General features: G+C 37.0%; 57 protein-coding genes, 9 tRNA genes, 2 pseudogenes and 1 other annotated feature (1 of these 69 running past the window's edge). Of the genes and pseudogenes, 53 read left to right on the plus strand and 15 right to left on the minus strand.

Features of this window, described 5'->3' with window-relative positions; translation table 11 throughout:
• Window positions 1-63 precede the first annotated feature (63 nt).
• The 13 genes from OWO01_RS11365 (at window position 64) to glmS (ending at window position 7278) form a co-directional block, all read left to right on the plus strand.
• A tRNA-Asn gene (locus tag OWO01_RS11365) sits at window positions 64-138 on the plus strand.
• 4 nt (window positions 139-142) lie between these two features.
• Window positions 143-214: transfer RNA gene (locus OWO01_RS11370), tRNA-Thr, on the plus strand.
• Between the two features lie 24 nt (window positions 215-238).
• A tRNA-Glu gene (locus tag OWO01_RS11375) sits at window positions 239-313 on the plus strand.
• A gap of 3 nt (window positions 314-316) precedes the next feature.
• A tRNA-Val gene (locus OWO01_RS11380) sits at window positions 317-392 on the plus strand.
• 3 nt (window positions 393-395) lie between these two features.
• Window positions 396-471, plus strand: a tRNA-Thr gene (locus OWO01_RS11385).
• Window positions 472-479: 8 nt separating this feature from the next.
• Window positions 480-565 (plus strand) — tRNA-Tyr (locus OWO01_RS11390).
• Window positions 566-619: 54 nt separating this feature from the next.
• A tRNA-Gln gene (locus OWO01_RS11395) sits at window positions 620-694 on the plus strand.
• A 5-nt stretch (window positions 695-699) separates the two neighbouring features.
• Window positions 700-772 (plus strand) — tRNA-Lys (locus OWO01_RS11400).
• Between the two features lie 49 nt (window positions 773-821).
• Window positions 822-897: transfer RNA gene (locus tag OWO01_RS11405), tRNA-Ala, on the plus strand.
• A gap of 645 nt (window positions 898-1542) precedes the next feature.
• Window positions 1543-2367 (plus strand): diadenylate cyclase CdaA, encoded by an 825-nt coding sequence (gene cdaA, locus OWO01_RS11410; RefSeq protein WP_268780585.1) that lies wholly within the window; start codon window positions 1543-1545, stop codon window positions 2365-2367.
• Window positions 2360-3601 (plus strand): CdaR family protein, encoded by a 1242-nt coding sequence (locus tag OWO01_RS11415; protein ID WP_268780586.1) that lies wholly within the window; start codon window positions 2360-2362, stop codon window positions 3599-3601. The genes cdaA and OWO01_RS11415 overlap by 8 nt, the downstream gene beginning before the upstream one ends.
• Before the next feature lie 49 nt (window positions 3602-3650).
• On the plus strand, window positions 3651-4997 hold the full coding sequence (glmM, locus tag OWO01_RS11420) for a phosphoglucosamine mutase (protein WP_268780587.1): 1347 nt from the start codon (window positions 3651-3653) through the stop codon (window positions 4995-4997).
• Between the two features lie 478 nt (window positions 4998-5475).
• The gene (gene glmS / locus OWO01_RS11425; RefSeq protein ID WP_268780588.1) at window positions 5476-7278 is read left to right on the plus strand and encodes a glutamine--fructose-6-phosphate transaminase (isomerizing); all 1803 of its coding nucleotides are present in this window, start codon (window positions 5476-5478) and stop codon (window positions 7276-7278) included.
• 492 nt (window positions 7279-7770) lie between these two features.
• Here the strand turns inward: glmS and OWO01_RS11430 are convergent, their stop codons facing one another.
• Window positions 7771-8235 carry a GyrI-like domain-containing protein gene (locus OWO01_RS11430; protein ID WP_268780589.1) on the minus strand — a complete coding sequence of 155 codons (465 nt, stop codon included), beginning with the start codon at window positions 8233-8235 and terminating at the stop codon, window positions 7771-7773.
• 178 nt (window positions 8236-8413) lie between these two features.
• On the minus strand, window positions 8414-8800 hold the full coding sequence (locus OWO01_RS11435; RefSeq protein WP_268780590.1) for a VOC family protein: 387 nt from the start codon (window positions 8798-8800) through the stop codon (window positions 8414-8416).
• Window positions 8801-9336: 536 nt separating this feature from the next.
• Between OWO01_RS11435 and OWO01_RS11440 the strand changes: the two are divergent.
• Together OWO01_RS11440 and OWO01_RS11445 are read left to right on the plus strand one after the other, a co-directional pair.
• Window positions 9337-10058: pseudogene (locus OWO01_RS11440) on the plus strand (RNA-guided endonuclease InsQ/TnpB family protein); the annotation flags it as partial.
• A 109-nt stretch (window positions 10059-10167) separates the two neighbouring features.
• Entirely contained in the window at window positions 10168-10653 is a 486-nt protein-coding gene (locus OWO01_RS11445; RefSeq protein WP_268780591.1) for a tetratricopeptide repeat protein, read from the plus strand.
• A 129-nt stretch (window positions 10654-10782) separates the two neighbouring features.
• On the opposite strand, the gene OWO01_RS11450 is transcribed toward OWO01_RS11445, so the two are convergent.
• The 3 genes and pseudogenes from OWO01_RS11450 to OWO01_RS11460 form a co-directional block, all read right to left on the minus strand.
• Window positions 10783-10923: a nucleoside triphosphate pyrophosphohydrolase family protein gene (locus tag OWO01_RS11450; protein WP_268780592.1), complete on the minus strand. Its 141-nt coding sequence runs from the start codon at window positions 10921-10923 to the stop codon at window positions 10783-10785.
• Between the two features lie 32 nt (window positions 10924-10955).
• Entirely contained in the window at window positions 10956-11519 is a 564-nt protein-coding gene (locus OWO01_RS11455; RefSeq protein WP_268780593.1) for an LOG family protein, read from the minus strand.
• A gap of 247 nt (window positions 11520-11766) precedes the next feature.
• Window positions 11767-11988, minus strand: a pseudogene (locus tag OWO01_RS11460) (GNAT family N-acetyltransferase); the annotation flags it as partial.
• A gap of 191 nt (window positions 11989-12179) precedes the next feature.
• Between OWO01_RS11460 and OWO01_RS11465 the strand changes: the two are divergent.
• From OWO01_RS11465 to OWO01_RS11485, 7 genes are all read left to right on the plus strand, one after another.
• Window positions 12180-12596 (plus strand): hypothetical protein, encoded by a 417-nt coding sequence (locus tag OWO01_RS11465; RefSeq protein WP_268780594.1) that lies wholly within the window; start codon window positions 12180-12182, stop codon window positions 12594-12596.
• A gap of 94 nt (window positions 12597-12690) precedes the next feature.
• Window positions 12691-12990 (plus strand): peptidoglycan-binding domain-containing protein, encoded by a 300-nt coding sequence (locus tag OWO01_RS16160; protein ID WP_418936218.1) that lies wholly within the window; start codon window positions 12691-12693, stop codon window positions 12988-12990.
• The gene (locus OWO01_RS11470) at window positions 12966-13295 is read left to right on the plus strand and encodes a hypothetical protein (RefSeq protein ID WP_268780595.1); all 330 of its coding nucleotides are present in this window, start codon (window positions 12966-12968) and stop codon (window positions 13293-13295) included. The genes OWO01_RS16160 and OWO01_RS11470 overlap by 25 nt, the downstream gene beginning before the upstream one ends.
• 68 nt (window positions 13296-13363) lie before the next feature.
• Window positions 13364-13681 carry an RNA polymerase sigma factor gene (locus tag OWO01_RS11475; RefSeq protein WP_268780596.1) on the plus strand — a complete coding sequence of 106 codons (318 nt, stop codon included), beginning with the start codon at window positions 13364-13366 and terminating at the stop codon, window positions 13679-13681.
• Window positions 13678-13893 carry an RNA polymerase sigma factor gene (locus OWO01_RS16165; RefSeq protein WP_418936217.1) on the plus strand — a complete coding sequence of 72 codons (216 nt, stop codon included), beginning with the start codon at window positions 13678-13680 and terminating at the stop codon, window positions 13891-13893. The genes OWO01_RS11475 and OWO01_RS16165 overlap by 4 nt, the downstream gene beginning before the upstream one ends.
• Window positions 13894-13986: 93 nt before the next feature.
• The gene (locus tag OWO01_RS11480; protein ID WP_268780597.1) at window positions 13987-14178 is read left to right on the plus strand and encodes a hypothetical protein; all 192 of its coding nucleotides are present in this window, start codon (window positions 13987-13989) and stop codon (window positions 14176-14178) included.
• Window positions 14179-14259: 81 nt separating this feature from the next.
• Entirely contained in the window at window positions 14260-14565 is a 306-nt protein-coding gene (locus OWO01_RS11485) for a hypothetical protein (RefSeq protein ID WP_268780598.1), read from the plus strand.
• Between the two features lie 341 nt (window positions 14566-14906).
• Here OWO01_RS11485 and OWO01_RS11490 read toward each other — a convergent pair whose 3' ends face one another.
• On the minus strand, window positions 14907-16100 hold the full coding sequence (locus OWO01_RS11490; protein ID WP_268780599.1) for a hypothetical protein: 1194 nt from the start codon (window positions 16098-16100) through the stop codon (window positions 14907-14909).
• A gap of 648 nt (window positions 16101-16748) precedes the next feature.
• Between OWO01_RS11490 and OWO01_RS11495 the strand changes: the two genes are divergently transcribed.
• The 13 genes from OWO01_RS11495 to OWO01_RS11555 all read left to right on the plus strand — a co-directional run bounded on the left by OWO01_RS11495 (window position 16749) and on the right by OWO01_RS11555 (window position 26465).
• Window positions 16749-16904: a hypothetical protein gene (locus OWO01_RS11495; RefSeq protein WP_268780600.1), complete on the plus strand. Its 156-nt coding sequence runs from the start codon at window positions 16749-16751 to the stop codon at window positions 16902-16904.
• Between the two features lie 425 nt (window positions 16905-17329).
• Window positions 17330-18901: a Vga family ABC-F type ribosomal protection protein gene (locus OWO01_RS11500; protein ID WP_268780601.1), complete on the plus strand. Its 1572-nt coding sequence runs from the start codon at window positions 17330-17332 to the stop codon at window positions 18899-18901.
• A 231-nt stretch (window positions 18902-19132) separates the two neighbouring features.
• Window positions 19133-19903, plus strand: a complete 771-nt coding sequence (locus tag OWO01_RS11505; protein WP_268780602.1) for a nucleotidyltransferase domain-containing protein — start codon at window positions 19133-19135, stop codon at window positions 19901-19903.
• 392 nt (window positions 19904-20295) lie between these two features.
• Entirely contained in the window at window positions 20296-20460 is a 165-nt protein-coding gene (locus tag OWO01_RS11510; RefSeq protein ID WP_268780603.1) for a hypothetical protein, read from the plus strand.
• An 84-nt stretch (window positions 20461-20544) separates the two neighbouring features.
• The gene (locus OWO01_RS11515) at window positions 20545-21453 is read left to right on the plus strand and encodes a cation diffusion facilitator family transporter (RefSeq protein ID WP_268780604.1); all 909 of its coding nucleotides are present in this window, start codon (window positions 20545-20547) and stop codon (window positions 21451-21453) included.
• Between the two features lie 158 nt (window positions 21454-21611).
• The gene (locus OWO01_RS11520; RefSeq protein ID WP_268780646.1) at window positions 21612-21869 is read left to right on the plus strand and encodes a CPBP family intramembrane glutamic endopeptidase; all 258 of its coding nucleotides are present in this window, start codon (window positions 21612-21614) and stop codon (window positions 21867-21869) included.
• 364 nt (window positions 21870-22233) lie between these two features.
• Window positions 22234-22701, plus strand: a complete 468-nt coding sequence (locus OWO01_RS11525) for a 2-thiouracil desulfurase family protein (RefSeq protein ID WP_268780605.1) — start codon at window positions 22234-22236, stop codon at window positions 22699-22701.
• 89 nt (window positions 22702-22790) lie between these two features.
• Window positions 22791-23156, plus strand: a complete 366-nt coding sequence (locus OWO01_RS11530) for a YybH family protein (protein ID WP_268780606.1) — start codon at window positions 22791-22793, stop codon at window positions 23154-23156.
• 53 nt (window positions 23157-23209) lie between these two features.
• Window positions 23210-23626 carry a FosX/FosE/FosI family fosfomycin resistance hydrolase gene (fosX, locus tag OWO01_RS11535; RefSeq protein WP_268780607.1) on the plus strand — a complete coding sequence of 139 codons (417 nt, stop codon included), beginning with the start codon at window positions 23210-23212 and terminating at the stop codon, window positions 23624-23626.
• Between the two features lie 676 nt (window positions 23627-24302).
• Window positions 24303-24614: a YfzA family protein gene (locus tag OWO01_RS11540; RefSeq protein WP_268780608.1), complete on the plus strand. Its 312-nt coding sequence runs from the start codon at window positions 24303-24305 to the stop codon at window positions 24612-24614.
• 9 nt (window positions 24615-24623) lie between these two features.
• Window positions 24624-24995: a GntR family transcriptional regulator gene (locus OWO01_RS11545; RefSeq protein WP_268780609.1), complete on the plus strand. Its 372-nt coding sequence runs from the start codon at window positions 24624-24626 to the stop codon at window positions 24993-24995.
• A gap of 5 nt (window positions 24996-25000) precedes the next feature.
• Window positions 25001-25867 (plus strand): ABC transporter ATP-binding protein, encoded by an 867-nt coding sequence (locus tag OWO01_RS11550; RefSeq protein ID WP_268780610.1) that lies wholly within the window; start codon window positions 25001-25003, stop codon window positions 25865-25867.
• Entirely contained in the window at window positions 25860-26465 is a 606-nt protein-coding gene (locus OWO01_RS11555; protein WP_268780611.1) for an ABC-2 transporter permease, read from the plus strand. Before OWO01_RS11550 ends, OWO01_RS11555 begins: the two co-directional genes overlap by 8 nt.
• A gap of 212 nt (window positions 26466-26677) precedes the next feature.
• On the opposite strand, the gene OWO01_RS11560 is transcribed toward OWO01_RS11555, so the two are convergent.
• Entirely contained in the window at window positions 26678-27319 is a 642-nt protein-coding gene (locus OWO01_RS11560; protein ID WP_268780612.1) for a hypothetical protein, read from the minus strand.
• A 190-nt stretch (window positions 27320-27509) separates the two neighbouring features.
• Window positions 27510-32327 (minus strand): LamG-like jellyroll fold domain-containing protein, encoded by a 4818-nt coding sequence (locus OWO01_RS11565; protein WP_268780613.1) that lies wholly within the window; start codon window positions 32325-32327, stop codon window positions 27510-27512.
• A 579-nt stretch (window positions 32328-32906) separates the two neighbouring features.
• Between OWO01_RS11565 and OWO01_RS11570 the strand changes: the two genes are divergently transcribed.
• The 6 genes from OWO01_RS11570 (at window position 32907) to OWO01_RS11595 (ending at window position 38318) form a co-directional block, all read left to right on the plus strand.
• Window positions 32907-33437, plus strand: a complete 531-nt coding sequence (locus tag OWO01_RS11570) for a DUF4269 domain-containing protein (protein ID WP_268780614.1) — start codon at window positions 32907-32909, stop codon at window positions 33435-33437.
• A 56-nt stretch (window positions 33438-33493) separates the two neighbouring features.
• Window positions 33494-33958, plus strand: a complete 465-nt coding sequence (gene tsaA, locus OWO01_RS11575) for a tRNA (N6-threonylcarbamoyladenosine(37)-N6)-methyltransferase TrmO (protein ID WP_268780615.1) — start codon at window positions 33494-33496, stop codon at window positions 33956-33958.
• A 16-nt stretch (window positions 33959-33974) separates the two neighbouring features.
• A complete protein-coding gene (locus tag OWO01_RS11580; RefSeq protein ID WP_268780616.1) occupies window positions 33975-34289 on the plus strand; it encodes a hypothetical protein in 315 nt (104 codons plus the stop codon).
• Between the two features lie 39 nt (window positions 34290-34328).
• Window positions 34329-34727 carry a hypothetical protein gene (locus tag OWO01_RS11585; RefSeq protein WP_268780617.1) on the plus strand — a complete coding sequence of 133 codons (399 nt, stop codon included), beginning with the start codon at window positions 34329-34331 and terminating at the stop codon, window positions 34725-34727.
• Window positions 34728-34803: 76 nt separating this feature from the next.
• A complete protein-coding gene (locus OWO01_RS11590; protein WP_268780618.1) occupies window positions 34804-35715 on the plus strand; it encodes an NERD domain-containing protein in 912 nt (303 codons plus the stop codon).
• A gap of 677 nt (window positions 35716-36392) precedes the next feature.
• Window positions 36393-38318 carry a beta-glucoside-specific PTS transporter subunit IIABC gene (locus OWO01_RS11595; RefSeq protein WP_268780619.1) on the plus strand — a complete coding sequence of 642 codons (1926 nt, stop codon included), beginning with the start codon at window positions 36393-36395 and terminating at the stop codon, window positions 38316-38318.
• Between the two features lie 68 nt (window positions 38319-38386).
• On the opposite strand, the gene OWO01_RS11600 is transcribed toward OWO01_RS11595, so the two are convergent.
• The 6 genes from OWO01_RS11600 to OWO01_RS11625 form a co-directional block, all read right to left on the minus strand.
• A complete protein-coding gene (locus OWO01_RS11600) occupies window positions 38387-39208 on the minus strand; it encodes a carbohydrate ABC transporter permease (RefSeq protein WP_268780620.1) in 822 nt (273 codons plus the stop codon).
• Window positions 39208-40068 carry a carbohydrate ABC transporter permease gene (locus tag OWO01_RS11605; protein ID WP_268780621.1) on the minus strand — a complete coding sequence of 287 codons (861 nt, stop codon included), beginning with the start codon at window positions 40066-40068 and terminating at the stop codon, window positions 39208-39210. Before OWO01_RS11605 ends, OWO01_RS11600 begins: the two co-directional genes overlap by 1 nt.
• Before the next feature lie 76 nt (window positions 40069-40144).
• Window positions 40145-41482, minus strand: coding sequence for an ABC transporter substrate-binding protein (locus tag OWO01_RS11610; protein WP_268780622.1), 1338 nt, complete (start codon window positions 41480-41482; stop codon window positions 40145-40147).
• A gap of 676 nt (window positions 41483-42158) precedes the next feature.
• Window positions 42159-43823, minus strand: a complete 1665-nt coding sequence (locus tag OWO01_RS11615; RefSeq protein ID WP_268780623.1) for a diguanylate cyclase domain-containing protein — start codon at window positions 43821-43823, stop codon at window positions 42159-42161.
• 436 nt (window positions 43824-44259) lie between these two features.
• Window positions 44260-45351: an AI-2E family transporter gene (locus OWO01_RS11620; protein WP_336284126.1), complete on the minus strand. Its 1092-nt coding sequence runs from the start codon at window positions 45349-45351 to the stop codon at window positions 44260-44262.
• Window positions 45352-45514: 163 nt separating this feature from the next.
• Window positions 45515-45997 carry a hypothetical protein gene (locus tag OWO01_RS11625; protein WP_268780625.1) on the minus strand — a complete coding sequence of 161 codons (483 nt, stop codon included), beginning with the start codon at window positions 45995-45997 and terminating at the stop codon, window positions 45515-45517.
• 279 nt (window positions 45998-46276) lie between these two features.
• Here OWO01_RS11625 and OWO01_RS11630 point away from each other — a divergent pair, with 279 nt between their 5' ends.
• The 7 genes from OWO01_RS11630 to OWO01_RS11660 all read left to right on the plus strand — a co-directional run bounded on the left by OWO01_RS11630 (window position 46277) and on the right by OWO01_RS11660 (window position 51705).
• Entirely contained in the window at window positions 46277-46906 is a 630-nt protein-coding gene (locus tag OWO01_RS11630; protein WP_268780647.1) for a CbiM family transporter, read from the plus strand.
• 1 nt (window position 46907) lies between these two features.
• Window positions 46908-47339 (plus strand): hypothetical protein, encoded by a 432-nt coding sequence (locus OWO01_RS11635; protein WP_268780626.1) that lies wholly within the window; start codon window positions 46908-46910, stop codon window positions 47337-47339.
• Window positions 47340-47347: 8 nt separating this feature from the next.
• Window positions 47348-48178, plus strand: coding sequence for a DUF4198 domain-containing protein (locus OWO01_RS11640; protein WP_268780627.1), 831 nt, complete (start codon window positions 47348-47350; stop codon window positions 48176-48178).
• A 37-nt stretch (window positions 48179-48215) separates the two neighbouring features.
• Complete coding sequence (gene cbiQ / locus OWO01_RS11645) at window positions 48216-48962, plus strand: cobalt ECF transporter T component CbiQ (protein ID WP_268780628.1); 747 nt, start codon at window positions 48216-48218, stop codon at window positions 48960-48962.
• A 513-nt stretch (window positions 48963-49475) separates the two neighbouring features.
• Window positions 49476-50120, plus strand: a complete 645-nt coding sequence (locus OWO01_RS11650) for an endonuclease III domain-containing protein (RefSeq protein ID WP_268780629.1) — start codon at window positions 49476-49478, stop codon at window positions 50118-50120.
• Window positions 50121-50173: 53 nt separating this feature from the next.
• Window positions 50174-50662: a GNAT family N-acetyltransferase gene (locus OWO01_RS11655; protein ID WP_268780630.1), complete on the plus strand. Its 489-nt coding sequence runs from the start codon at window positions 50174-50176 to the stop codon at window positions 50660-50662.
• 59 nt (window positions 50663-50721) lie between these two features.
• Entirely contained in the window at window positions 50722-51705 is a 984-nt protein-coding gene (locus tag OWO01_RS11660) for a Gfo/Idh/MocA family protein (protein WP_268780631.1), read from the plus strand.
• A 22-nt stretch (window positions 51706-51727) separates the two neighbouring features.
• Here OWO01_RS11660 and OWO01_RS11665 read toward each other — a convergent pair whose 3' ends face one another.
• Window positions 51728-52513, minus strand: a complete 786-nt coding sequence (locus OWO01_RS11665) for an HAD family hydrolase (protein ID WP_268780632.1) — start codon at window positions 52511-52513, stop codon at window positions 51728-51730.
• A gap of 374 nt (window positions 52514-52887) precedes the next feature.
• On the opposite strand from OWO01_RS11665, the gene OWO01_RS11670 reads away from it, so the two are divergent.
• From OWO01_RS11670 to OWO01_RS11690, 5 genes are all read left to right on the plus strand, one after another.
• The gene (locus OWO01_RS11670) at window positions 52888-53853 is read left to right on the plus strand and encodes a S66 family peptidase (RefSeq protein ID WP_268780633.1); all 966 of its coding nucleotides are present in this window, start codon (window positions 52888-52890) and stop codon (window positions 53851-53853) included.
• A 423-nt stretch (window positions 53854-54276) separates the two neighbouring features.
• On the plus strand, window positions 54277-55002 hold the full coding sequence (locus OWO01_RS11675; protein ID WP_268780634.1) for a DUF2087 domain-containing protein: 726 nt from the start codon (window positions 54277-54279) through the stop codon (window positions 55000-55002).
• Window positions 55003-55115: 113 nt separating this feature from the next.
• On the plus strand, window positions 55116-56222 hold the full coding sequence (locus OWO01_RS11680; RefSeq protein WP_268780648.1) for a metallophosphoesterase: 1107 nt from the start codon (window positions 55116-55118) through the stop codon (window positions 56220-56222).
• 89 nt (window positions 56223-56311) lie between these two features.
• Window positions 56312-56487: a sequence feature (16S ribosomal RNA rRNA prediction is too short), on the plus strand.
• Window positions 56488-56566: 79 nt separating this feature from the next.
• The gene (locus tag OWO01_RS11685) at window positions 56567-56881 is read left to right on the plus strand and encodes an RNHCP domain-containing protein (protein WP_268780635.1); all 315 of its coding nucleotides are present in this window, start codon (window positions 56567-56569) and stop codon (window positions 56879-56881) included.
• 189 nt (window positions 56882-57070) lie between these two features.
• Window positions 57071-57671, plus strand: the 5' portion of a protein-coding gene (locus OWO01_RS11690) for a pentapeptide repeat-containing protein (protein ID WP_268780636.1). The gene runs 68 nt beyond the window's last position; 601 of the gene's 669 nt are visible here — the first part of the coding sequence; its start codon is at window positions 57071-57073; its stop codon lies off the right edge, out of view.

The following is a 57671-nucleotide window of genomic DNA, read 5'->3' on the forward strand; positions in this document are numbered from 1 at the left end:
TTCATTTTTTTCATGAGAGCTACAGCTTTGTGAAGCAACAAAATATTGATTAACTAATATTGTTCCACAGTAGCTCAGTGGTAGAGCTATCGGCTGTTAACCGATCGGTCGTAGGTTCGAATCCTACCTGTGGAGCCATTTTGCTTCCATAGCTCAGCGGTAGAGCACTTCCATGGTAAGGAAGGGGTCGCCGGTTCAAGTCCGGCTGGAAGCTCTTAGAAATGATATTATTAAACATGGCCCGTTGGTCAAGCGGTTAAGACACCGCCCTTTCACGGCGGTAACACGGGTTCGAATCCCGTACGGGTCACCATTTGGAGGATTAGCTCAGCTGGGAGAGCACCTGCCTTACAAGCAGGGGGTCGCAGGTTCGAGCCCTGCATCCTCCACCATACGCCGGCCTAGCTCAACTGGTAGAGCAACTGACTTGTAATCAGTAGGTTGGGGGTTCAAGTCCTCTGGCCGGCACCATTTTTAATGGAGGGATAGCGAAGTTGGCCAAACGCGGCGGACTGTAAATCCGCTCCCATCGGGTTCGTAGGTTCGAGTCCTACTCCCTCCACCATTTTATTTTTTATAGAAATACATTAAACAGTGTATACATTCACTGTTATTTTATTGGGCTATAGCCAAGCGGTAAGGCAACGGTTTTTGGTACCGTCATGCGCTGGTTCGAATCCAGCTAGCCCAGCCATTTTCGAGCCATTAGCTCAGTTGGTAGAGCATCTGACTTTTAATCAGAGGGTCGAAGGTTCGAATCCTTCATGGCTCATAAGCATATATTATTTTAGATGAACTTTTAACTTTTGTTTATCTAATCTGGGGCCTTAGCTCAGCTGGGAGAGCGCCTGCTTTGCACGCAGGAGGTCAGCGGTTCGATCCCGCTAGGCTCCACCATACATATTTTAGTCAAAAGGGTTGGACGTTATGATAATGTTCAGTCCTTTTTTTTGTAAAAAAGCAGAAAAAGTAGCCTTCTTTACCGAACGAGTAACTTGATACCACACCAACCGTCCGTGACAAAAACAACAAGATGATCAAAGTTTTTTAAATGGAAGTAGGCACTTCAAAGTCTTCAAGATCCTTTGGGAACCCTATCAGTGGGATGAGGTGAAGTTTGGGATTAGGCAATAAGCGGAGAACGAAATGATCCCTTGTGTTAAGAAAATGATTTATTGTGAAAAAATTATGGTTACACTGGAATTAAAATGGGGAAATAATAGTTAAGTTTCTATTAATAATCAGGTTGAATGTAAACAAAGAAGATACTCTTAGTTACCAGTAATGATAATACAACCTTGCTCCTACTAATTATAAGTATGCTACTGTTGCAGCAAGCATAAGCTTCACTATAGCTGCCTCTCGTAGTGTACATATTTTTTTCATCACGAAAATACTTGTCATAATAATTGTAAACATACGAAAAATAGGTGCAACACGATGTCCTTATGATAGGATGCGTTTCTAAATTATGTTATACTTATCAAAGTGATTACTCTAAATGATGGGAAGAATAATTCATGTGCAGAAGGAAGTGTAACCATGCTTGGTGAGGGACTAAATTTTTATAATCTATTACGAATAGCCGTTGACATTACCCTTGTCTGGTATGTTTTTTATAAATTAATTATGCTCATTCGTGGTACAAAGGCTATTCAATTGTTAAAAGGTATTTTTGTCGTATTAATTATTTATTTAATCAGTCATTTGTTAAACTTACAAACGGTTCAAGTGATGATTGAACAAGTAATTGTCTGGGGACCTTTAGCAATCATTATTTTATTTCAACCAGAATTGCGTCGTGCACTGGAACAAATTGGTCGAGGGAGCTTCTTTACTCGAAATAAAAAATCGAAAGAAGAAGTTTTGAATCAAGTCATTGACTCGATCGTGAAATCCTGTAATTACATGGGAAAACGACGAATTGGTGCATTAATCACCATTGAAAGAGACACAAATATGGGTGATTTTGTTGAGACTGGCATCCCAATTCATGGTCAATTAACAACGCAATTATTAACAAATATTTTTGTTCCGAACACCCCACTTCATGATGGGGCAGTCATTATTAAAGAAAATGAAATTGTGGCAGCAGCTTGTTATTTGCCTTTATCTGAAAGTGCATTTATATCCAAGGAGCTAGGAACTAGACACCGTGCAGCAATGGGTATTAGTGAAGTAAGTGATGCAATAACGATAATTGTCTCAGAAGAAACAGGTCAAATCTCATGTACACGTAGTGGAGAACTACATAGAGATTTGGATCAAGATAAATTAACTGACATGTTAAGAAACAATTTGGAAGCTAATTTTGTAAAGGCCCCGACGTTAAAGAATTGGAATTGGAGGGGGAAAAAAGATGAATGATTGGTTAAACAAGCCGTGGGTTATTCGGGGGATCTCCTTAGTATTAGCGATTTTAACTTTTGCTCTTATTACATTTGACAATCAAGAAAGTCGTACTGCTGATGTTGGCTTTGATTCATTTTTTAGTAGTTCTCAAGAAACAGAAACGTTAGAAGATATACCGGTAAACATTCAAATTGATGAAGACAGTTACGTGGTAAGTGGTGTACCGGAAACCGTCTCGGTGACTCTACAAGGAACAGTTAGTGTGGTTCAATCAACAGCAACACAACGTAATTTTGACGTATTTGTGGATTTAGAAGGGTTGGAGCCTGGTTCTCATCGCGTACCATTAGAATATGAGGGAATCTCCAACCGTCTATCTGTCTATATAGAACCTTCAGAAATTGATGTGGTCATTGAAGAAAGAGCAACCGCAGAATATGAGGTTCTTGTTGATTATACCAATGAAACACGTTTGGAATTAGGTTATGAATTAATCGATGCGACTGTATCACCAACAACTGTTGAAATTACTAGTTCAAGAAGTATGATCGACCGAATTGCAATCGTGAAGGCATTTGTAGATGTGGATGGGATTGGAGAATCCATGGAAATAAGGGATGTACCAGTTCGTGTTTATGATAGTGAAGGAAATCAGTTAAACGTACGCGTCACCCCACAAACAGTCGATGTTGGTGTTAATGTAGCCAATCCAAGTAAAACCGTTCCGGTAACGATAGAGACTACTGGGGAGTTACCTGATGATTTGCGCCTATTGTCTATGGATTTAGAAACAGAAGAAGTGGAAATATTTGCTTCAGAAGCAGACTTGGATGAAATTACTGAGATAAGAACAGAGCCTATTAATTTATCAGAAATTAATGAGGATTCAACTATAGAAATTGGATTGGATTTACCAGATGCGGTTAGACTAGTATCAGAAGAGGTAATAACTGTTAATGTTAGTGTTGAAGAGCTTACGGATCAGTCGTTTGAAGAGCTCCCTATTTCTATTGAAAATTTAGGGGGAGATTTAACCTATACGTTTATAAACCCTGAAGACGGGGAGCTTACCGTAACCATAACCGGATACCCATCTGATCTTGCTGAAATTGGTGCTTCTGATTTCCAGCTGTCTGTAGATCTTGCGGAGCTGGAAGACGGAGAACACCAAGTACCGGTTGAAGTGAGTGGACCAAATAACATCGAATACACATTAGAAATGGATAATGTAATCGTTCAGATTGAATAATTGATATCAAGTGAAAATGTATAAATTAGGAATAAAGGAGAGGTACATTATGGGTAAATATTTCGGAACAGATGGGGTAAGGGGAATTGCCAATGAGCAATTGACACCAGAATTAGCATTTAAACTGGGCCGATGTGGAGGATATGTACTCACCAAAGATACTGACAAACCAAAAGTATTAATAGGTAAGGATACAAGAATTTCCGGTACGATGTTAGAAGGAGCTCTTACTGCTGGTTTACTTTCTATTGGTGCGGAAGTGATGCGACTCGGAGTAATTTCAACACCTGGGGTAGCTTATTTAACCAAAGCAATGGGGGCAGAGGCAGGCATTATGATCTCAGCTTCTCATAATCCAGTTGAAGACAATGGCATTAAGTTTTTTGGTGCGGATGGGTTTAAACTAACGGACGAGCAGGAAATAGAAATCGAAGCTTTGATCGATGCTGAAAAGGATGAATTGCCAAGACCCATTGCTGAAAACATTGGTCAGGTGAATGATTATTTTGAAGGTGGACAAAAATATATTCAGTATTTAAAACAATCAGTAGATAACGATTTCGAGGGACTACATATAGCATTAGACTGCGCTAATGGTTCAACTTCATCATTAGCAAATCATTTGTTTGCTGATTTAGAAGCAGATATCTCAACGATTGGTGCTTCACCAGATGGATTGAATATTAATGATGGGGTTGGTTCTACACACCCGGAAACACTTCAAGCGTTTGTTATCGAAAAAGAAGCAGATCTTGGTTTAGCATTTGACGGAGATGGTGATCGACTCATCGCTGTCGATGAAAAAGGTCAAATCGTTGATGGAGATCAAATCATGTACATCTGTGCAAAGTATCTAAATGAACGAGGCTTATTACGTCATGCAACGGTTGTATCAACTGTAATGAGTAACCTTGGTTTCTATAAAGCGATTGGAGAGCAAGAAATCAAGAGCAACAAGACGGATGTTGGTGATCGTTATGTCATGGAGGAAATGCGCAAAGGTGGCTATAACTTAGGTGGAGAGCAATCTGGGCATATCATTTTCTTAGATTATATTACAACCGGTGACGGGATGTTAAGTGCATTGCAGTTAGTGAATGTAATGAAAGAAACAGGTAAAAAGCTTTCAGAACTAGCTGGAGAAATGGTGAAATTTCCACAAGTCTTGAAGAATGTAAAAGTGGTCGATAAGAACCAAGCGTTAGTCGATCCAAGAATTCAAGAAATTATTCATAAAGTAGAAGCAGAAATGGGTGACGAGGGTAGAGTGTTGGTGCGCCCATCAGGTACGGAATCGTTAGTGCGTGTTATGGTAGAAGCACCTACCATTGAACGTTGTAATGAAGCTGCCGATCAAGTAGTAGATGTCATTCAAGAATTGTTAGGTTTACAATAAAAAAAACAATGCCTCTTATTTTTTGGTGAAGAGGCGTTGTTTTTTTGCACTGGATAAGTACTATTTACATAGAGTGTAGTAGTAATACTTTTTCGTTTTTTCACAAAGAAAAAATGGTATTGCTAGCATGCAGGAATTCGGTTAAAATAAAAAGAGTCCTTGTCTTTTTGACACGGATGTATTTTGAGATAGAAAGGTGGGTTGAATGGTTGTTGAACAAAAGCGCCTGAACTATTTTTTTGTTCGGAAATATAAAAAATAGTTGACGAGGAGGAGGAGTATCGAGGATTTCGGCGGATACCTCCCGGTTGCATACCTCCAACCGACACGTTGTTATTCGAAAATAAAGAGGCGACTCTTTACACAAGAATAAGAACATGGGGATAAAAAAACACGAGATAGGGGCAACGTAACGCCCCTTGCAATAGAAGAAGGTTCGTTATCGTTTGCCTCTTTCTTTTAGGAGGAAACAACGAAAATGTGTGGAATTGTTGGATATATTGGAAATAATGATACGAAAGATGTTTTATTGAATGGTCTGGAAAAATTAGAATATCGTGGTTATGACTCTGCAGGTATCGCTACGTTGAACCCAGAGGGTCTACACTTGTTTAAAGTAAAAGGTCGTATTGCGGCGTTGCGAGATAAAGTGGATGTTACGGTTCAATCGACGATGGGTATCGGACATACGCGTTGGGCAACACATGGTGAGCCTAGTGAAGATAATGCACACCCACACCAAAGTTCAACTGGTCGCTTTACGCTCGTGCATAATGGCGTGATTGAAAATTATTATGAGGTAAGAGAACAATATCTGACTGATGTTGAACTGAAAAGTGAAACAGATACAGAGATTGTTGTTCAGCTTATTGAAGTTTTATATGGTCAAACGAATGATGTGTTGGTTGCTTTTCGCCAAGCAATGTCAATCTTAAAAGGTTCTTATGCCATTGCATTAATTGACCAAGACAATCCAGATGCGATTTATGTTGCAAAAAATAAAAGTCCTCTTCTCGTTGGTCTAGGTGAAGGATTCAATTTGGTTGCAAGTGATGCAATGGCAACATTAAAAGAGACCGAAAAATATCTTGAGATTGAAGATAAAGAAGTAGTGATCGTAAAACGAGAAGCTGTCGAAATTCAGAAGTTGGATGGCACGATAGTAGATCGGAAACCATATGTTGCGGAAATTGATGCGGCCGATACGGAAAAAGGCACATACGCACACTTTATGTTAAAAGAAATTGATGAGCAACCAATTGTTATGCGTAAGATCATTCAAAAGTATCAAGATGAGCATGGGGAAATTCAATTAGAAGATGACGTTCGCCAAGCAATGACTCAAGCGGATCGTATCTATATTATTGCAGCGGGAACAAGTTATCACGCTGGATTAGTAGGAAAACAATTCATTGAAAAACTAGCACAGGTTCCTGTGGAAGTTCATATTTCAAGCGAGTTTTCTTACAATATGCCGTTGTTGTCAGAAAAACCACTGTTCGTCTTTATTTCGCAAAGTGGTGAAACTGCAGACAGTCGTTCTGTGTTAGTAAAAACAAAAGCGCTTGGACATAAAGCGCTAACGATTACCAATGTACCGGGTTCTACCCTTTCTCGTGAAGCGGATTATACCTTGCATCTTCATGCAGGTCCCGAAATTGCCGTAGCTTCAACCAAAGCATACACGGCACAAATTGCTGTCTTAGCGCTCCTAGCGGTAGGTACAGCAAAAGCAAAATGTCTTCATTTGCATTTTGATCCATTAAAAGAATTAGCGATCGTTGCAAGTGCGATGGAATCTTTGACAGATCAAAAAGAAGCATTTGAACAATTGGCAAAAGATTTGTTTTCGACGACGCGAAATGCGTTCTTCATAGGACGTGGCAATGATTATTTTGTCGTGCAAGAAGCGGCATTAAAATTAAAAGAGATATCTTATATTCAGGCAGAAGGTTTTGCTGGTGGAGAATTGAAGCATGGTACGATCGCATTAATTGAAGATGATACACCAGTTGTAGCTATCTCGACACAAGAAAACGTTAATTTATCCATCCGTGGGAACGTGCAAGAAGTTGTTGCGCGTGGTGCTAAAGCGGCGATCGTAAGTATGAAAGGTCTAGAAAAAGATAGTGATGCCTTCGTTTTACCAAAAGTGCATGAATTATTAACACCATTAGTGAGTGTGATTCCGATGCAATTACTCTCCTACTACGCAGCATTACACCGCGATTGTGACGTAGATAAACCACGTAACCTTGCGAAAAGTGTTACCGTGGAGTAGGAACAAAGATACAATCACGTTAAATCAATCGAAACACAGGCTGGATCCAATACGGGTCCAGTCTTTTCTTTTTCTTTTATTCAATCTACCTTCAATCCCAATAACAGAAGGAAGAACTTTTTAGCATAATGGAATGAAGAAAAAAGGCGAGATAAGAGGGGGCTAAGATCCACAAGGGTTTGACGGGCGTGAGGAAGGGCGAGAAGATGAAAATCAACTTTTTGGCAGGGGGATGCCAATCTCAATTTCAATCATAACTCAATACAGATCCAATCTTTTCTGTTTACACGAGTATCCTCCAAACCTTACTCTGTAAATGTTTGGGTTCATCTTGTTCTTTTTCAGTTGGTTTACAAATCACATTGAATCAGTGTTTTCCTCGCTTAGACCAGGAGGAAAACCTTCCGTTTTTTGTTCAATTTCCTTCCAGTGTGGATCGTAAATATTGTGGAGACATCTTTAACTACATAAAAAATGCGAAAATAGATTATATCAAATTCTTCGTATTGGAAAAAAGATATACCCTTGTCCATTTTCAGGACAGATATAGTCATGAACTGCACCAGCAAGTTTGATATTGTTTTCTTTCAGGTACTCACTAACTTCACTGAACGTATTCTGAGATTCATTCTCGACATAAATGTACTCATACGATGGAATTGTCCACTTCACCCAACCTGGAGGTGGTTGAGAATTATCTACAGCCTCAATACCTGCAAGATAAAGTCCGTCTTTAAAATGATTATCCCATGGATTGAATGAACGGGAGAAGTCGGACATGGCTCCCCATATTCCAATAAGGTTTCCATTCTCATCTTTCTTCGCTAATGGTACCACTTCTGCAAAATTAGCATTAGCATCATCCCACAATTTCTGTATAAAAGATTCACCATCATTGGTAGAGCCTTCTTTACCGATAACCGAAAAGGACTCTTTGATACACTTTTTTATTTCCATATCATTACCTCCCGTCATTAATAAAGGCTTTATATCTACAGTTAATTTTACTTCTATAATAGGATAATGTTATTGTGACCGTCAGTGCATTATTTCACATACTATAATTTAAGGCTTATTTTACTAATAAAAAGGCTTTACTTCTATTAAAGTAAAGCCCTAATTTGATTATTAATTTTTAACAAAATATTTCATGGATATTTCCATCAGGATCTGCAAAAAAAGCGGTAGTCTGACCCCAAGGCATTTGGGCTGGTTCTTTAATGGGAGTAGCCCCTTTTTCTATCATTTCTTTATAAGATTTCTCTACCTCTTCTGGCGTGTCACAAGGAAATGCTAACTCAAACGATTGTCCCTTTTTATCTTCTTTAAAAGAAGAATGACCTCCGGTTATATCAAACATTATTTGACGGGAACAAATTGAAAACCTAACTCCTTCACTTTCAAACTCTACATTATGTTCAGAATCATCTTCTGTATTAAATCCTATAACATCTTGATAGAATTTTTTCATTTTTAAAACATCATCTGTGAGTATTGTTACAAGGCTTATTTTAGATCTCATTTAAATACAGCTCCTATTCATTTTATTTTTTTTGCCAATCATACAGTAACGTTTGTGCAATATGAATCCTAAGTAATATTGTATAATTATAACTTTAATTACAAAACATTCTATTATTGATTATACAATATTTTCAGTTTTAATTTCCAGCAAACATGATCTCAGTTTAAAGAGTATGGAAAACTACGACGGTCTTTAAATACACATCCCATAGTGATTCAGTCTTTTTTGTGTAGTAACTCATAAATCTTGTTTCCATTATTGCACCAGTTATTACTCGTCGTATCATTCTAAATGTTCCTCAATCTCTTTTCAGTGTGATACCTAACTGTAACCGCGAGTCTAAAATTAATAGATGTTGGTGTGTCAATAGTAGTCTGAACTTTTTTAAAAAACTAGCAAAACAATAATAATTAATTGGTTATTTATGTTATTGTATAGTTGTGTCAAAAATTTTCTTATGATGCGGAAGGAGGCGTTGTTTTATGAAAAAGACAATGATACTTAGTGATGGGGTAACAATAAACTAAGGGTGAGTGTATCAATGCCCATGTAAACTACGTGATCCCAATATAGATGGTGTTTCACGGTTAAATGAACTTGGTCATGTTTTTTGTGTGTTCGATCAGCAGGATTCAGGAAATATTAGCTTTGGTTTGGAAAAGGATAATAAAAGGTTTTTTGTTAAGTATGCAGGAGCAAAGCCTAGGGGTTTTTATGGTAATCAAAGTGATGCTGTTGCCCGATTGAAAGAAGCTATTCCAGTTTATAAAAAAAGGGAATACCAAGTTCCAAAGTTCAAAAGTAAACGACATAAGCAAAGCTATACGACGAATGTCGTGAACGGAAACATTCAACTGTTGGAGGGGCATATTAATCACCTAAATTAAGATTGGTCAAAATCAAACAACACCGAACCATCCCTTTAGACCATAAAATCAAATCTTGTACACTGTCTATGACTTCATCAGGAAAATATTATATTTCTATTCTGACAGAATACGAGAAAGAAATTGAAAAAGTCGTTGGGTAAGATTTTGCGATGGATGGATTGTTTGTCACGAGTGAGGGTGAGAAAGCCAATTACCCTAAGTTTTATCGACAAATGCTTGAAAAATTAGCAAAGGAACAACGCAAACTATCTCGTAAGAAGAAAAGTTCTTCTGACTGGGATAAACAACGTATTCGAGTGGCTAAAATTCAAGTAAAAGTCGTTAATCAACGCAAGAATTTCTTTCACCATAAATCAAAAGAAATGGTTATTAAATGACCGGTAAGGATGGTAAGTGGTGGGAGTAGTTCACTTTCTAATGCACTAACGTGGCAGATTAGGAGAAGAACTAGATATAGTATTGGAGATGAAAGTAATGAACAAAGAATTAGACAAAGCAATTGATTTAAGGAAAAGGGGAGATCATAAAGAATCGAACGAATTACTAATGAGATTAGCAGAGGAGTTTCCTGATGATGCTTCAATTAACTACCAATGTGCTTGGAGTTTTGACATATTAGGAGAAGAAGCTAAAGCTGTACCGTTTTATGAAAATGCTATTAAGTTTGGGTTGCCACCAAGGGATTTGGAAGGAGCCTTATTGGGATTAGGTAGTACATATAGAACTTTAGGAGAATATAAAAAGTCAAAAAGTACGTTTCTAAAAGGGATTGAACTATTTCCCAATAATAGAGCAATGCAAACGTTCTATTCAATGACCTTATATAATCTGAATGAACATAGTAAAGCTATGGAGCTATTATTAAAATGCTTAACAGATACAACGAAAGACCCTAAAATTTCCAGTTATAAAAAAGCTATTGATTTCTATTCGGATAAATTAGATGAAATATGGAAGTAGTTTGTGAATAGATATACTCACACTAACGGAGGCGTTAGTTCAAATGATAACTTATAATCCATGGCTAAGGCGACCAAAACAACATCGATACATTCTTCTTGCACATCATTGATTCCTAACTGCTTATACTCACTTCCAACTTGTTTTAAGATAAGATAATACAGCTTGAGAAGTTTCACCAACTTCCTCGGTTAACTTTAATGCCATTTGTTCTAATGTTTTTGGCTCTCTTTTACTAAGCAACTTTATTTCTTTTAGCAATTGCTCCATGTTTTCTGCCCTCTTTTAAATTAATTATTTTATTACCATTTATGTATATAAGCACCCTCATATTTTTTGAGCTTATTCACTAACTCTTTTGAATCCCGATCAATAACTATTAAATCTTTATACTCTGCTTTAACAAACCCTTGTTCAATCATATGGTCAAAAAGCGATATTATAGGTGAGTAGTAATCATTAATATTGAGTAATGCACACGGTTTATTATGGTACCCTAGTTGAGCCCAAGTAAATACTTCAAACCATTCTTCTAAAGTTCCAGAACCACCAGGTAATGCAATAAATCCGTCAGCATATTCTGCCATAAGCGCTTTTCTTTCATGCATAGTACGAACCACATGTAATTCAGATAGTTGTTGGTGAGCTATCTCAATGTTTTTTAACTTCTCTGGGATAACACCTATTACTCTACCACCTGCATTCATTACAGCATCTGCAACAGCCCCCATACAACCGACTGTCGCTCCTCCATAAACAAGGTCCAACCCGTTATCTACTAATACTCTCCCCAGTTTTTCAGCTTCTTCCATATAGATTGGGTCAATCCCTTTACTAGAACCACAGTATACTGCTATTGTTTTCACAAATACTTCATCCTCTCAAAAGTAACTTCAAACTATCATATACAATTCATTTATATATTAGCATAATTTTAGTTCATGAATAATTGGAATGTTCTTTTTAAGTGAACCTTTCGTTAGTGTCATAGGGACAACATATGGTTGTTCAGCTAAAGTTCCCGTTTGTGTAAAGAGATCTATTCACAAACTACTTCAATATTTTATAGACAAAAACAAGAGTTGGAAAATCAACTCTTGTTTTTATGTTTCTTTAGATTTTCATAATAGGTTTTAATGCTTCCCATTCTTCCCTTAATAACCCCATTCTAATAGAGTCGTAATACTCTCCATTATAGTAACGACATTTTCTAAGTCTAGCTTCTAATGTCATTCCTAGCTTTTCTCCTACATTGACCATTCTATGATTACCAGACCAAGTGGTGAATCCTACTCTTACCAGAGGCAAAGTATTAAATAAATGGTTAATCCATAAAGGAAATTTAATACTAATTATGGAAGCATATGATACACTTAGATTATCAGAGTTTAGCAAATAATGGCGTTTGCTTATAGTGCTAACGGGGAGGTGAGCGTATTAACAAAGGTAAGATAATCAAAGTTATTGTTGTTTTAGTTATCATTGGATTCTTCTCATACCACGGAATACGTTCTGGTTTAATTCATATGTATTTTTCACCTGATGTAGAAGAGAGGGTGGTAGAGGGAGAGGATTATATAAAGTATAGTAGTGGAGATATAAGATTTAACGTAGATGAACAACGTGCTGGTCATGTAATGCCAATAACGATTGAAAACGAATCAAGTAGAATATACGCGTATGCTGATAGAAAGTCATTCGGCTTTCCCAACAATACATTAATCGTTGAATTGTGGGAATCAAATATTCTTTTAGGTAAATGCTTAATCACCAGTGGAGAGTTATGTGATTTCGAAAAGAACCAAGTAGTTTTTGGGGAGGGTGGTGAATCAAACAATTCGAGTGAAAGTTACAAAAACTTAACGCTTCCACCTGGAGATTATTGGGTGTATTTTATCTCACAAGAAAAGCACACTTGGGAACCATGGGTTAAAGTAGAGTAATGAAACGATATGTATTGCTGGTTTTATTAGGAATACAATTATAGGACAAAGCTTGTTAAATTAAACGGAAGCGTTAGTTCAAACCAAAAAATATATTAAAACGGACTTCCATAATTTTGGGGGTCCGTTTTGTGCGAGACAAGGATCGTCAGACGGTTTTGTATCAGCCGTTCAGGCAATGCTTTGGTCTTCAGGATACCAGACTGCAACTGGACCTGTTGCTGGCATATTTGGTCAACAAACAAGAACAGATTTAATGCACTTTCAAAATTTAGAAGGCATAGTCGCAGATGGTATAGCCGGTCCCATAACATGGTCTACATTCGAGAATTACACGAGTAGCGGATTTACTTCTAGAACATATAATCATTGGCAGAGTTCTTATTACAATTGACTCATTATGGTGAAGAGGAAGATAAGGAAAGTTACCAATGGAAGCTACAGTTGCTTCAAGAACGCTTACCAGCGGATATTACATCAGATGAAGCGATCCGCATTGTTGCAGAGAGAAATGCAGCAAAAGATATTGAAGAAGTAAAAATCGGACAGCATCAAGCACTTCTGAAGTACACCTCAAATCAAGGAGAGCAATTAAATGAAATTTGGGTAGCAACAGATGACTATTTTTATTCGGTGAGTGCTCCATATTTAAGTAAGTCTGAGTTGATTGATGTAGCAACTTCTATGGAATTTGAATAACTAACGAAAAGGATCAGAGCCTTAAGCTCTCTGGTCCTTTTCGTTTTTGTAGGTAAGGAGGGTATAGTGTGGATAACCATTTATTAAATCAGAAATTAATTAATGATTGGTATGATACATACGGACGAACAATCTTTAAATATGTGTTAAATATGATTAATGATTATCAAGAGGCGGAGGATTTAATGCATGATGTTTTTATAAAAGCCTTTACCTATCTTGAGAAAGGAAAGGTCATAGATTATCCAAAAACTTTCTTATATAAAACCGCCCACAATCTTACAATAGATTTTATAAGAAAGCAAGCTCCGATAAAGGTTATCAAGGATTTTCTATTTAGAAAGAAAGCACACAGCAGCCTGCGATCGAGGATCTCCTACTGGTGAATGAACAGCTTAAAGTCATACACAGATCACTCATGAACATGAAATATCAATATCGACAGGTTATTATTTTGCGGAAATTGAATCAGTTATCGATAAAGGAAAGTGCAAAAGTTTTAGGATGGCCAGAAAGTAAAGTTAAAACAACATTACATCGAGCCCTGAAAGAATTGGAAGGAAGGCTAGAGAGGGAGGTTTCTAAGAATGGAAAATAATCGCGTATCTGATAATGAATTTAAAACGTTGGATGAAAGCATGCAGCTTGATGAAAAAAAATTAGAAGGCATTTCAAAGAGAATAATGTTACGATGAATAAAACAAAGCAAGAGAAGAAGAGACGCTTGTTAGTAGTCTGGTCGTCCATAAGCTGTATCATAATTGGAATTGTGCTAGTCATGAGTATATTCCCTCAACTATTGAATGACAATGAAATGCATTCTTTAGACCGATATACTGGAGAACAAGCATCGCGAATAAATGTGGATGCTGAAATTAGCTAGCAATTAACAGACTTAAGAAAAGACGGCTTTTTATTTGCTATGCCCACACATACACCTAAGAAAGATGTAGCATTAACATATATGAGGGAATGGGAAAATGAAAAAAGCATCACTGTTTTTGCACAATTTTATCACCAAGATCAAGAGTTGTTTTCAATTCATCAAGAAAAAGTGAACGTAGAAATAGATGGCAATTACCTTTTTAATCAAGCGGAGGACGAGGTGCGTGAAGTGGAAGGTTTTGACGTCCATTTATCACAAAATGGAGAACTGAATAAAGCGATAATTGTGATAGAGAACTACAGTATTGACATAAGTTCTATTGAATTGGATAGTAAAGACTTAATTAAGCTAATCCGGTCTATGCCATTAAACGAGTTGAAGTAATATTTTTTAATTATTCTTTCTAACTTATCTAGAGTTTCTCGTTTAGATACGAAAGCACTCGCGCCAAGACTAATGATACGATTTTGAAAAGAACAGTGATCATAGCTCGAGTACATTATGAAAGGAATATAGCGATTGTATTTTGTGTTGATTTGTTCCACGATTCTTAGGAAGTCCACATAATTTAATTTTGCTTCCTTGATATTAGGACCTATGATAATAATATCGGGGATGCTTTTTTAAAGAATCGCGAAACTTAACAAGAAGGAATTTCCACAGCTTCTATATCAAATGTTGCCCGTTTGTTTACTTACGATAGTTAAAAATCATAAGAATAAAAATTAAATAATGACATGATGAAGACCTTCATCTATATAGTATTCCCCTTTTAGTTTTCCTAAGCCCTTAACGCTAACTACTCCGTTCGTATAGACGGGTTTTTCATTTACAACAATATGTAATGTAGTAATAGAACGGAAGTTTTCATAATAATGTGTAATAACAGGTTGGTTAATATAGAATTCTTTTTCATTGATTAAAACAGAGAGGAAGTTCTTGTGCAAAAGTTGACCTTCATATGCAACTACATTCATTGGATCAAAACTGTTGCAAATAATGTCTCCTCTAATCAGCAAATGATAGCCTTCCTTATTTTCAAATTGCCTAAATACCTCTTGCTTATTTTCTCTAATCGTACGAATAATAGAATTTGTCTCTGAACTAATTTCCACAGTTGTCGTATCGTCAACTTCCCAATCAACAGCCTCTTTCAGTATGTCGTATAGTTGCTTATCGGTGTTAAATAACCCCTCTTTCCAATCAGGATAAAGCTCATCAAGCAATAGACAAATATACAATCCTGAACTATAACAACTCCTTCTAAGATTAAAGGCGGATTCTTTGTTGTTCAGCAAATCCTTACCATACTCCTTTATTTCATCATCGATAGGATGGAAACTTATATGTGAGTAAGCTTGTAATTCAATATAAAAAGCTGGACCTTCCACTGTTTCGATACAAGCTTCGTACGCCATAAATTCATTAATATAATTTCGTCTTTTTTCACGTGAGTAAATAAAGTGCTTAAGGAATTTTGTTTTTTCAGTATGAGAAGGTGATAATACAGCATGATAGAGACACTTTCTTTCCCCACTTCTTAGTTCCACGTTTTCCTTTGACAACGGATAGATCATTGCGAGAAATTCGTTAGGAAATCTTTTTTCCTCATTAAGATATTGTAATCCATGGAATAATTCATGTAGAACAATAGCGTATAGCCTTTCTGTATCTTGATAATAATCTAAATTAACGATAGCGGTTGGATAATCTTCATACATAATAAGAGTATTTGCTCCATTGAATTCGTTGTTCCATGGGATGGTGTAGTAGGGCGTGCTTTTATTTGTGAATTTGGGATGATTATATAAATACACCATTTCTTTATCGTACAAAGCATAGGCAACCATTTTGAATTCCGGCCAATAAAACTTCGAGTTATGATTAATGTGTTCATTTATGTTATTTAAATCTAACATTTTGCTCTGCTCCTTTTTAATATGCAAATGCGATTTTACATAATTAATCCCAATAATTGCTGATACAAGATGTATAGTGTGATGTGAACTACTAATGCACATTAAATGAATGTATTCACCTGACTAAAACAATGTAAAACTCCTTTTAGATCTCCACACAGAGAATAGAGTAAAAATCATAGAAAAAATACGAAGAGATTCTATATCTCCTCTACTGTAACTTGATTTGCTACATCAAGTTTGTTTTTCCTGTATTTAGGATGATTATAACTTATGTTTACAAGTTGATAAAGTATATAGTGTAAAACAAATAATAGATTTCTATTTTCAATAGGAGAATTTCAAAAGGAAGATTGCTTTTTAATGTTTTAATGAAAGCAATCTTTTGTATTCGGTATATAGCATTAAGCTATATCCTTTTTTGTTCTAACTTAGTAAAGCAGTTTAGTGTATACTGAATAAATAGAAAATATTTCTATTTATATAAAAACCATAACAGCTCAATGTGTAATTATAGATTGGTATTATAAGGGTTTATTGTTATTGAAAGGAATTCAAATGTATCTCCAGAATGGGAGGAATATTTGCATTAACTTCTCAGTATCTTAGGTTACTTACGAGATTTCTATTAAGAAAGGAGGGAAGCGTATGACGATTTTCGATATATTCGTGCTGCTAATACTAGGCGTTATCATGTTAGTTGTTGGAATTATAGTAAAGAAAAAATGGTTAAGGATACTTTCAATTATCCCGTTAGCAATATCCGTATTCCAACTAGTTCTTTTAATAGGGATGGGTAAGTAATGCGTCTTATAAAATGCTAACTGCTAGTAATTAACGATTAATCGTGTATAGAGGGGATATAATTGTCCAACTTCTCCTCCCCATCCATTAGGTTATATGCCGTTGTACGTAGTGGTTTTAAAGATACTAGCCCCCTGTTTATTTTGGATTGTTGTATGATATAATAAAGATGACTATGATTTGAAAGGGTGAACCAAGGGAACATGCGTAACTAATCCTATTTTACAAGCGAAACTTAATTGAAGAAACAGTGTATGAGAAGCAGAATTGCCTGCTTGTTTGTCATGCCTGATTTTCTTGTTTCGGAATAGGATTAGATAATGGGAATAATTTCACTGAGGGCCGCCCTTAGCTTTATTTGTTGTCTCCTATTCTGAAGAAATCAATAGGGGCTTTTTTTATGCCCGGAAATGGGGATGTAATCTATGATAATTAAAGAAATTAAACAATTAAAATATGGAATTCGGGATCGAACTCTCTTTGAAATCCCTCTAGTACAAGTGCAAGCAAAACAACGCATTGGTCTTGTTGGGAAGAACGGAACTGGTAAAACGAGTCTTCTAGAAATAATCGCAGGAAAAAAACGAATAGAACAGGGTATGGTTAACGGTGAGGCTACCACCACGCTTCTCCCACAGCTAAAGCAGACAAATACAGTTCAAAGTGGTGGAGAAATCACACAAGGCTATATTGATACGGCAATTGCCGAGAAGGCAGATTTATTACTTGCTGATGAGCCTACAACAAATCTGGATACAGAGAAAATAGAAAAACTTGAAAAAACACTCCAAAGGTTTCAAGGAGCAATTATTGCCGTTTCTCATGACCGTGCTTTCTTGGATGCAATTTGTGAGACCATTTGGGAAATTGACGATGGGAAATTACATGTCTATAAGAGGAATTATTCCGAGTATGTTGACCAGAAAGAATTGAAAATTAGACAGCAAGAAGCAGCTTATGAAACCTATATGCAGAAAAAACACCAATTAGAGCAAGCTCTTATGCAAAAGGAGAAAAAAGCAAATCGCGCTGCTAAAAAACCGAAAAATATAAGCCGTTCTGAAGCAAAAATTACTGGTGCGAAACCTTATTTTGCAAAAAAGCAAAAAAAGCTACAACAGGTAGCCAAATCGATTGAAACAAGGCTTGATAAATTAGAAAAAGTAGAAAAAGTCCGTGAACAACCTAAAATTACAATGGATTTACCAAGTTCTGAGGACCACCATGGAAGGTTTATTATACGCGGTGAGCATGTTGGTGGGAAAGTCGGTAACCGTACACTCTGGAATCCTACAGATTTTTATATAAAAGGTGGTGATAAAGTTGCTTTGATTGGTAATAATGGTACCGGAAAAACAACACTAATCAAACAAATTGTGAACAATGAGCCAAGTATTACGGTTGCTCCTTCTGTTAAACTTGCCTATTTCAGTCAGAATTTAGATGTTTTGGTTAAACAGGATTCGATTTTAGATAATGTGATGTCTACTTCGATTCAAGGTGAGACAACAGTAAGGACAGTACTTGCGCGATTACATTTTTTTCGTGATGACGTGTATAAGCCAGTCCATGTTCTAAGTGGAGGAGAGCGAGTGAAAGTAGCCTTTGCGAAAATTTTTGTTAGCGACAGTAATATGCTTATTCTCGATGAACCAACAAATTTTCTAGATATTGAAGCAGTTGAGGCATTAGAAGCATTACTGATCGATTATGAAGGTACACTCCTTTTCGTTTCTCATGACCGTGAATTTATTAACAATATCGCCAATCGAATATTTTCTATTGAAGATAAGGAAATGAAGATATTAGATGGAACTTATGAGCTCTATAAAAGCTATTCACTAAAACCTGAAGCTAACACAGACAAACAAGAACTACTTGTGATCGAAAATAAGATTACTGAAGTTCTTGGGAAATTAAGTTTGGAACCAACGGAAGAACTGGATCAGGAATTTCAAGAGCTTTTGCGGTTGAAAAATAAGTTGCTTTCGAATTAAAGATTAGTGAGGTTTTCACCTTCTCCTAATAAAATAACCTCTTACAGATCTAATATCTGAAGAGGTTATTCTAATCAAACTTATTATAAAACCACCATTTATCCCGGAGCAACCGTGCCAAAAACCCCTACTGATTAACGTTTCACTTTATAGCAAACAAGTTCCTGTTGATTATTCTTTTGAAAAAGAATATAATGGCGTAATATTTATTTTTAGGTTGGGGGGGGAATGATGAAGCAGGAAGAAGCGGTTAAGGCCATTTCACGAAGTTTAATGGAGGATGATCTAGTAAAGTCGATTTTTCTAAAAGGGTCTATGGGTAGAGGTGAATACGATGAACATTCGGATGTAGACCTTTACTGTTTAGTCGAAGAAGAAGAGCAAGAGTTGTTTCTAACAAAACGATTAAAGCATTTAGAAGCTTATAGAAAAATATTGTTTTATGAAGATTTTTTTATTATTGCACCTCAAATCATTGCCGTCTTTGATAATCTTCTTCATGTAGATTTATTTACGGTTACTGATAAGGGATTCAAAGAAAAAGATTATTTTCGCGTATTGTATGATCCAGACGGTAGGTTAACGAAATTTCAATCTACTCAAAATTCACTTCTTGCCTTAGAGGAGTTTAGTAGCTGTGCCTATGATGTCGCTTGGTTTTTATTTCAGTATAATAAGGCAAGACAAAGAGGAAATGATTTATGGGCTGTGAATATGTTGCAGCAGGTTATGGTTAACTTTTCTAAAGTATTATTACATAGGTATAAACCTGAAAAAGCTCAATTAGGATTAAAAAGTCTTGAGGCGCAATTAGATCCTATTCTACTTGCTAAGGTAAAGAATATTTTTATCTACATAACACCAAATGCTCATGAAAAGGCAGTGTATTCCTTCATTAACCTACTAAACGAGGAGATCAACTGGATAGAATCTAAGGTGGAAAGCGATTCTCAAGCGGTTCCGTTTATGCAAATGATGATCAACCTGCTCTCTGAGTCATAAGAGGAAGGGATTAATCGTAGGATGTTAGCCTTTTTGGTCTAGGTAGACACGTACGGTTTTATTCACTTTATACGTATTACTAGAATCGAGAACGTGCTACTTGCACAATTTCTCGGTTCTTTTTGTTTCTAGGAAACGAGAACATGTGGAGTGACCGATAACTTTCTGGAGCAAAAATAGCCCCCCCCACACACAGCCTCGACGAGAATAATTAGGAAACTCCACGAAGTAATTTACGATATGTCAGGTCATCATCGGTTAGCAAGCGTACTGTGATTTCTTTATCCCAGAGCAACCGTCCGTAAGTCGCCCAGTTCAAAAAATCAAAGTTGTTTATTTTTGAGAAAAGTAGCAAATGGTAACGTATAAAGGAAAGAGGAGGTTGATGAGTAGTGTACGACAAAGAAATGACGTGTGCTAGTTTACCTATTACTTTTCTTGTGTTGCGCGCGGGCAATTTTGTTGTGCAGAATGGATTCATTTGCCTCTTCCTTACATTACTTCATACCCACAAAAAGGTTGCTGTAGACCCATATGAAGTCGATTTGCTAGAATAAAAAAGACCTTACCGGAAAGAAATAAAGGTGAAACATAACCTTGTTAAAATAGCATAAGGGTAGGAGAGTTTGGAGGGAACGAAAATGAAGCAGGTTCAACGCAGTCGGAAAGCACAGTTTGCTTCCTGGGTAGGAATTATCGGTAATTTTTTTCTAGCTATAATCAAAGGCATCATAGGGTGGATATCTGGAAGCCATGCCCTAATTGCTGATGCGGTTCATTCTGCTTCGGATGTCATTAGTTCGGTCACCGTTCTAGCGGGTATACGTGCTGCGAATAAGCCCCCTGATAAAGAACATCCATATGGGCATGGCAAAGCGGAAAGTATATCTGCCATCATTGTGTCCATATTATTAATTTTGGTGGGGATTGAAATTGCCTCATCCTCCTTGCAAGTTTTTTGGGGAGAGACACCACAAGCGCCGACAGGGATTGCTCTCATCGCTGTGTCAATCTCGATTGTATGTAAGGAGCTTCTGTATCAATATAAGCATCGATTGGGAAAACGAATCAACAGTCCTGCACTGATGGCTGATGCCTGGCACCACCGTTCGGATGTGTTATCCTCGGTTGGCGTCTTTTTCGGAATAGGCGGAGCGATGATCGGGGAACGGATTGGATACGTGCAACTAGTCTATCTGGATCCGCTAGCCGGAATAATCGTAGCTCTGTTTATCATGCGAATTGGTTATCTGATGATTCGGGAGTCGATTCACATGGTACTAGAAAACATATTAGATGAAGAAGAGAGCAAGCGTTTTACTGTAACAACAGAGAACGTAAATGGTGTTTTGCAGGTGGATGATTTACGGGCCCGAAGCCATGGTCAATATGTGGTTCTTGACCTTAAAATTAGTGTTGATGCCACACTTAACGTAGAAAAAGGCCATCACATTTCTAAACAAGTAAAGAAAGCATTAATGACGGAGCATGACGATGTGTACGATGTGCTGGTGCATATCAATCCATACGCTGGAACAAAGAAATCTTAATTGTAGTAATAAATGAGATAGTAGGCTGTCTCCGTGCTCTTTTTAATTACTTGCGTCAATTAGTGAGAGTTATGGGAGGTTGCTTTGGATAAAAAACAGCATTTTTAAAATAAATTGTTTTTTTAGTGAATGGTATTCAAAATAATGGTAATATAAATGTGGGTAATGAAACGCGATGGAATTATGTTTCCATTACAGCGGGAGTAACGGGGGAAATTATCTATAGAGGATTTTTAATCTTTGCTTTTGCATTTTTATTTCCTCATTTCTCAATTTGGTTAATTATTCTTTTAGTCTCATTATTGTTCGGTCTCGCTCACACTTATCAGGGCTTGATTACGGGTGTATTAAGAACAACAATTTTTGGAATGCTTTTTTCTATCCTTTATATTGCTTTAGGTCCATCTTACCACTGATTGTTTTTCATTTCTTAATAGACTATTTTGCAAAATTAGGAGAAAAAGAAACGGAAAGTGTCACGCTATAGCGTGACATGACAAGTGTTCGCTTGTCACCATTAGCCCCTTACAAATAAATAGGTGCATGAATTAAATGTAACCGAGCTAGACCAAATCATATGTTAGTGTGTTGGGAGTAGCAAACAGGTATCATTATTTAAGTAAACACTCCTGAGGGATCCATAATAAAGCCTATTCGAAGGAAGAAACACTGAGTGAAATGGAAAAATGTGATAATTCTATTGTGTCATGTACAAGTGTTACTTCCTGTACATTTGCAAATAAACACAATCAAAAAATATTGAACGGGATGGTATGCTAAATGATATTAGTAAGTGCTTGTTTAGCGGGATTAGAAGTAAGATATAATGGTACACATAGCATAGATCAACGAATAACTAAATTAGTAAAAGAGGGGAAAGCAATATCAATTTGTCCAGAGTTACTTGGAGGATTCTCTACTCCGAGAGAACCGGCAGAAATAATTGGAGGAAACGGTGATGATGTATTAGCTGGAAAAGCTTCCGTAATAGAAAGGTCAGGAAAAGATGTGACTGAACTTTATATAAAAGGTGCTTATGCTACTTTGAAACAAGTGAAAAAGTTACATATCACTACGGTTGTCCTTAAAGAAGATAGTCCTTCGTGTGGTACTTCGTCTATCTATAACGGCGAGTTTAAAGGGCTAAAGATTCCTGGCAGGGGAGTAACTGCTGCTTTACTTAAGAGGGAAGGTCTGGAGGTAATATCAGAAAAACAATGGGATGAACGTGCTTATTTAGATGGATAATGGTGAAAGACCGTCTATTGGAACTATGGTGGATCTAGGATTCTTTTTGTAGATAAAGAACTGAAAAAGTGAAAAGAGAGGATTTTTTAATGAATGAAAAGGACGCTTTAAGAAAATATATTAACGCGACGAATACGCATGATTTTAACCAAGTAAGGAAAGTGCTTCACGAAAATGCCGTTTATTGGTTTACAGATAAGACATGCAAGGATATGAGTGAAATCCAGTCATATTTTGAAAATGCTTGGGAGGTTATTAAGGAAGAGGTATATACCGCTAATGATATACAATGGATCTCTAAGGATCAAAATGCAGCAACTTGTATTTATTCCTATCAATATGAAGGTTATCATAACGGTACCTTTGTTTCAGGTAGTGGTAGGGCAACTAATGTTTTTGTTAAGGATAATGAGAATCAATGGAAACTAATACATGAGCATTTGAGCAGCCTATAAAAATAACTACTTGTTCAGATTCAGCTACTGTAGTAAAAAGGAGACGATAAGAAATGATAGAGAGCGTTAGTCATATTACTTTCGTAGTCAAAGATTTGGAGAGAACAACTAGTCTCTATAAAGAATTATTTGGTGCTAAGGAAGTATATTATAGTGGTGATCAATTGCATTCTATATCTAAAGAGAGATTTTTTATTATTGGAGGTCAATGGATCGCCGTGATGGAAAATAAAGAGATTCTAAATAAGACATATCATCATGTCGCTTTTAAAATAAGAGAAGAAGATGTAGACTACTACCAACATAAAATAAAGCAGTTAAATTTAGAAATGAAAAAGCCGAGACCAAGAATAAAGGGAGAGGGTTATTCCATCTACTTTTATGATTATGACAATAATTTTTTTGAACTTCATACAGGAACTTTAAATGAAAGGCTATCCGCTTATCAAAATGTTGATAAGGATCAGTAGAAGTAATATTTTTTGGGAAATGTGGCTAAAATGGCCGTTTCCCAAATTAGCTCTAAGGCTTAACGGTCAAACAAGTAAACAATTCTTTCTACGGCGAAGACAAAAGTAATTTGTTAAACAGAATAAGTAGAAGAAAATCAGTGGACGGTAATAGTGTCTGTAGATGTTGTGACAGATAGTAGTGACTATGATATCTTGTGTGGAACTCAAGTGAATTAAGCATCAACGGTTACTCATTCATTACGAACGCAATGTGAATCATAGCTGTTATAATTCAAGCTAAGGTTGAATACGAGATACATATATTTGAAAATTCAAAATAGGAGTTCCAATCTAATTGGAACTCCTATTTTTTGTTGCTTAGAAAATGCAACATGCTGAATAACTTTCGGAACAGGTATAACCAAGTTCAGACTTGAACGCCAAAAACAAGGCTACTTTACGAAGCAATCTAAGCTAAGCCATTATTGGTCAACAAGAAAAACGTGATTTGATCCGCTTCAGTTGTTACATTTTAAATCGGTGCTCTGTGCATCTGTCCGATATTTTATTAGGGAACAGAAACAACTCCTAAAAAAATGGTTGCAAGGTGTTTTTAATGTGTATATAATGTTAATATAGTATATATACATTATATGAATGTTATTTGGCGAGTCTAAAAGGAGTGGTGTTTTCTGTGGAAAACGAAGAAAAATCTTCTCGCAGTAGCCCTGTGAAACGTTGGTTAATTCTAATTGGTCTATTCTTACTTGTTCAATTGATCTTTTTTGGAATAGACGGGACGATGTTGGAGCCAAACATAAACGATAGTGGGAGGTTGTTTGCTAGGATAGGTAGATGGGTTTTAGAATCAAAATTGTTCACAGAATGGATTACGCTATATGGATACCCATTTTTTAACATGCTCATGACCATTCACATTATTGCCCTACTATTTCAAGCTATCAACGACATTCGTTCAAGTGTTTTTTCAAAAAACGAAAGATGAGGGATTAACATGCAAATAATTATATCTAACAGTTCAAAGGAGCCAATCTATGAGCAAATTACTAATCAAGTTAAATCAGCTATTTTAACAGGTGAATTGCAAGAGGGAGCAGCAATCCCCTCTATGCGTAAACTTGCTAAGGATTTACAAATAAGTGTCATTACGACGAAGCGAGCTTATGAAGAGTTGGAGAAGTCGGGTTTTATTTATTCGATTGTTGGAAAAGGCTCGTTTGTAGCAGAGCAAAATTTAGAGGTAATCAGAGAGAAGAAGCTGCATGTCATCGAGGAGCAACTGAATGCGGTCATAACCAATAGCAAAGAAATTGGCCTGTCATTAGATGAACTACAGCAACTACTGACGATTTTATATGAGGAGTGAACGGGATGGAGAATGTAGTTGAATTAAAAAATGTAGCGAAGAAATTCAAAGGGTTTGCTGTTGAAAATATTAATTTGGAAATAAAACAAGGCTTTGTAACAGGATTCATGGGAGAAAATGGAGCTGGTAAGTCAACAACGATAAAAATGATCTTAAATTTATTACAGCCAGATGCTGGAGAAGTTAAGGTTTTTGGGTTGGATTATCATTCGCATGAGAAGGCAATCAAGGAACGCATTGGGTTTGTTTATGATGGCAATGTTTTTTTTGAAGGATTGAATTTAAAAGATATAAAACGTATTGTTGCACCAGCTTATAAGCGCTGGGATGATGATCTGTTTTATAAATATATCGAGCAATTCGAGTTGCCACTTAATAAAGCGATTAAAACTTTCTCAAAAGGGATGCAAATGAAGGCATCATTAGCGATCGCGTTGTCACACCATGCGGAATTAATTATTCTGGACGAACCAACAGCGGGTTTAGATCCCATTTTCAGACGAGAGTTGTTGGATCTCTTGCAAGAATTGATGGTAGATGGTAATCGGTCGATTTTTTTCTCTACCCATATAACAAGTGATCTAGATCGGATCGCTGATTATCTCGCATTTATCCACAAAGGTGAATTAATATTTAATCAATCTGTTCATGAGGTGGCTGAAAATTATGCACTCGTAAAAGGGAAGCTGGATCTTCTAGATAGAGACACTGAAAAAGCGTTTGTGCATATTCGTCGCGCATCGACAGGGTTTGAAGCATTAACTGATAATAGTAGTGAAGTGAAAAAAACGTTCGGTGATCGTGTTGTTATTGAACGCGCCTCACTAGAAGATATTATGTATTACTTAAAAGGGGGGATACATCTTGGTTAATTTAATTAGACGTGATGTTATATTACAGAAAAAGTACTTGTTAACTTACATCCCTTTTATCGTATTCTTTATCATAATGGAATCACATCCGGCATTGACTTTTCTAGTTGCTAGTATTTTCATTCCGTTTAATGCATTTGCCTATGATGAAAAAGCAGAGACCAATATTTTGTTAAATTCTTTACCTTATACACGCAAAGAAATAATTGCAGCACGCTACCTAGGTGCTATTGTATATATGGTTTTGGCTATTGGGCTGACAAGTCTAGCGTTATTGGCTTTCGGTGAACCATTTACGATGAAGGATATTGCGATTGGAAATAGCTTGTTCTTACTATTTGCAGCATTGACCTTTCCATTATTTTATATTTTGAAATCAGGCCATACTTTCACCGTTGTTCTTCTCAGCTTTCTTATTTTAGCAGGAATAGGGCCTCAGATCGTGATTTTTCTCGCTGAGCGTCTAACGGCAATTACTGATTTTATTGCTAGATTCTCCGTATCAACTTTATATACGGGAGCGGGAGTTATTGTGATGGTAATCTATGCGCTGTCTTGGGGGTTTACTGCGTTTATTTACCAGAGAAAAGCGTTCTAGAACTTACTATGACTAGGTGTACAATGCTCTAGACAACGTTCGGTCTTGCAAAACAACTTCCGTAATACATCCACTTCAAAACATGGAGATGATAAAAGTTGTTAAGGGAGAGTAACTTGTGGTTACCCACTCAGAGCCTTTAGGGCTAAAAATCTGGAGAGAGGATGTTCAATTATTTGAATATCCTCTCTCCTTTATAATGGTAGACATGCCTACTCTATGTTCAATTTTTTGATGAGTCTTATGATTTGCTCATCATCCCCTGTGTCGACGGCCAGTAAAGTAGTGTTTTGAATAATGTCCGTATAGAACTCCTCGCCAGCAGGATTCGTGCCGTCCCAACGCAAAGGGACGTTGTAAACATTTATCGTTCCATCGCCATTACCGCTGTAGGTTACCGAACCATCAACTAACCTAGAACCAGCTAATTGGATAACATCTTCAGGATAGGTAGCACTAGTTTCGTCGTCATGATTTAATGGTGTTCCACTTGGAATGTGACGAGCGTTTAATTCATCTATCTCTTGATTTGGGCCATATTGTAGCCATACACGAGCATATTCAATTTCTTCAGAAGAATACTTAGATAGTGGATTGGTTTCTGTTGTTTCTTTTGAGGTAGTCTCTTCTGTATTGTCTGATGTTATCTCTTCATCTTCCCCTTCCCCTTCGTTATAAGAGTTTTGATCATTCGCTTGCGTCAGATCAGAATCATTGGATGAATCTGAAATAGCATTATCTAAAGAATTATTGTTTGATACTTCGTCGGCATCACCGTTACAACCAGTGAGGAATAGACCGATCAGTATAAGTGAAATAAAAAAATAGATTGAATTTGCGAGTTTTTGTGACATTTATCTCATCTCCTGTCTTTCTTTTGATTAGGATTCGTGTCTGGAGGACTGAAATACAATTGTATCTTCAGCCCAAAAGACATGAATAACTTCCCTAATCTATGATAATGTTTTTCCATACATTTGTAAAACATTTACGGTTAAAAAAGCTAACGCTCACATTACAAGCGTTAGCTTCTTTGAATTTTGATTATGCTGATTTTTTTCTATTAAATACAAGGATTGCACCTGCAGCGAGGATTAACCAAAGACCAATAAGGATTAAATTAAACATGTTTGTTGCAGTGCTTGGTAATCCTTGTAATTCTTCTTCATCTGAATCAATATCATCTGAACCAGAAACTTTATCATTAGAATCAGAGTCACTATCGTCAGAATCGGAATCATCATCAGAGTCATAGCCGTCATCGACAGGATCGGTAACATCATCAGGATCAACAGGGTTGACAGGATCCGATGGTTCACCTTCAACAAGCTCAATAATACCATACGTACTGAAGTGAGTAACTCGTACAGTTACTTCTCCAGTTTCGCTGATATTAATGATTTCAGTACCATGTTCAGTAACTTCCACACCATCACTATTGAAGTAAACAACACGTAGGTTATCTCGATCAATTACGTGCGCTAGATCAATAGTAAAGACAAGTTCAATACCATCAACACTAAAATCAATAGCTTCCTCACCATCTTTTAGTGAGAACTGAATGAAATCACTTAAGCGGTTGACTTTTGCTGGATCAATCTTATTCACTAAACTATCCGTTACGTTTTCCATCTCTATACGCACGTCGTGTTTACTACGTCTTAGTACAGAACCAGGAATTGTTACACGAACATTGCTGTCTGTCAGTTCAATGACATCCTTATCATTGAAACTTTTAGCCACTTCATTGGTGAATTTAAAGACTTTTGCAGCATCTTTAGCTATGAATACTTGACGCTCATCTGCTGTTTCTGTAACAAAAGATTCTTCGATATTATCAACTACTATCTCGTCTTTAACTCTTGGATCAGTGGTTTCATCATCTGAATCCTGAAGATCAATTAACGGAAGTGTTTTGTTATAATATGCTCTAACATCATTGACAGATAAAACATGATCATCATAAATAATCAGTTCATCAATATATCCTTTGTAAGGTACGTCCCAGTAGTTCACACCTAAACCAAACACTGCTTGATCATTAGTGAATACGTTTGGGAAGTCCTCGCCATGAAAAGCTAGCTCGCCATTCACATAGATATTAAGGTCTCCGTTATCAACGGTATAGCTAATGTGTGTCCACTCATTTAATTCAATCATAAAGTCTAGATTGGCATCATACCAGTTTTCGCCTGACCATAACTTAGTAACGCCACCACCATGTGATCCGCCTGGTAAAAAGCTGGTCCAGTTTGACCCGGATTGGGCACCAAAGAAAGTGGTTGTGAAGTCGAGTAATTCTTCAGGTTTTAACCAGAAGGAAACACTGTATTCATAACCAGTAATTAGGCCTGTGCCAAGATTAACTCCTGACTCTCCATCAAAATAGATCGATTGATTAACGCCGGTTTGACTAAAATCAATCGCTCCACCGGTATTATCCAAACGATTTCCAGTAACGGTTGCTTCTGGATGGTTACCTGTAATGTCACTAAGGTCTGTGTCAAAAGTGAAGTGTGCTGTTGTTGGATCAACTTCACCTACTTCGGGAATTTGACCTCCATAAAGCGTTTGAACATCTTCACTTGATAGCGTGTGAGCTTGATAGATAACAAGGTCATCAAAGAGCCCCTTGAACGCTGTGTCAAATGGGTTTACACCAAGAGCAATGGTTAACGCCTCGCCATTTACAACTTGATTAAAGTTGTTGGCGGAAGCTACACGTTCTCCGTCAACATAGATACGTACGCGTCCATATTCATTGGTAAGAACAACATGTTGCCATTCGCCAACCTGGGCTGTTTGTCCAGTAATACCATCGAACCATGTTTCCCGTGGTTCGATAACTCTAGACCATAATAAAATTTCATTGTTCCACCCACGAGGGTTAACAGTAAACCAGTTATCGTCATCTTGCATCACAAATAATGACGGGGTAAAATTGTTTAATTCTTCTGGATTAAACCAAAAGCCTATTGAGAAATGATCATCTTTTAATAAATCATTAGGAAGTACGACACCAGAGGATCCGTCTAAGTAAAGTGCTTCTCCAAACCGGCCTTCTCTAAAGGACACTTGCCCCTCACCTATTTTATCTGAGCGATTACCTACAATGATACCATCATCAAATTGCCCTGTTTCATCAGACAAGTCCCCGTCAAAGCGATAATGTGCTTGTAATGCAGGTGTTTGATAAGGAATTACTGTCACTTCAAAAGAACTTGTTTTCGATGCATCATTTAACACAAACTCTGCGGTTAAGGTAACTGTTGCTTCAGGCTCTCCTGTTGCGGGTCTTGTCACCTTACCTGTTGTACTTATTACGTCAGGATTTGAAGAACTCCAGTTAATCACAGTTCCTTTTGATCCGTTTGCTAATAAGTTTAGATCTGAAAATGTTGTTGATGGTAGTTCAATTTGATCTGCAACCAGTTCGACAATTGCCTCGTCTGTAGCGGCTTTCATAGGGTGTTGAATACCCCATGCAGAGAAACCTTGATCTGATAGGGCAGTAAACGTCATTAACCACATACTACTTACTTCATCCCACATCTCTACAAAAACGCCATCATACGTTTGGTTTCCAATCGTAAGTGTTGCATAATAACCGTCACGTTCCCAAGTCCCGGTAACTGCACCTGAAATCGTTCCATCAGCATGCAAATCGATTAATTCTGATTCAACGATTTCTGTTGAGTTATTTTTGCCATGATTCAAATATTTATAGGAACCAATAATATCGTCAGTGTTGATTGCTGCATCTAATGTTTCGCCAGCATAGCGAAGTGGTGCCATTATACGCCAGCCTTCTTGATTCATAAACATTTGATGAACTCTAACTTCGTGTTGCTCCCCACGATTTGGGAAACGTGCATGGAATACATTAAATTGTTGATTCGTTTTTTTGTCGGTATAAATAGAGTTATGACCTGGTGATACATAGCCATATCCGTCACCAGTGCCAGGATCGCCTGGCTCGCGTTTGAATAGGAAATTACCAGTTAATTTGTTGCCAAATGAAGCGTTTCCTGCCTCTCTATTTGGTAATACAGCTGGTTCTCCCGCAATACCAACGTAAGGCCCATCTGGGTTTTCAGAACGGAACTGTCTCATGTGATAAGCTCCATCTGCCTCTAACCAACCGTAAGTTACATACAAGTAGTAATAACCATCTTCAGCATTATATTCAACATATGGTCCCTCGCCTGATCCTGTGTAACCACCTGAAATCTTCGTTCCGAAGTACCGGTCAATCATTCGACCGTCTTCTGTTTCTCCATCTTCCCCTGGATAAAGTACTTGACCTGTTTCTTTATCGACTTCTAAAATAAAGATACCACCAGACCATGAACCGTAAGTCATCCATAGTGTACCATCTTCATCATAGAATAGATTGGCATCTATCGCGTTGGTAAAGTAGGTGTTGTTGTAACCGCCACTATTGTTAAACCAACCAGAGCGCACGCTGTCGATTACTCCATCCTCGATTAATTGCTTTATGTTCGTATTTTCCCAATGCTTGTTCACATCACTATTGTTATCATATGCTTCATGATTCGTAAAACCAGAATAGATTAGTGTATCAACATGCTCATATGGTCCTTCAACCTCTTTCGCAACTGCATAGCCAATCACAGATCGAATATAAGTTGACGAAGCGCTATAATAATTCATATAAGCGCCAGTGGTACCGTCATCCCATTTGTAATCAGGATTGAAAAATACTTCTGGTGCCCAAACAGCGAAACCACCTCTACTATCCGCATCATCTTCGCCTGCCCACTGAAAAGCGTCAGCGAGATTTTCAGATAAATCACCAAATAACACATTTCCTGGTGTGGTGTAGCCATTGGTGAACAGTTCCCAATTCATTAAATCATCAGATTTAGCTGCTTCACCATGTGTTCCGAATGCATAAAACTTCCCATTTGCTGTAAGGATAGAAGGGTCATGCACGCTTACGTTTGTAAATTCAGGTATGTCTGGTCGTGAAGGTAAGTTAGGAACTTGATCATTAGTGATTCTTTCGCCTGATTGATCTTCATCCCCCTCGTCATCTTCTTCAACAGGATGAAATCCCTCTACAACAGCATGATAGTAAGATTCGATTTGATCAACTGTTAAAGCTTCTCCATCAAAGAACATTACTTCATCCATGTATCCCACATAATAACGGTCAGGGAATGGATTAAATCCTAGTAAAAAGTCAGAATGTAAACCTTCATATATGTTTGGTACATTGTCTATTTCTCCTGTCTTTTCCCCATTTAGATAAAAAGTAAGTTTCCCTTTATCTACAGTTACAAAAATATTGCTCCACTCGTATGGAGTATAGCTTTCTGGTAGTTGGGCATAGTGATAACCTTCTGGCAATCCAGTCTCTTGAGCTGGACCAGTCTCCACTTGATAGATGATTTCCCCTCTACCACCAATAGCTGGCGAAATCCCTGAACGTCTCCCGATAATTCCTGTATAAAGTGCGCTTGTGTATTCGTCGATATCAGCTGTCTGTTTTAGCCAGAGAGAATACGAATAAGTATCACTAGTGATTAAATTATCTGCTAATTTGATACCTGTAGTTCCGTCAAAATATACAGCTTGATTTCTTCCCTCTTCATGAAACTCAAAAGTGTAACCGTCAACAGGCCCCCAGTCGGAAACACCTGCTTCTTCTCTCCGCCATGGTATCCCGGCATCGTTTGAGCTTGTGGAATCTAAAAGATCACCATCTAACGGATAATACGCAGTCGGTTCTAAACTAGGTGTTGATTCAGTCGTTGCTAATTCACTCGCAAGTACTGAAAGCGTTGATGTTGGAAACAAAAGCAAGAATACTAAGAAAATTGCTAGAAAACGTTTCATGAATTCTTTTTCCTCCTTTTGAATAACATCTTGCCTATATCATACATTCAAAAAATAAAACGCTAGAAAAATAGTAACCTCCCTTCATTTTGAGCAAAGTAACAATCATTTAGAAAGCGTTTACATTTTCACGTAATGTACGGACAAGAATTCATCTTAAATATACTATAACAAATAGGTAAGGACAAGATAGTTTAAAAATATTATTAAAATAATATGTTAATTCGATTATTTTTAACGAAAAATATTTTTAGGTTCGTATAAGTTGGTCCGATGACTGGCTTTGTTATTTATTAATAATAGCAAAAATGATTTGATTGATAAGAGATATAATGAATAATATGGAAAAAAGTGATAAGATATATATGATATGTAACAAGATATCGGTATTGCTCCTAAGCACGTAGTGAAGAAACATAGTGTAACAAGGCACTGTGCTGAAAAATTATAGTCATTCGTGTGGTGTGACCTCTATTTACTATGGTTAGTCTAAAAGGGAAAAAGATTTTAGGAAATGGATCGTGGTAAGCTTAAAAAAATGACTAAATTATATTTAGAAGTAGGACAGGGAGAGTTCAAATGTTTGAAACGATTGATTATTTACAAAATGGCAATAAAGTACAAAAGAAAGCCTATGAAGCAATTAATAATTTGGGGATAATAGAAGACTTATCTGCATATAATCCAATTCTATGCGGGACGGTGCCTATCGGAATTGATATACCAGGATCTGATTTGGATATTATCATGGAAGTTTTTGATCCTACGCCATTTGAAAAGCAAATAAAGTCTTTATATCAGGATACAGAGAATTTTACATATAAAAATACAATCATTCGTGATAATCCTGTATCAAAAGCAAACTTTTATTATGATGGTTTTGAATTCGAGTTGTTTGGTCAACCCCACTTAGTTACCAAACAATATGCATATTTACATATGATCATTGAAAATTTCATAATAACTCAACAACCAACGATAAAAGAAAAAGTAATCTCGTTGAAGGTGCAAGGATATAAAACAGAACCTGCATTTTGTAAAGTGCTAGGGTTGGAAGGGGACTCCTATGAGAGTCTTATAGAATTTGGTAAGAGGAATCGTATTATTTGATAGTAAAAGATGTGTAAACAAAGAAAAACTCGAAATATTTTAAAAGGAGAATGTCTATGGAACCATCATCTTATTTAGTAAAACAAATAGGTATCGTACATTCTTTGGTTAACGAAAAAGCATATACAGGCTGGGGAGAAGTAACTGCTGAAATACATCTGGAGAGAGAATATCAAGAAGGTTTGCTAGGTTTAGAAGAATATTCTCATGCTATTGTAATATTCTATATGGATCAATTCCACAGTGGGGAAGCTAAGTCAATGATAAAAAGACCACGAGATAGAGCAGACATACCAGAAGTAGGAGTGTTTTCACAGCGTACCAAGTATCGTCCAAATCCAATAGGTGTCTCAGTGGTGGAAATTAAAAAAATAGAAAAAAGTATTATGACAGTGAAAGGTCTTGATGCTAATAATAACACCCCAATTTTGGATATAAAACCTTATATTGCTGAGTTCGATACGAGAGATAATACCTATGTTCCTCAGTGGATGAAAGGGCTTATGAAAGATTATTTCTAAAGGAGTGATGAAAGTTATGATTATATTTCTAAATATAGGTAGTCTTATTCTTGGTTTACTTGCTTGGACTTTTCCAATCGTACTGCTAATCTCACAAAGAGAGGTCAGCCTTAGAAAACGGACATATTTTTTTGTTATGAGCCTAAGTGCGTGTTCTGTGGCCTTATATTTTCAACTAGTGAATATTTCTTATCTAGTTCACATAGAAGATTGGACGGCAATAATGGATACAGTAGGCGGAGTAGTTGTTGTTTCGGGTGTTCTTCTAATTAGCACCATCTTATTAAATGTGATCACGTTGGTTGTGCTAGGTCGAACATCGAATAAATAAAGTGCGTGAATTTCCAGAAAATAAAAGGGGTGTAAAAAAGTGACGTATTATTATCTTGGTTTGTTTTTTCATACAACGTTAATTTTGCTTGTTTTGTTCGGCCTTATTTATACGGTGATTAATCTTAAGAGAAAAAAACTGCATCAAGCTTGGTGGATCTTTGTTATTTTGCTAACGCCTTTCTTTTTAGTTAGTTTCTATAATTCAGTGACTATGCCGTATATGGACCTCAAAAACGCTATTACAGGTGAGACATATGAGATAGAAGGCACCATTGAAGATATTCATTTTCCAGGTGGTTATAACATTATTATAATAAATGGAGAGGAGTATAGAAGAAATCCTTGGGGTTTTAAGCCAGAGATTGGAGAAAAATATCGGATAGACTACTTACCTCATAGTGGTCATATTGTGAATTATGAATTAGTAACGGAATAAACGAAAAAGCTTGAAACTTAGCATATTGCTAGTTACAATATTTGTTAAAGGAGTGCAAATAGAAAGGGGAATGTAAATGGATGTACAAAAATCAAGAAGAGAACCACACGCATTATCATTGTTACACAGTTTGTCCACAAGAATGAACTTATCCACAGATGACGAGCGCTACTACAACAATTTGAGGCAGGGTTATTCAGGAGAATGTCAATTTGATCAAATGGTAAGTGATGCAAATATTAATTGCCTGGTTTTAAACGATTTGTTGCTCGAAAATAATCACACAGAAATTCAAATCGATTCGATCCTGATCAATCAAGGGAAATTATATATGATCGAAATCAAGAACTACGAAGGTGATTACTACATTCAGGTAGACAGGTGGTATTCAAGGGCAACAAATAATGAAATAAAAAATCCTCTGCTTCAATTAAAAAGAACAGAAACGGTTCTTCGACAAATCCTTCAGAAAGCAAAAATTAACATAGAAGTTGAAGCTTTGCTTGTATTTATAAATCCTCAGTTTGTTTTATATCATGCCTCACCAACCTATCCAATTATTTTTTATCCACAACTAACTCGGTTCCTCAAAAAATTATCTGGAGATCATCTATTAGCTAAAGATAAGAAAATTGTAGAATATCTTTTGTTGCAACAGATACCTAAATCACGAAATGTATATTTACCGAAATATAGTTTTGAACAATTAAAAAGAGGTATAATGTGTCCAGATTGCGGATCTGAATTCATTAGAAAAACAATTACAGAATTAGCTTGTGAAACTTGTGGTTACGTTGAACGTATTGATGATGGAATAATAAGAGCGTTCCAAGAATTTCGTATACTTTTTCCAGACGAAACATTTACTACGCAAAAATTTTATGAATTTTGTGGTGGGATTGTATCGAAACACTCATGCATAAGAGTGCTTAAAAAGAAGGTGAAATTGGTGAGTTGCAGTAAAAAATCATATTTTCATATTGATTAAAAGAAATTGTTATGTTGGTGATGGAGTTTACACTATTTTTTATCAATAAACCTATATTCTCCTGATGTAAAGATACGCCGAGGTTGGAGCGAAAAAGGATCCCTAGCCTCGTCGAAAGTGCAAGATACGCCTAGGTTGGAGCGAAAAAAGAGTCCTAACCTCGTCAAAAGCGCAAGATACGCCGAGGTTGAGCCAAAAAAAAGCCCTAACCTCGTCGAAAGTGCAAGATACGCCGAGGTTGGAGCGAAAAAAGAGCCCTAACCTCGTCGAAAGTGCAAGATACGCCGAGGTTGGGCCGAAAAAAATCCCTAACCTCGTCAAGAAGTGCGATCTCACCTAGGTTGCCCCCAAAAAACAGCCCTAACCTCGTCAAAAGCGCCAGATACATATAAACTAAGCTCAAAAAGTAAGTGAATAGGTTAACTAATATATACCAAAATTTTCCGAAACACAAAAATGAAAACGTTTTATTTTTTTATTGACATAGAAAATAAGTCATGATAAAGTGAAGGTGTTAATTAATTAACGCACGATAATTTAATAGTAAATATTTAGGAATGTTACCTAATTTGGGCATAACCTGAATCGATCCAAGGACACTACACGTGTGTGTCTCTGTGATTGATTCAGGTTTTTTATTTCTCGAAATTCCATAAAAGATTGAAAGGGTGTTGAAGATGAAATATGAGCAATTAGCAAAAGACATCATTGAAAATGTCGGCGGCAAAGAGAACGTCAGAAGTGTTGTTCACTGTGTTACGCGACTGCGCTTCAAATTGAAAGATGAGAATAAAGCCAACACCGATGTGTTAAAAAATATGGATGGTGTTGTAACGGTGATGAAAAGTGGTGGCCAATATCAAGTTGTAATTGGTAACCATGTATCTGATGTTTATAAAGCAGTAACAGAAGTTGGTGGTTTCCAAGCCGATAGTGATAATGAAGAAGAATCAGGAGAAAGAGGTAGTTTGTTTGATCGTTTTATCGATATGATTGCTGGGATTTTCACACCGATTCTTGGTGTGTTAGCAGCATCAGGTATGATCAAAGGGTTAAATGCTTTGTTCATTGCAACAAATGTTTTTGAAGAAGCGAGTGGAACGTATCAGATTTTAGAAGCAACGGGTGATGCGCTCTTTTACTTCCTGCCAGTCTTGCTAGGTTATACTGCGATGAAGAAGTTTGGAGGAACGCCATTTTTAGGTATGGTTATTGCGATGGCGCTTGTTTATCCGGCGCTTGAAGGGATCCCGGCAGCATCAGATCCTCTATACACATTGTTTACAGGTACAATGTTTGAATCGCCTGTTTACATTGAATTTTTAGGAATTCCGGTTATTTTGATGACCTATTCTATGTCTGTTATTCCAATTATTATTGCTGCATTCTTTGGAGCAAAACTAGAAAAATTCTTTAGAAATGTTGTTCCATCAGTAGTGAAAATGTTCTTGGTTCCCATGTTTACTTTATTGATTATTGTTCCATTAACTTTTATTGTGATCGGTCCAATAGCGACATGGGCAAGCCAGCTTCTCGGGGAATTTACAGCGTTTACGTATGATTTAAGCCCTACGATTGCGGGTATTATTGTGGGTGGTTTTTGGTTAGTGTTTGTAATGTTTGGTTTGCACTGGGGTCTTGTACCAATTGCAATTAATAATTTTGCAGTTCAAGGTTACGACACAATTTTAGCGCCTATGTTTGGGCATTCATGGGCATTAGCGGGAGCGATTCTTGCTGTGTGGATTCGATCTAATGATATGAAATTAAAGACACTAAGTGCACCTGCTTTCATATCAACCATTTTTGGCGTAACAGAGCCGGGAATGTACGGGATTGCTTTACCACTTAAACGTCCGTTTATCATTACGTTAATTTCATCAGCAATCACTGGGGGTATTTTAGGTTTCTTTAGAACAACTGGTTATGTAATGGGTGGTATGGGAGTTTTCCAATTCCCAAGTTTTATCTCGCCAGACGGATTTGATGCAGGATTTATGGCCGCAGCATTTGTTTCTGTATTTGGATTTTTATTAGCATTCGCATTAACTTGGATGTTTGGTCAAATCAATAAAAAGGAAGAAGAATCTCCAATTACTCAGGGTAATGCGGGGGGAGTTTCCGAAGACCCTAAAAAGGGAAATGTGAAAAATGATATCATTACAAGCCCGTTTAAAGGGCTAGTTAAAACTCTTTCTTCGATTGAGGATAACGCGTTTGCATCAGGTACAATTGGTAAAGGAGTTGCGATTGAACCAGAAGAAGGAAAAGTTTATGCACCTGTATCAGGTGTTGTTACAACGCTATTCCCTACGAATCATGCAATCGGAATTACCTCTGATGAAGGTGCTGAAGTTTTAATTCATGTTGGTATGGATACCGTTCAATTAGAGGGTGAGCACTTTAAAGCACACGTTAAACAAGAACAACGTGTGGAACGCGGGCAATTACTGATTGAATTCGATCAGGAAAAGATCAAAGAAGCAGGTTACTCATTAACTACACCTGTTGTCGTGACAAACGCTAAGGAATTTGATCTTCAGATTATTGAGCAAGAAAATGTAAAAGAAAAAGATTTATTAATTGAATTACAAGCAAAGTAACATGTGAGTTTCGGTACCTGGTACGCTACGTGGATGAAAATTCCCGTATCGTATCAGGTACCTTTGTATTATTTAACCGCCCCGTCAGCAACCCCTTTGATGATATGCCTCTGAGCAAAGAAATAAATAACAATGACCGGAATTATTGCTATAGTAAGTCCTGCAAGAGCAAGGTGCCATTGTTTGGTGTATTGTCCAAAGAAATAAAACATTCTTAACGGAATGGTTGCATACTCCTGACTTAATACGAGTGAAGGGAGCAAATAGTCATTCCAAATCCAAATTACATTTAAGATCATCACAGTTATTGTAATCGGCTTTAGCATCGGAAAAATGATTTTCCAGAAGATCGTCCACCTTGACGCGCCGTCTATCATCGCAGCTTCATCAAGTGACACAGGGATTCCTTTAACCGCACCATGGTAGAGAAAGATCGATAAACTCGAGCCAAATCCTAAATACATAAACAGTAATCCATACGTATTTAACATGTCTATTCTACCAAAAATAGAGATTAGTGGAATCATAACCGATTGAAATGGAATCAACATTGCTGCAACAAAGACTAAGAAGATCACACCACTTAATCTGCTCTTATTCCGTGACAAGGCATAAGCGGCCATCGAGGAAAAAACGATAATCAACAAGATACTGCCCACCGATATAATAAGGGAATTTGTTAAGGCGTTTATAAAATCAAGATCAATAAAAGCTTGCTTAAAATTATCAAACATGAATGTTTCAGGAAAAGCTAATACACTATTAAAAATTTCAAAGTTAGATTTGAACGCATTTACAAGCATTAAGTAAAAGGGAGATAACCATAGTAAAGCTAACAGTATGCCTACTAAGCTGAACAAAAATTTCGAGCGATGCTTTTGTTTAAACATTATAATTCTACCTCCCGTTTCTTATTGACGTAAACTTGTGTCAATGCTACAACGGCAACAAGGATAAAAAAGATGACGGCTTTTGATTGCGCATATGCCATTTCATATCTGAAAAAAGCAGTTTTGTATATTTCCATAGCTAACATCTCTGTTGAACCGAATGGTCCTCCATTAGTTAAAGCTAAGTTTTGATCGTATAGTTTAAACGCGTTTGATAAAGTTAGAAATAAACTAATTGTAAAAGCAGGAGCTACTAAAGGGAATTTCACCCGCCAGAAACGCTGGAATATATTAGCTCCATCAATCTCAGCGGCTTCCACTAACTCTTCTGGTACACTTTGTAAATATGAAATGTAAATGACCATGATGTAACCTGCATACTGCCAAACATTTAATATAACTAATCCCCAAAAACCCGTTTCTGGAGTAGATAACCACCCCTGTAAAAATGGTAAATTCAACAGTCGTCCAACGGCATCAAAGCCACTAATGAAGATGAACTGCCAAATGAAACCTAAAATCAACCCACCGATTAAATTTGGCATAAAGAAAATCGTTCTTAATCCATTACTAATTTTTATTTTTTGGGTAACCAACACAGCGAGACCTAAACCAAGTATGTTAACCAAAATAATGGAGGCTATTGCGAATTTAATGGTAAACTCGATCGAATCTTTAAATCTGCTATCTTGGAATGCTGCAATATAATTTTCTAAACCTAAAAATGTGGTTGCAGTAAGACCGTTCCAATCAGTAAACGAATAATAAAATCCATAGAAGAAAGGGAAAAACACAACTACTGTTAACGCAAATAAGGCCGGAAGCACGAAAAGCCAAAAAGAGATTTCTTTATTACGCATGAGCTGACCCTCCAATTTGTGGAACAAAGCGACTAACAATCAGACCTATTGTTTGTTAGTCACTTTGTCGATATCACTATTGTCTTGAGTTCTCCCAGTTTTCCTTAGCTGCCTCTAATACCTCATCCCATGAGGTATGATCAGATAAGTATTTTTGGAATTCCGTTCCGAGTACATCTTCGTTCCATCCTACTGGTGTTGCAGTAAACGTCCAGCCAATTGTTTGGCCGGCAACAGAATACTTATAGACATCTTGCGAGAGTGGATCTGCTATTCTATCGGCATCATAACCGTCGTAAGCTGGTATGAATTTAAACTCATCTAACACAAAATCTTTTCCTGTGTCCGAGGTATACATCCAGTCCAAAAAGTCTTTCGCAGCTTGGATTTGTTCATCGGAACTATTTTGGTTAACAACCCAATATTGAGGTACACCAACAGGGAGATGGTCTTCAAATTCGCCTTCAAATGGCATAGGGATCATCCCGATTCCGTTTGAAGCAAAATTCTCATCCATTTGTTGCACGGTTGGATAGATCCAGTTTCCTTGTTGAATAACCGCAACTTTTCCAGTGGAGAACAATTGCTCGACTTGCATGGAATAATCAAGGCTAAGGACTGGTTGAACAGAATATTTATTTTGAATATCTAACATTCTCTTCATCTGATCACTATATTTAAAAGAAATAGAATCCGCCTCAAAAGCTGTTAAAATATTATTATCGAATTCTGGTGCGATATAATGATTAGCTAAGTGATTTCCCAACACCCATAACTCTGATGCAGGTAAGGCAAGAACAGCATCAAGTCCTAACTCATCCTTTTTCTCATCGATTTTAGTAAAGGCTTCTTCAAGTGCCTCGAAAGTGGTTAATGTTGTAGCATCAATACCGACTTGTTCAAAAATCTCTTTATTATAAATTAGTCCGTAACCTTCCTGGGCAAAAGGCAAACCATAAACTGCACCATTTTCTTCAACACCATTAAGTGTTCCATCAAGTGCTAACGAAGCGGCATTTGTGTCGGAAAGGTCTGTTAAATACTCTCGATATTCCTCTAATTCAGTTGGTCCTCCAATATTAAAGATTACTGGTTCGTTGCCAGAAGCCATCTGTGATTTAAGAGAAGCAGCATAGTCATTACCACCACCAACGGTCTGTACACTGAATTGAACATTCTCATTTTCCTCCATATACAAACGAATTAGTTCTTCGAATTGATCCCTAAATTCAACTTTGAATTGATAGATATCTACTTCAACATTAGAAGCGTTCCCGTTCGAATCAGTATTGCCAGCATTCGCTCCGCCGTTGTCAGAACTGTTACTTTCGTTAACCACGTCAGAGGCACAACCAGTCATTAAGAATACAAAAGTAATTAAACCTGCTAAAGCTAACACTACCCGTCTTTTCATTTTCACCACTCCTGTTTCATGAGATTTTTGATTAAGGCAATCGCTCTATAGGGAGAGAAGGCATTTTCCTATCCGTCTATTATTCATGGAAGGATTTTGAGTGTTTTTCTCAATAACGGAACTTAAAATGCAATCGATTGCACTAAAATCAACTAAATTATACCACCAAACATTTACATTGTAAACGCTTTCTTTTTTGTTTTATTTTGTCTGAAAAAAGATGAATTTGGTATTTGGGAGAAATGAAAACGGGGTTATTTCATAAATAGCAGTTATGCACGCGTTTGTAAGATTGTTGGCGGAGCGAGGGTATACATGTTTTTTTAGTGGAAGGTAACCGCGATATGTGAATGGTCAATAGCAATGATGTAGAGAAAACGAAATGCTCTTATGAATTGAATTTTTATTTTATACCTTTTTCAATTTTGAAAAATGTATAATTTGAGACATCGTTTGCATTTAGTGGAACTTCAATCAGTATGGGGTATACCTACAGATTGAAGCTTTATTTTATCCCGGAGCAACCGTCCGTAAGACGCCCACTTCAAAACAAAGAGAAAAGCAAGTTGTCTAAGTGGGAGTAACGAACGCTAACACCGCGAATGGTTCAAGGGCCTTTAGGTCATCCTTTAGGGCTAACAATCAGTGGGGGATACCTACCGATTGAAGTTTCACTTTATAAGGCATCAGTAATTTCTTTCCTCTTCTTCTTATCACTGTACATCAATTGATCTACATGGTGATAGAAATCCGAGTAATTCCTCCACGTTTCTTGGAGATAGAGGTCACTCCCAATTGCGACATCTAGTGGAATGCACAATTCTTGTTCCACTTGCTTTAAATGTTTTCGGATTGTTTGAATAACTTGTTTATAATGATCTTCACACGTGTTCGACGAAAGGACGGAAAATTCATCTCCTCCCATTCGATAACACTTACTTTTCCTATCGATCGTGTTTTTTATTGCATCATGTACTGCTTTAATGGCTTGGTCTCCTTTGGTGTGACCAAAGTAATCGTTAATATATTTAAGATTGTTTAAATCAAAAAGAATAAAGCGGAACGGATCTAGTGAAGTTTGTAAATGACTTTGTAGGTCTTGTTCATAAGCTGTTCGGTTCAATCCACCTGTCACGAGGTCCTTAAAAGCTAGTTTTTTTAATAGCTTTCTCTCCCTTGCTTGCTCCCTCGTAAAACTTATATAGTTGTAGCAGTCCCATAACATAAGCGTAAAGAACAATAGCAATCCAATTCGCAAGTATAAAGATAGTGAATGAAATTGTTCGGTGTAAAACTGAAATGTTTCAAAAAGAAGGGAGACAAGAATAATCAAAAAATAGTGAAACAGACGCTTGACATAGGTATTCTTATATTTAATCCACTCGACTAAAAGCAACGTCATTTCAATAAGAGCAATCAATACAATGGTAATTAAAAGATATTGTAAGGACTGAATAAATGGACTGATACCTAGTTGTTGTAAAATTAAGATTATCATCACTGCTAAAAAGTGAAATACAGCTGAAAACTGAAAAAGCACTTGATAGCGTTTAGTAATGGCTTCTTTAATATAAAGTGCTATTAGTCCACCCATTATAGGAATCATTAAGAAACTGATCGAACCAATCAAAAAAGGGTTTCCTGTAATAAATTGAAGTAGTCTTGCCTCTGATAATATCCAAAGACTAGCCGCTATAGCTGTTAATCCTATGTAGAGTACGCGGTTATCTGGAAATAGCTTGTTTGTAAAAGAAATTACAATACAAATCATACCAGCACTAAATAGAAGCAAAAATACAAAAAGACCTAACCATTCTTCGAAAAAAATACTAATGATCAGTCCATCTGATGTTCCGACTTTCACGTCGTTCATCAGACCAGAAAAATAGTCAGTTTCAGAAAGTAACTCAATGGCAAGTACATTCCCTTCACTATTATCAGGAAGATAAATGAGTTCCCATGTGCTTGTTAGTGGTTCGCGTAAAATACCAGAGCGATCATGTATCTTCTGGTGAATAACTTCTCCATTTAAAGAAACGGTCACATCTTGCATCTGTGATCGAACAAGGACATGGTCATAATTTTTAGGTAAATTAGGTAAAGTTCGTTCTGCTCGGAACATTGTGTTGCGGTCAAGATCTAAATCAGCAGGTAGATCAATAGACTGACCAGCTAGATTTTCTGTACTGATTTTCCAGTTATTATTTAGGGACACAACATCATCACCAAGTATTCGGTAGTCATGTTCGCTATGATGGATGAAACTAAGCATGCTAAGAGTAATAATGAAAAAAATGATAAATGTTAGAATGATTAATTGATCTTTAATTCGTTTTGTCATAATATAAGTCCTTTATCCTGGGGTAATGGTCCGTAAGATTCCACTTCTAAACAAACAGAAAATAACTCAAGTTTATTCAAGCAGGAGTAACGGACACTAGTACCCCGCATGGTTCAATTAACAATCAGTGGGGGAATAACCAAAACTTTCACTGATTGAAGTTTCACTTTATATAAGCATATTTTACCACGAACTAACATAGTATGTGCTATTTTTTTTGATAAAAAAGGAATTCCTCTTCCTTTATCCCGCAGCAACCGCCGTAAGACGCCCACTTCAAAACAACGAGAAAAGCAAGTGGTTTAAGTGGGAGTAAAGGGCGCTAGCACCCCGAATGGTTCATCTAACAATCAGTGGGGAAAAAACTAAAAAACACCCACTGATTGAAGTTTCACTTTATCACGAAAAAACTCAAGCCCTAAACGAGCTTGAGTTGCTACCATATATTTTTCTTGCCAACTGGTTGTGTTTTTTTGTATTCTTCATAAAAATGAGTAATGACTGTTTTTATAACCGCGTATGCTGGTACAGCAAAAATAAATCCGATAAAACCGAAAAGCGCTCCTGCAGCGAGGATAATTACGACAACAGTTAGTGGATGCACGCTTAGCACTCTTCCCATCACGTTTGGCTCGATGATGTTGCTTTCAATTTGTTGCGCAACAATCATTATTACAGCGGTCCAAACACCAACCATTGGGTCTTGAAAGAAACCAATTGCTACAGCGGGGATTGCGGATAACCAAGGACCGATATAGGGGATAAGGTTCATCACTAACGCGAAAACTGCAAGAACCAACGCATAATCAAGACCTACAATTAAATATCCAATTAACAACATAATCCCGACACTTAAACTAACGAGTGCCTGTCCTTGAATAAATGACCCAAGTGTATGGTTGACGCTTTTTAATAGTCGTCCTAAACTTTCTCCTTTCGATTCGCTGAAAAAACCTGTAAGATACGGAATGAACTTTTCTCTATCTTTGAGCATGAAAAATAGAAAGAAAGGGATTAGTACAAAAGAGAATAGAAAACTAAATACCGACCCGATAAACTGGAATATAGACGTAGCTACTTGTTCGGTATAGCCCCCCAAATTGTCGATAAAATTATCCAAAGCATTCTGTATACCTTCTGGAATAATATCGTTGCGATTTTGCCACATCGTAAATATATCCTCTAATGACTCCGCCATAGCTGGGACATTTTCCATTAAACTTTCAAACTGTCTTTGAATTACTGGAAAAATAAAATAGATACTAAAGAAGATAACCGCTATGAGGGTAAGAAAAACAATGATAATACCTAAAATACGAGGTACTTTTACTCGTTCAAGCAAACCAACAAGTGGATTGGTAATGTAATAGAGAAATCCGGCACCAATAATAGGTACGGCTAGAGAAGCGAGTACGGAGCCAATTGGCCGAAAAACGAACCCTGTTAAATGAAAGAGATAGATCAGTGTGAAAAATAACACCATAAATATAAGAAAGCGAAACCCTCTCTTCTCCGTCAAAATAACCATCCTTTCTAATAAGCTTATTAAATTAATCATTCCTTGTTTTTATCAAAAATAAACCAACTTCAAGAAAAAGATAAAATGGGTAAGAAAAGCAATGGGGAGAATGTTAGAAGGGTTCAATAGGAAAACAAAAAAAGCAAACGCATCTGCGTCTGCTAAATAAACATTATTCGTCAAAAAGACTTGTTACTTCTCCAGTCTCTGGATCGACGAGAAACCAATCATATGTTGCTGTGTGGGTATCGCCATTTTCGTGCGTCACTACCTCAAAAACTTGTACGCGATATCTACCATCGTCTGCTTCACCGTCATAGAAATAATTAAAGTCTACTCCACCAGTTTCTGCTTGGATATGATCTTTTACAAATTCAACAGAATTTTCTGGAGTTACTGTTGTATCAGTTTCTTGTTCTTCTGATGATGCATCGTCTGTATTTTGATCATCTGCTTGTTCCTCTTCATTATCATCAACTTGTTCTTGATCTTCAGCTTCATGATTTTGATCAATTTCGTCTTCGTTACTAGAGTGTTCCTTATTGCGTTCTGTTTCAGAGGTTGCTTTGTCACCTGCATCTGTAGCAGATTGACTCGGTGTCTCTTGGCATCCAACTAGAACGAGTAATATAGCTAGTAAGATTATCTTTATCATTTGTATGCACCTCTTTAGTAAACGTATTTATAAAGTAGTTCTTAATACTATTTTAACCATGTTGGGTGAGATAATCAATAAAGGAATGATTAAAATGTCGAATTTAGTAAGATGGTCGGATGACGTGGTGCAATATTTGATTTTTAAATTTTTTGGTATGGGAAAGTGTTGCCGGCAAAGCCATCTAGTTCCTCTATATCTTGTCGTTAAAAAGGTAGACGCGGGTATCGTCGATTCTTCCGTTTTCTGTTCTTTTTTCCTTTTCCACACCATAAGGTTATTAACAGAAAAGGTGGTGATAACATGCATGTGGCAGATAGTGTACTCAGTGTATCGATAGCAATAGGAACTACGATTGCCGCAGGTGGTCTTGTTACATACGCATTAAAAGGAATAAAAGAAGAAGAGGTACCAAAGATCAGTCTACTTACGGGGGCTTTTTTTGTCTCTTCTCTGCTAAACATTCCTATAGGTCCCACTTCTGTTCACCCACTTTTCGGCGGGTTTCTCGGTTTAGTTATTGGCAGGAGAGCACCGTTAGGTATATTTATCGGCCTCATCCTTCAAGCAACCCTGTTTCAACATGGAGGTTTGAGTACTTTAGGGGCAAATACATTGCTCATGTCAATTCCTGCCTTGTTTGTTTATTGGCTTGCTTCTCTTTTTCCTAATATCGCATCTTTTACGAAAGGTTTTTTGGCCGGATTCCTTGCTGTTTGTGGTGGGGTAATTTTATTAGTCTTTTTACTGCTTTTTTCGGATCATCGCTACGGTGAAGGCGCCTTTTCCGTTATGAACATTCTGCTCTTCGCCTATTTACCACTTGCTCTTTTAGAAGGTTTATTAACAGGTTTTTCGGTGAAATATTTGTATGCTGTTCGACCAAGTTTATTTAATAAGGAGGGCTAAGGTGGCGAGGGGACTATCAACATATGTTGGCTTTGCAATCGCATTGTTACTATTCTTTTTTGTTCAACCTGAGCAGATTCTGGCACATCGGATGATTGTTGAATTAATAGAACCCGGTACAATCGAGGTGCGTTATGATGATGGAACAAAATCAGGTATGGCATCTGTCACAGCCTTTGACAAAGAGGGGGTAATTTTGTTTCAAGAATATGTAGATGAAGATGGATATGTGTATTATGATGCTACGATTACTGTTCACCAAATTGTTGCTGACGATGGAATTGGTCATCGGGCCACATGGTCGGATGAGATCGAAAAAGAGCAATCAGATGTTCCGATCATAGTCAGAGCGCTATTGGGAGTGTCCATTTTGCTATGTATTGCTGCTTTTTTTTATTTTCGAAATGATAAGGAAAAACAAGAACAGGAGTGATTCATCTAATGAAAAAGGCATTTATATTCACTATTTTTATTTTGTTATTACTTATTCCCTCAAAAGTATTTGCCCACGAGTTATTTATCCAAGTAAAAGAGGATGAAGCTAGTAGCGAATTGCAAGTCGATGTAATGTGGGGGCATTTACGTGATTTCTTAGATCAAGCAAACTACGAAGATTATGAATTGTACGTGCGTTATCCGAACGGAGAAACAGAGCTGCTTGAACTTGAAAAAATCGGTGTTCAAGCAAGAGCTTTTGTGGATGCAGATGAAGAAGGGGAATATGTGTTTTGGGCAAATAGGATGCCGAGTACATATACTCCAGGAGGTGGAGAGACTAGGTTAAGCGTTCAAATGGCAAAAGCAACTCATCAAGTGGGTGGAGCAAACTTAACAGCAGATGAACCTATTGGTTTACTGTTAGAAATCGTTACAGAGGAGAGTTTAGCTGATTTTAAGACTGGTAAAGTAAAAGGAAGTGTTCTATTTGAAGGGGAAGCCATACCAGACGTAACGCTAAATGCTTATGGTCCAAAAGGGGAACACTTAGAAGGCGTTTCTGCTGAGGATGGTACTTTTGAATTTAACTTTCAGTCCAATGGAGAATGGTTGATGAAAGCAAGTGTTGAAACAGAAGAAGCTGGATCACTTGAAGGTGAAGAGTATGAATTAATAGGTCGTACTTCAACACTATTAGTTGATACTTCATCGTCTGCAGACGATAATCTAACTAGTACCAATTCCTTAACAATGGTTGCTGTTTTCGTCATCGGTTTGTTGCTAGGCACAGCGATAACGTTTGTTTGCGTAAAAAAGAAACAAGCAAAAAAATAGTGGGTTACTCTCCTTATATATTCAGGTGGTGATCGAAATGGCGAAATCACAAGGAGATATTCAGTCTGATTTAAAAGGAATAAAAGGATGGGCGCTCTCCTGGGAGGCAAGATCGAAATTAATTGCAGTGGTTCTCTTTATATTTGGTGTCGTTAGCTTGAGAACAACTTCGTTTGCATGCTTAGCATTTTTTATTGCAGTCCTAGGTGCTCTTTCTATGGGGGTATCGGTTATTTTATTATTGAAAAGGTATTTAATAATCCTGCCTTTTCTACTACTAATGACCATTCCGCTAATCTTGGGTGGTGGCTTCCCTGTAGAAGTTGGTAGGATTTTGTTTGCGGCACTTATCTTCATAAAGGCAATGACTTGTATGACAGTGATGACGATCTTGTTGCATACACAAACAGTGGATGATTTTATGGATAGCCTCGCTCATCTTAAGGTGCCTCCCATCATAATCACCATTCTGTTATTATCTTATCGTTATGTATTTTTGTTTTTTGATGACATTCAAAAAATGCAATTAGCTGCCAGATCTCGCTTTTTTTCAGGGGGTATTTCCGTTAGAAATATAAAAGTTTATGGACAACTTACCGGAGTTCTTTTGATTAAATCGTTAGATCGGGCTGAGCACGTTTATCACGCAATGACTGCGCGTTGTTTTACTGGCACGCTTAGGTATCGTGAAAAGCGCAATATAAATCGCTACGATATTGCGAAAACGTTTATTCCATTTCTGCTAATCCTTGCACTAATTACAATCGAGAGAACGTACATGTAAAGGCACTTTTTAGAGGGAGAGCCCTTAAAGTGCTTTTTTTGTATGATAGAAGTAGGGTATGCCGGCACCAAATAGAAATCAGTTTAACAAGGCAAAGCAGTCCGAAAAAGAGGTTGATTCGGCCAACAATGCGCCAGAACAAAGCAAAGTAGTCCGAAAAAAGAGTTGATTCGGCCAACAATGCTCCAGACCAAGGTAAAGTAGTCCGAAAAAGGGGTTGATTCGGACAACAATACTCCAGGCCAAAGCAAAGTAGTCCGAAAAAAGAGTTGATTCGGCCAACAATGCTCCAGAACAAGGCAAAGTAGTCCGAAAAAGGAGTTGATTCGGCCAACAATGCTCCAGAACAAAGCAAAGCAGTCCGAAAAGGGGTTGATTTGGCCAGCAGGTTCCCTTTATTGTTGCTTCAAGTAGGATATTTCTTAAATTAGAGCATATGACTAAGACCTAACAGTGTTTTTCATGTAAAATCTAAGTTAATAAATGGATGTGCGGGAGGGGCTGATTGGCTTTATGGACTCTTATTTAGAAATATATAAGAAACTATATGACTACTATGGACCGCAATCCTGGTGGCCGGCAAATACGGTATTCGAAATGATGGTCGGTGCGATTCTTGTACAGAATACTTCCTGGACAAATGTGGAGAAAGTAATTCAACAGTTGCGTCCCTATCTAACCCCAGAAAAGCTAGAACAGTTATCAGAAGTGGAATTAGCACAGTACATACGACCAAGTGGTTTTTTTCGAATCAAAGAAAAAAGGGTGCGTGCGCTTCTAGCATGGTATAGAAGATATGATTATGATCTGGATCAATTAAAAACCTATGATACCGAAACTTTACGTAATGAATTATTGAGTGTTCACGGGATTGGTCCAGAGACTGCGGATTCGATTTTACTTTATGCTTGTCATCGACCAGTATTTGTTGTGGATGCTTACACAAGGAGAATTTTAGCTCGTTTCGGCTATGATCTTCCTAAATCTTATGATGCATTTCGTGAGCACTTAGAAAAAGAATTGCCAAATGACGTGACCTTATTCAATGAGTTTCACGCGTTATTCGTAGAACATGCGAAGCGGCATTGTAAAGTAAAACCAATTTGTAAAGGTTGTCCATTAGAAACCAGCTGCGCACAACGAATAAAGAGGGAATGAGAACATAAGTTTAGCTCTGTGCGTATATATTCTTGTATATGGTGAGTGAGAAAATGGAGGGATATACGATCAAAGTAAAACAGACGAACGATTATGAATTGATTGCAAAACTAAATAAACCTGTCCATGATTTACATTGTGCGTTATATCCGGAGCGTTTTAATACGTACAACTTTGAAGAAATGCAAGTATTATTTAAAGAGCTAATGTATAATGACGCATTTATTTTTCTCGTAATTTATGATCAGGAGGAAGCGGTAGGTTACGCATGGATCGAAATTCGCAATTACCCAGAAAACCCTTTAATTAAAGGGTACCATTCTATTTATGTGCATCAATTAAGTGTTGTTGCATGGAAGCGAAAACAGGGATATGGAACAGAATTATTAAGATATATTGAAGAGCTCGCGAAGGAGAGAAACATTGATGTGGTGGAACTAGATTATTGGGTAGATAATTTGGTCGCGAGACACTTTTATCAGAAACACCATTTTACAAAGAAGCGTGAATTTGTCTATAAAAAAATAGACGGATACGCATGACTGTTCTTCAAAATTTGTGTTAAAGTAGTTGTATCATGTGAATAGCGAGGTGAATGGGTTTGAAAATAGCAACGATTGGAACAGGATTTATTGTCGATACTTTTCTAGCGGCTGTACAGGAACGAGAAGGAGTCACCTGTGAAGCAGTCTATTCCCGGCGAAAAGAAACCGCACAACCGTTAGCAGATAAGTATCAAGTGGGAAAGATCTATACCGATGTAGCAGATGTATATGAGGATGAAGCAATTGATGTTATCTATGTTGCCTCGCCAAATAGTTTGCATTATCAATACATGTTAGATGCGATTAAACACGGTAAGCATGTTATTTGTGAAAAACCTTTTACATCAAATGAAAAAGAAGCAGCGCAAATTATTGAATTAGCAAAAGAAAATCAAGTGATGTTGTTCGAAGCGATCACGACGATTCATTTGCCTAATTATCAATGGATGAAGAATAATCTTGAACAACTAGGCCAGATAAAGTTTGTGCAATGTAATTATAGTCAATTTTCAAGTAGATATAACAAATTATTGAGTGGTGAAACCCCTAATGTTTTTAATTTAAAGTTTTCTGGAGGTGCATTAGCTGATATTAACATTTACAATCTCCATTTTGTTTTAAACATGTTTGGAAAACCTGATTCTGTTAATTATACAGCCAATAAACACGAAAACGGGATTGATACTTCAGGTGTTGTAGTGATGAAATACCCTGAGTTTATTGCAGAATGTGTAGGAAGCAAAGATGCTGATGGGTTGAACTTTGTTGTCATTCAAGGAGAAAAAGGGTATCTCCATGTAGTGGGTGGAGCAAATGGTTGTCGTGAGGTTGTGCTTCATATCAATGGTCAAGAAAAGAGTGTGAACATGCAACTAAATGACAACTTGTTGTATTATGAGTTAGGTGAGTTTCAAGCGATTTACGAATCAAAGGATTATCAACAATGTTATGAATTGCTAGAACATACAAGGTCTGTAATGAATGTTTTTGAAACAGCGAGAATGTCAGCGGATATAATTTACGAAGCTGATCACAAGTGAAAAAAACCGTGAATGTAATTTTTCATTCACGGTTTTTCAGTTTTTCAAGTACGTTGGCTACTCCCTCTTCGTCATTACTCGAAGTGACTTCATCCGCAATTTCTTTAAGTTCATCGACAGCGTTCCCCATCGCAACAGCATAACCGCATGCTTGAAACAAACCTAAATCATTATAATCATCGCCAAAACAAAGGACGTCATCAAAGTCGAGTTGATGAGTTTTCAATAGATGTGCAATGGCTTGTTCTTTGGATGCTTCTTTCGCCATGATTTGAGTAAGTCGACCTTGGTCCGTCACGATAACATTTAGTTCATTTTGATACGTTGTGACGAGTTGATTTGCAAACGGAAAATCGGTTAACAAAATCTTGGTGCAATCTTGTGAAGACACGTGTTCTTGTTCTATCACAACAGGATTGTGGTCTACATGCATGAATTCTCGGTAGTCTAAAGGCTTAAAGCTAAACCAGTGGTCTTTGATTTCAACACTTAAATTGGCCTCTGGATCTAATTCATTACAATAATCGATCACTTTTTGGGCTGTCCTATGTGGGATGCCGAAGTGAATTTGTTTTTTGGTGAGAGCGCAATCAAATAAAGCGCCATTATAAAAAATGAGTGTACCTAGTGTAGTCAAATCAATTCCTTTAAAAACGGTTACCCTCGGAGGGCGTGCTGTAGCAAAGACCAATTGAACTCCTTTTTCTTTCAGTTCAGTTAATAATTTGACTGTTCGTCCAGATACGTTCTTATTTGAATCCAATAATGTCCCATCTAAATCTAAGACAATCATTTTTGGCAACGTCATAGGGATGCTCCTTTGATTATTTACTTAATTACTATATATTAACATAGAATGCTTTGTTTAGGGATGATGGAAATACCTATACTAATTTCACTTTTATAATAGAAGGTTTTCGGGTATAGAGAAAAATACATCCGTTTTTCATATTTTAGTCATATAATAAGATTTCGGAAAATATGGTTAACATATATTGGATCTGTTGTTTTATTATGCTAAGCTAGAAAAAGAAAAACCAATTAATGAGGAAGACTTTAAATACTTCGTTATTTATTTGTCAATCTTGTCTGAAGGGTTAAAGCGCTCGCGATTTCAGATCATTAATAGATAGAAAATACAGGGAGAATAGCTCGCCAAGTTCATGTCGAGAGGGGATTGTTATGTTAGTGCCTAATAAGTTAAAGCCAGGTGATGTCATTCGGATTGTAGCACCAAGTAGAAGTGCGAATATTTTGTCCAAGGTAGTTATTTTACAGGCAACAAAGACACTAGAATCATTAGGGTTTGTGTTAACTTTTGGTCAGCATATTTTCAAGTCAGATTTACAACACTCAACCTCGATAGAAAATCGAGTGAAAGATTTACATGATGCGTTTCGTGATCCAGATGTAAAAGGAATTATTACTGTCATTGGAGGATATAACAGCAATGAATTGCTTCCATACTTGGATTATGATTTGATTGCGAAAAACCCGAAAGTATTTTGTGGCTATAGCGACATTACAGCAATTGCAACAGCCATTACAGAAAAGACGGGACTGATCACCTATTCCGGACCAAGTTTTTCGAGTTTTGCTATGGAAAAGGAGCAAGTGTATCAATCGGAATGCTTTTCCAATTGTGTAATGCAAGAGAAAAAATACACCTTACCTCCATCCAAACGTTGGAGTGATGATCAATGGTACATTGAACAGGACTATCGTCGCTTCCGTGATACAGAATGGAAAGTGTATAACGAAGGTTCTGCGGAGGGAGCAGTTTATGGTGGTAACTTGTGTACGTTAAATTTATTACAAGGAACACCATATCTAGGATCGCTTGAGGATGTTATTTTGTTTGTGGAAGATGATGAATTATCTTCTCCAGAAATCTTTTCGCGCGATTTAACTTCTCTGCTACAATACTGCGGTACGATTAAAGGCTTAGTAGTTGGTCGTTTCCAAGATGAGTCAAGGATGACTCAGGAACAGCTAGAATTTATCTTAGCGAAACACCCTATCTTGAGAAAAGTTCCGGTTATGTATGATGTTGATTTTGGCCACACGCAACCAATATGCACATTCCCGATCGGTGGTAGTGTAGAAATACGCACCGATAAAAAAACCATTACCTTTACAGAATTTTAATTTCATAGCAAAGGGCAGGTGAAGTGTTCCGCGATAAATATTTTATCCCGGAGCAACCGTCCGTAACACTCCCACTTCAAAACAACGAGAATTTCAAGTTGTTTAAGTGGGAGAATAGCTAAAAACCCCCATTGATTAAAGTTTCATTTTATCACCGTAGGGGCTGATGGTTGCTTTCCAACAAGTAAAACGACAGATGACCATTCATGGTCATCTGTCGTTTTACTTGTTGGAAAGTGTCACGCTATAGCGTGGCGTGACAAGCAGTAGCTTTGTCACCATCAGCCCTTTACAAAATATAGCTTCTTATTTCTTTAAAGACCGGGTAGTTTCCCTTGTTTATCTTATGTATTTGCTAGACGTTAGAATGAAAATAGTGTAAAATAAAACAAACAAATAAAAGAAAGGTTTGTTTATAAGTAGATGAAAAGTGAATTTAGTTTAGAATTATCGGATTATAAAAAGGGATACTATGTAGAAGGTGAGAAATTCACTTGTTTATATTGCGAGACGGTATTTGAGCAAGGAGTCATTTATCCGGCTGACCAGCATTATCAAACTGCGGAAAGAGCAATCAAGCAGCATATCGTTTCAGAGCATGGAGGCCAAATTCAACCATTACTTCAATTAGATAAGCGAAGCACGGGGTTGTCTGATCATCAAATGCAATTGCTTCGTTTGTTTGCAGAGGGATTGTCGGACAAAGATATAGCCAAACGGTTAGAGTTGTCGGTCTCGACGATACGTAACCATCGCTTTAAGTTTAGGGAGAAAGAAAGGCAAGCAAAAATCTTTTTAGCGATGATGGAACTTATGGATACACCAAATGATTTTATTCCAGTTCACAAGGGGGCACGAATGGTGGATGATCGTTATGCGATTACACAAGAAGAAAAAGATAAAGTAATAAAAACGTATTTCAATGAAGCGGGTCGTGTAGACCAGTTTCCAAGCAAAGAAAAACGCAAAATAATTATTTTGCAAGAAGTGATCAAAAAGTTTGATCACTCAAGAAATTATCAAGAACAAGAAGTGAATGCCATTTTACAAAGCATTTTCGACGATCATGTTACGGTGCGACGATATTTGATCGAATATGGATTTATGGACCGAAGCAAAGATGGTCAATCTTATTGGGTGAAAGGGTAAATTTTGAATGCCAATTGTGTAACTTGTGTCATCAAACCGCACCTCAACAGAGACTTTAGCTATAATAGGGTAAAGTCTCTTGAAAATAGAAATACATAGAAAGGGTGGTTCCAATCGACAAAATAAAAAATGTATCAATCGAACTTCCTGCTAGAATCATTGTCATCTCGGATATTCATGGGGAGTTGCCATTGTTACAAAAGCTTTTGAAGAAAGTAGCGTATAAGCCAGAAGATTATTTGATCATAAATGGAGACATGATTGAAAAAGGAGAAGATAGCAGTGGTGTGCTTCGTTATGTAATGAAGCATCTAGCTAATCAAGATCGCGTTTTCGTCACAGAAGGGAATTGTGAAATACTTCTCGATGCTCTATTGGAAGAGAATCCGAAGTTTGTAGATTATGTTCGGATGCGAAAACAATCGATTTTTCGTGAATGGCTGAATCAGATCCATTTTACATTGACCGAACAAACTACAGTACAACAAATAAAAGACACATTGACAGATCATTTTCCAAAGGAAATAGATTTCTTGTTGAATTTACCGACTATTATTGAAATGGATGACTATTTATTTGTTCATGCCGGTTTAGAAGATCGGAAAGACTGGCAGAACACGGATCGCGGAATTGCAACTACCCAACCAGAATTCTTAACCAAAATTCATCAAGCAGATAAATTTGTTGTTGTTGGTCATTGGCCAGTTGCGAATTATTGTATCGATCAGGAATGTAATAATCCCATCATTGATCACGAGAAGAAAATAATTGCGATTGATGGTGGCAATGTGATGAAATCGTCTGGGCAACTAAATGCTCTTCTTATCGATATAACAGAATATAAGTCCCGCTTTTCCTATACTTCTGTTGATTATTTACCGCTTGCGAAAGTTAGTCAAAATTATCAACCAGATAAAATGATGCAAGGTCTCGTTAATTATCCTAGTTATCGATTATTTCCGATGGAAAAGGGAGAGCATTTTACGAAGTGTTTAAAGGAAGATAAGAAAACATCTATTTACGTAAAAAATGAGTACATCAAAGAAGCGGATGATGGTTCTTTTTTGGCAAAAGATGATCTTTCCTGTTACCAATTAGAGGTGTTAGAAGGGGATGAAGTTTCTGTGGTCGATGATTCTTGTTCTGGTTATACGTTAGTGAAAAAAGACGGCTATGTGGGGTGGATACCGAAAAAATGTTTAACCGATATGGTAAGATAGTGATATACATGCGAAAAATGATTATGGAGTGGATAGATATTAAAAAGATCTACACACCATGTGCCTGCTAGGGGACGAATGCCCTTGCCAGTGATTGAAGAAAAACACTTACTAGTGGAAGGTGGTTAACAACCGTCTTACAGTGGTCGCCACAATATAACAAAAGCGATCGTGGTTCGGATTTAGGGATGAAAAGCCTTAATGAAGCTGGAACTAGAAGTAATCGCGGATTAGCTCTCTGCGGTGAATCTATCCCTTTTCTTCAAAAGCCTGGAGCTATTTTTTAGAAAAACAAAACGGAACCCTTTCTTTCAAGATGAAATACGATCTTGGAGGAATGGCGCATGGGAAGAAAACAAGAAAATACAGCTTTTCAATGTGAGCAATGTGGAGCCTCGGTTCAAGCCTTGACAAATGGAAGTTTCAGAAATCACTGTCCATATTGTTTATACTCAAAGCATTTAGATGATAAACCTGGAGATCGATCGAGTGATTGTCAAGGGTTAATGATACCGATCGATCTTTGTTACTCAAGCAATAAAGGTTATCAACTAATGCATCAATGTAAACGTTGTGGAAAAATCGTCAAAAACAAAGTCGCCGAGAATACGGTGCAAGAAGATCAACTGATCCCTTTTTTGAAAAAAACGCATGTATAAAGTGGAATTGCAATTAGTGGGGGAAATCCTTCACTAATTGTTAGCCCTAAAGCCTCTTGAAACCTTGGGGATGGAAGCGCGATTTACTCGGTGTTTTGAAGTGGGAGTCTTACGGGCGGTTGCTCCTGGATAAAAAGTAAAAATAGGAGAGGCTTTTTTGTCTCTTCTCAATTTAGGTGGTTGAGTAGTATGACAATAAAAATAATGAAACCAAATGTATCTAGTGAATTGGAAAGCGTGGATTTCTGGGGAGTATATGACCCAGCAGATCCTTATATTGAAGAAGTTGTGATCGAGGATTGCACCATTTCAGATTTGGATGCAGAAGGAATAGAATTTATGGATGTTATTTTTCGAAATGTCCGATTTGAAGATGTTGCGATCAATAAAATGTATGCAAGAGATGTCCTTTTTGAAAAATGTGATCTTTCCAATGCGCGATTGGAAGAAGTGACGATGCAACGGGTCGCGTTTGATCATTGTCAAATGACGGGTGTCATGATGGCGGACAGTCGATTGAACCAAGTAACTTTTTCTAATTGCAATTTGCAGTTAGCATCTTTTGGTTACAGCAATCAGAAATTTGTTCGGTATGAATCGTGTTTAGTGAAACAAACCGATTTTTATGAAAACACATGGAAAAAAGTATTGTTTGAACAATGTGAACTGACGGGGGCAAATTTGGCTCAGACACAACTAAAAGATATTGATATTAGTAGCTCAACCTTTGAGGAGATCACGGTGGGAATAGAAGATCTAAGAGGTTGTATTGTTAATGAAGAGCAGGCAA

It is taken from the genome of Natronobacillus azotifigens (assembly GCF_026805325.1).
GTDB lineage: Bacteria > Bacillota > Bacilli > Bacillales > Amphibacillaceae > Natronobacillus > Natronobacillus azotifigens.

Bases quoted from the DNA above. Each gene is read 5' to 3' on its own strand.
- cdaA (WP_268780585.1), top strand. From the start codon at position 1,543: ATGCTTGGTGAGGGACTAAATTTTTATAATCTATTACGAATAGCCGTT.
- OWO01_RS11415 (WP_268780586.1), top strand. From the start codon at position 2,360: ATGAATGATTGGTTAAACAAGCCGTGGGTTATTCGGGGGATCTCCTTA.
- glmM (WP_268780587.1), top strand. From the start codon at position 3,651: ATGGGTAAATATTTCGGAACAGATGGGGTAAGGGGAATTGCCAATGAG.
- glmS (WP_268780588.1), top strand. From the start codon at position 5,476: ATGTGTGGAATTGTTGGATATATTGGAAATAATGATACGAAAGATGTT.
- OWO01_RS11430 (WP_268780589.1), bottom strand. From the start codon at position 8,235: ATGGAAATAAAAAAGTGTATCAAAGAGTCCTTTTCGGTTATCGGTAAA.
- OWO01_RS11435 (WP_268780590.1), bottom strand. From the start codon at position 8,800: ATGAGATCTAAAATAAGCCTTGTAACAATACTCACAGATGATGTTTTA.
- OWO01_RS11445 (WP_268780591.1), top strand. From the start codon at position 10,168: ATGAACAAAGAATTAGACAAAGCAATTGATTTAAGGAAAAGGGGAGAT.
- OWO01_RS11450 (WP_268780592.1), bottom strand. From the start codon at position 10,923: ATGGAGCAATTGCTAAAAGAAATAAAGTTGCTTAGTAAAAGAGAGCCA.
- OWO01_RS11465 (WP_268780594.1), top strand. From the start codon at position 12,180: ATGTATTTTTCACCTGATGTAGAAGAGAGGGTGGTAGAGGGAGAGGAT.
- OWO01_RS11480 (WP_268780597.1), top strand. From the start codon at position 13,987: ATGAATAAAACAAAGCAAGAGAAGAAGAGACGCTTGTTAGTAGTCTGG.
- OWO01_RS11485 (WP_268780598.1), top strand. From the start codon at position 14,260: ATGAGGGAATGGGAAAATGAAAAAAGCATCACTGTTTTTGCACAATTT.
- OWO01_RS11490 (WP_268780599.1), bottom strand. From the start codon at position 16,100: ATGTTAGATTTAAATAACATAAATGAACACATTAATCATAACTCGAAG.
- OWO01_RS11495 (WP_268780600.1), top strand. From the start codon at position 16,749: ATGACGATTTTCGATATATTCGTGCTGCTAATACTAGGCGTTATCATG.
- OWO01_RS11500 (WP_268780601.1), top strand. From the start codon at position 17,330: ATGATAATTAAAGAAATTAAACAATTAAAATATGGAATTCGGGATCGA.
- OWO01_RS11505 (WP_268780602.1), top strand. From the start codon at position 19,133: ATGAAGCAGGAAGAAGCGGTTAAGGCCATTTCACGAAGTTTAATGGAG.
- OWO01_RS11515 (WP_268780604.1), top strand. From the start codon at position 20,545: ATGAAGCAGGTTCAACGCAGTCGGAAAGCACAGTTTGCTTCCTGGGTA.
- OWO01_RS11525 (WP_268780605.1), top strand. From the start codon at position 22,234: ATGATATTAGTAAGTGCTTGTTTAGCGGGATTAGAAGTAAGATATAAT.
- OWO01_RS11530 (WP_268780606.1), top strand. From the start codon at position 22,791: ATGAATGAAAAGGACGCTTTAAGAAAATATATTAACGCGACGAATACG.
- fosX (WP_268780607.1), top strand. From the start codon at position 23,210: ATGATAGAGAGCGTTAGTCATATTACTTTCGTAGTCAAAGATTTGGAG.
- OWO01_RS11545 (WP_268780609.1), top strand. From the start codon at position 24,624: ATGCAAATAATTATATCTAACAGTTCAAAGGAGCCAATCTATGAGCAA.
- OWO01_RS11550 (WP_268780610.1), top strand. From the start codon at position 25,001: ATGGAGAATGTAGTTGAATTAAAAAATGTAGCGAAGAAATTCAAAGGG.
- OWO01_RS11560 (WP_268780612.1), bottom strand. From the start codon at position 27,319: ATGTCACAAAAACTCGCAAATTCAATCTATTTTTTTATTTCACTTATA.
- OWO01_RS11565 (WP_268780613.1), bottom strand. From the start codon at position 32,327: ATGAAACGTTTTCTAGCAATTTTCTTAGTATTCTTGCTTTTGTTTCCA.
- OWO01_RS11570 (WP_268780614.1), top strand. From the start codon at position 32,907: ATGTTTGAAACGATTGATTATTTACAAAATGGCAATAAAGTACAAAAG.
- tsaA (WP_268780615.1), top strand. From the start codon at position 33,494: ATGGAACCATCATCTTATTTAGTAAAACAAATAGGTATCGTACATTCT.
- OWO01_RS11580 (WP_268780616.1), top strand. From the start codon at position 33,975: ATGATTATATTTCTAAATATAGGTAGTCTTATTCTTGGTTTACTTGCT.
- OWO01_RS11590 (WP_268780618.1), top strand. From the start codon at position 34,804: ATGGATGTACAAAAATCAAGAAGAGAACCACACGCATTATCATTGTTA.
- OWO01_RS11595 (WP_268780619.1), top strand. From the start codon at position 36,393: ATGAAATATGAGCAATTAGCAAAAGACATCATTGAAAATGTCGGCGGC.
- OWO01_RS11600 (WP_268780620.1), bottom strand. From the start codon at position 39,208: ATGTTTAAACAAAAGCATCGCTCGAAATTTTTGTTCAGCTTAGTAGGC.
- OWO01_RS11605 (WP_268780621.1), bottom strand. From the start codon at position 40,068: ATGCGTAATAAAGAAATCTCTTTTTGGCTTTTCGTGCTTCCGGCCTTA.
- OWO01_RS11610 (WP_268780622.1), bottom strand. From the start codon at position 41,482: ATGAAAAGACGGGTAGTGTTAGCTTTAGCAGGTTTAATTACTTTTGTA.
- OWO01_RS11615 (WP_268780623.1), bottom strand. From the start codon at position 43,823: ATGACAAAACGAATTAAAGATCAATTAATCATTCTAACATTTATCATT.
- OWO01_RS11620 (WP_336284126.1), bottom strand. From the start codon at position 45,351: ATGGTTATTTTGACGGAGAAGAGAGGGTTTCGCTTTCTTATATTTATG.
- OWO01_RS11625 (WP_268780625.1), bottom strand. From the start codon at position 45,997: ATGATAAAGATAATCTTACTAGCTATATTACTCGTTCTAGTTGGATGC.
- OWO01_RS11640 (WP_268780627.1), top strand. From the start codon at position 47,348: ATGAAAAAGGCATTTATATTCACTATTTTTATTTTGTTATTACTTATT.
- cbiQ (WP_268780628.1), top strand. From the start codon at position 48,216: ATGGCGAAATCACAAGGAGATATTCAGTCTGATTTAAAAGGAATAAAA.
- OWO01_RS11650 (WP_268780629.1), top strand. From the start codon at position 49,476: ATGGACTCTTATTTAGAAATATATAAGAAACTATATGACTACTATGGA.
- OWO01_RS11655 (WP_268780630.1), top strand. From the start codon at position 50,174: ATGGAGGGATATACGATCAAAGTAAAACAGACGAACGATTATGAATTG.
- OWO01_RS11665 (WP_268780632.1), bottom strand. From the start codon at position 52,513: ATGACGTTGCCAAAAATGATTGTCTTAGATTTAGATGGGACATTATTG.
- OWO01_RS11670 (WP_268780633.1), top strand. From the start codon at position 52,888: ATGTTAGTGCCTAATAAGTTAAAGCCAGGTGATGTCATTCGGATTGTA.
- OWO01_RS11675 (WP_268780634.1), top strand. From the start codon at position 54,277: ATGAAAAGTGAATTTAGTTTAGAATTATCGGATTATAAAAAGGGATAC.
- OWO01_RS11685 (WP_268780635.1), top strand. From the start codon at position 56,567: ATGGGAAGAAAACAAGAAAATACAGCTTTTCAATGTGAGCAATGTGGA.